Raw genomic sequence first — 54,643 nt, forward strand, 5'->3', positions numbered from 1 at the left:
GCACCTCGACACCGGCCGGGGGCGCGATGTCGGCGGCGGTGACCTGGCCCGGGCCCTGCTTGCGCAGGTACATCACCACGGGCTCGTCGTGCTCGGAGGACACGACCAGCTGCTTGATGTTGAGGATCAGGTCGGTGACGTCCTCCTTGACGCCCGGCACGGTGGTGAACTCGTGCAGGACGCCGTCGATGCGGATGCTGGTGACGGCGGCACCGGGGATCGAGGAGAGGAGGGTGCGGCGCAGGGAGTTGCCGAGGGTGTAGCCGAAGCCCGGCTCCAGCGGCTCGATCACGAACCGGGAGCGGAACTCGTCGACGACCTCTTCGGTCAACGAAGGACGCTGAGCGATCAGCATGTGTGGATCAAATCCTTCTCTCGTGGACGCCCGCTATTTGACGCCCGACGGAAACCGCACCCGGTGAAAGGTGCGGGTACTGCAAGGGTACGGGCGGTACGGCCCGAATACGGAGCGTACCGCCCGAAAAAACCACTACGGCCGAACCGACGGCTCGGACGCGGCGACGCGACTCAGACGCGGCGGCGCTTCGGCGGGCGGCAGCCGTTGTGCGGGGTCGGGGTGACGTCCTGGATGGAGCCGACCTCGAGACCGGTCGCCTGGAGCGAACGGATGGCGGTCTCACGACCGGAACCCGGGCCCTTGACGAACACGTCGACCTTGCGCATGCCGTGCTCCTGCGCGCGACGGGCAGCCGACTCGGCGGCCATCTGCGCGGCGAACGGCGTGGACTTCCGGGAGCCCTTGAAGCCGACGTGGCCGGCGGAGGCCCAGGAGATCACGTTGCCGGTCGGGTCCGTGATGGACACGATCGTGTTGTTGAACGTGCTCTTGATGTGCGCGTGGCCGTGAGCGACGTTCTTCTTTTCCTTGCGGCGCACCTTCTTGGCAGCGCCCTGACGACCCTTGGGGGGCATCTACAAACTCCTACGGGAGGTGGTCGGTCCTACAGCGAAGACCGTGGACAGGTGTCCGCTGCGGACTACTTCTTGCCCGGCTTCTTCTTGCCGGCGATGGCGCGACGCGGGCCCTTGCGGGTACGCGCGTTGGTGCTGGTGCGCTGACCGCGGACGGGCAGACCGCGACGGTGACGCAGACCCTGGTAGGTGCCGATCTCGACCTTGCGGCGGATGTCGGCCTGGATCTCGCGACGGAGGTCACCCTCGGTCTTGATGTTGTTGTCGACGAACTCGCGGATCGCGACGAGCTGCTCCTCGGAGAGGTCGCGAACGCGGGTGTTCGGGTCGACGCCGACAGCGGCCAGCGTCTGCTGCGAAAGGGTTCGGCCGATGCCGAACACGTAGGTGAGGGCGATCTCCACGCGCTTTTCGCGCGGGATGTCAACACCGGAAACGCGTGCCATTCAATGGCTCCAGTTAGTTGTCGGAGGTCTTCCGCAGAACCGTCCCCCGGCCGCCGTCCTCGCCTGTTGCGGCGATTTGGTACGAACCGGGTCCCCAGCCTCCGAGACCGGGGGTGTCGAGCCGTGCGGCTCGGGTTCTGCGTATGAACATGTTGCTCGCGTCGCGCGAAGTTCTGCGGGAAAGTCGCAGAGGGTGGATCGTGCGGGTCAGCCCTGGCGCTGCTTGTGGCGCGGGTTGTCGCAGATAACCATGACCCGGCCGTGACGGCGGATCACCCTGCACTTGTCGCAGATCTTCTTGACGCTCGGCTTGACCTTCATGGGATGTGAAGTTCTCCGGGCTCAGTGCCCCCGCACCACAAGGGGAAGGGGCAAGATCTACTTGCTCACTTGTACCGGTAGACGATCCGGCCCCGGGTCAGGTCATACGGAGAGAGCTCCACCACGACCCGGTCGTCAGGGAGGATGCGGATGTAGTGCATACGCATCTTGCCGCTGATGTGTGCCAGGACCTGGTGGCCGTTCTGGAGCTCGACCTTGAACATGGCGTTCGGAAGAGACTCGACGACAGTGCCCTCGATCTCGATGGCACCTTGCTTCTTGGCCACGCTTCGCCCTTCGAATCGACTACCTTGATCGACTCCGCTGCGCACCGTGATCACATGCAGGCATGCGGATGCACAAGAGCCGACGAGTCAGTCTACGTCAGGGCACCCCGAAAGACGAATCGAGAAAGTCTGCCCCACTCGCGAGATCCTTAACCCGCGGGCTTCCGCCGAGCCCCCGGCTCACGCCGGCGGATCGGGCGCCGCCGTGATCCCGTACTCGGCGAGCTTCCCGCCCTGCCTCCGTCCGGCACCGTCAACACCAGCGGGCTCGGCGCCCGGGGCGCCTCACAGGCTTCGAGCGGCTGCGCCGGCCTCCGACCGGCGGTCGTGGCGAAGGCCTCCGTCAGGCGAGCGGGTCCGGAGCCGCCGTGACCCCGTACTCGGCGAGCTTCGCCTTCCCCCCGTCCGGCGCCGTCAGCACCAGCGGCCCCGCCTCCGTCAGCGCGACCGAGTGCTCCCAGTGCGAGGACCAGGTGCCGTCCGTGGTGATGACGGTCCAGTCGTCCTCCAGCACCTGCGTCTTCGCGGTGCCCAGCGAGACCATCGGCTCGATGGCGAGGCAGAAGCCCGGGACCAGCTTGGGCCCCTTGCCCCTGCGGCGGTCGACGTAGTTCAGCAGATGCGGGTCCATGTGCATCTCGGTGCCGATGCCGTGGCCGCCGTAGTCCTCGATGATCCCGTAGCGCCCGCCGCCGGGCTTCGGCTGTCGGCGGATGTAGGTCTCGATGGCGCGGGAGACGTCGACCAGCCGGTTGCCCTGCTTCATGGCCGCGAGGCCGGCCCACATCGACTCCTCGGTCACCCGGGACAGCTCGACCAGCTCCGGCGCGTGCCCCGACCCGACGAAGGCGGTGTAGGCCGCGTCGCCGTGCCAGCCGTCGATGACGGCGCCGCAGTCGATGGAGATGATGTCCCCGTCCTTGAGGACGACCTCGTCGGAGGGGATGCCGTGGACGACGACCTCGTTGACGGAGGTGCAGATCGTCGCGGGGAAGCCGCCGTAGCCGAGGAAGTTCGGCTTGGCGTCGTGCTCGGCGAGCACCTTGCGGGCGACCTGGTCCAGATCCCTCGTCGTGGCCCCGGGCACGGCCGCCTCACGCGTGGCCGCGTGGATGGCGGCGACCACCAGCCCCGCCTCACGCATCTTGGCGATCTGCTCGGGGGTCTTGATCTGCACCATGGGGGCTACGGCCTTTCTGGACCGGAGAGATTGCGGACACCGTCAACGATACGGGGGGAGGCCGTCCGCCCCTCCCCCGCGCACACGTCGGCCGCGGCCCCCGCAGGGAACCGCGGCCGGACGCGCACCGTCACTGATCGCGGTTGAGCGCCTCCAGCGCACGCCCGGTGACCTCGTCGACCGGACCCAGCGCCGAGATCGTCACCACGAGGCCCTGGGCCCGGTAGTAGTCGATGATCGGCTCGGTCTGCGTGTGGTAGACCTCCAGCCGGGTGCGCACCGTTTCCTCGGCGTCGTCGTCGCGCTGGTACAGCTCGCCGCCGCAGACGTCGCAGACGCCCTCCTGCTTCGGCTTGCTGTACGTCACGTGGAAGACGTGGCTGGAGTCCTTGCGGCAGATCCGCCGCCCGGCGATCCGCTTGACCACCTCGGCCTCGGGGGCCTCCAGGTCGAGCACCGCGTCCAGCGTGATGCCCTCGGACTCCAGCAGCTCGTCGAGCGACTCCGCCTGGGAGACGTTCCTCGGGAACCCGTCCAGCAGGAAGCCCGCCTCGGCGTCCGGCTGCTCCATACGGTCCTTCGCCATGGCGATGGTGACCTCGTCCGGTACGAGGTTGCCCGCGTCCATGTACGACTTCGCGAGCTTGCCCAGCTCGGTCTGCCGACTGATATTGGCGCGGAACAGGTCGCCCGTGGAGATGTGGGGGATGCTCAGCTTCTCGGCAAGGCGGGTGGCCTGGGTGCCTTTGCCAGCACCGGGCGGCCCGACGAGGACGATTCGCATCAGCGGAGGAACCCTTCGTAATTGCGCTGCTGGAGCTGGCTCTCGATCTGCCTCACCGTCTCGAGACCGACACCCACGATGATCAGGATGCTGGTCCCGCCGAACGGGAAGTTCTGGTTTGCCCCGAAACCGGCCAACGCCATCGTCGGCACGAGAGAGATCAGACCCAAGTACAGCGAGCCCGGCCAGGTGATCCGGTTGAGTACGTAGCTGAGGTACTCAGCGGTCGGTCGGCCAGCCCGGATGCCCGGGATGAAGCCACCATACTTCTTCATGTTGTCGGCGACTTCTTCGGGGTTGAAGGTGATCGCCACATAGAAGAACGCGAAGAACACGATCAAGAAGAAGTAAAGAATGATGTGCGGCGTGGCCCCGGTGTCGGCGAGGTTCTTCGTGATCCAGGCCGCCCAACCCGCGGTGGAGTTGGAGAACTGGACGATCAGCGCCGGAATGTAGAGCAGCGACGAGGCGAAGATGACGGGGATGACGCCCGCCTGGTTCACCTTGAGGGGAATGTAGGTGGACGTACCGCCGTAGGACCGGCGGCCGATCATGCGCTTCGCGTACTGCACGGGAATCCGGCGCTGGGCCTGCTCGACGAAGACGACCAGGCCGACCATGACCAGACCGACGAGCAGGACCGTGCCGAACTCGATCCAGCCGTCCGCCAGGTCGCCCTGCTCCTTGATGGCCCACAGGGCGGAGGGGAAGGTCGCGGCGATCGAGATGAACATCAGGATCGACATGCCGTTGCCGATGCCGCGGTCGGTGATGAGCTCACCGAGCCACATCACGAGGGCCGTACCGGCGGTCATGGTGATGACCATGGTGATGGTCACGAACATGGACTGGTCGGGGACGATCTGGTTCCCCACCGGGCAGCCCTGGAAGAGGGCGCCGCTGCGGGCGGTGGCCACCAGGCCGGTGCCCTGCAGGACGGCGAGCGCCACCGTCAGGTAACGCGTGTACTGCGTGATCTTGGCGGTGCCGGCCTGGCCCTCCTTCTTCAGGGCCTCCAGGCGCGGGATCACCACGGTCAGCAACTGCAGAATGATGCTCGCCGTGATGTACGGCATGATGCCCAGGGCGAAGATCGTGATCTGCAGCAGCGCGCCGCCGCTGAACATGTTGACCAGTCCGAACAGGCCCTGGTTCGCCTGGGCCGCGTCGAGACAGGCCTGCACGTTGCGGTAGTCGACACCGGGAATCGGGATGTTCGTACCGATCCGGTACACCACGATGATGCCGAGTGTGAACAGCAGTTTCTTGCGCAGGTCGGGCGTCTTGAACGCCCGGGCGAACGCGGTGAGCACGGTGCCTCCTGCGACCCCCGCGCAACCGCGTCAAGGGTGGTGGTCGTGAGATTCCGATGAGGGACGAATACGTAACGGACAACTTCCCTCCGGAGTGCCCGAATGGGGCGCCCGGGGAAAGTGGGCAGTGCAGGCCACCTTACCGGCGAGACCACCGCCCTTGGAACGACCAACCGGGGATACCCCAAATGTGGGGTATCCCCGGTCGGGATCGTTCAGGTCATCGGCACGCCTGAGGGATTCAGACGAGCTCGGTGACGGTACCGCCGGCGGCGGTGATCTTCTCCTTGGCGGAGCCGGAGACGGCGTCGACCGTCACCTGCAGCGCCACGGAGATCTCGCCCTGGCCGAGGACCTTGACGAGGCTGTTCTTGCGAACGGCCCCCTTGGCCACCAGACCCTCGACGGTGACCTCGCCACCCTCGGGGTAGAGCGCGGCCAGCTTGTCGAGGTTCACGACCTGGAACTCGGTCTTGAACGGGTTTTTGAAGCCCTTCAGCTTCGGGAGACGCATGTGGAGCGGCATCTGGCCACCCTCGAAGTTCTCCGGAACCTGGTAACGGGCCTTGGTGCCCTTCGTACCACGACCGGCCGTCTTACCCTTGGACGCCTCACCACGACCCACACGGGTCTTGGCGGTCTTGGCGCCCGGGGCGGGACGGAGGTTGTGGATCTTGAGCGGGTTCTGCTCCGCCATGATCAGTCGACCTCCTCGACCGTCACGAGGTGGCGGACGGTGTGCACCATGCCGCGGAACTCGGGACGGTCCTCCTTGACGACCACGTCGTTGACCTTCTTCAGGCCAAGCGAACGCAGGGTGTCACGGTGGTTCTGCTTGCTGCCGATGTAGGACTTGACCTGCGTAATCCTGAGCTGCGCCATGATTACGCACCCGCCCCGGCACGCGCACGGAGAAGAGCCGCGGGGGCGACGTCCTCGAGCGGCAGACCGCGGCGGGCCGCGACCTCCTCGGGACGCTGCAGGCCCTTGAGGGCCTCCACGGTCGCGTGCACGATGTTGATCTGGTTGTGGGAGCCGAGCGACTTCGACAGCACGTCGTGGATACCGGCGCACTCGAGCACGGCACGCACCGGACCACCGGCGATCACACCGGTACCCGGGGAAGCCGGCTTGAGCAGCACGACACCGGCAGCCTTCTCACCCTGGATCGGGTGCGGGATGGTGCCCTGGATGCGGGGGACCTTGAAGAAGTGCTTCTTGGCCTCCTCAACGCCCTTGGCGATGGCGGCCGGCACCTCCTTGGCCTTGCCGTATCCGACACCCACGGTGCCGTCACCGTCGCCCACCACGACCAGCGCGGTGAAGCTGAAGCGACGACCACCCTTCACTACCTTGGCGACACGGTTGATCGCGACGACGCGCTCAACGTATGCGGTCTTGTCGGCGGCAGCTGCGCCGCCGTCACGGCCCTTCCGGTCCCGCCGCTCGCCGCCACCGGCACCGCCACCGCGGCGCTGGGGTCCAGCCATTGGAATTACCTCTCTCTGTTTCCGCTAGCTACGGCAGGCTCAGAACTTGAGCCCGGCTTCGCGGGCGGCGTCCGCCAGGGCGGCGATGCGCCCCGCGTACTGGTTGCCACCACGGTCGAACACCACGGCCTCGACACCGGCGGCCTTGGCACGCTCGGCGACCAGGGCCCCGACCTGCTTGGCCTGTGCGGACTTGTCGGCCTCGCCGCCGCGGATCGACGCGTCCAGGGTGGACGCCGACGCCACGGTGTGGCCCTTCAGGTCGTCGATCACCTGCGCCACGATGTGGCGGTTGGAGCGGGTCACGACCAGGCGAGGACGCTCGGCGGTACCGGCGACCTTCTTGCGGATCCGAAGGTGACGACGCTTGATGGCGGCACGCTTGTAGGCGTCGCCCTTGAGGATCTTCTGCCCGTATGCCATGGCTTACTTACCCGCCTTTCCGACCTTGCGCCGGATGACTTCGCCCTCGTACTTGACGCCCTTGGCCTTGTACGGGTCGGGCTTGCGCAGCTTGCGGATGTTCGCCGCAACCTCGCCGACCTTCTGCTTGTCGATGCCCTCGACCGAGAAACGGGTCGGGGACTCCACCTTGAAGGTGATGCCCTCGGGGGCCTCGACCAGAATCGGGTGGCTGTAGCCCAGGGAGAACTCCAGGTTCGAACCCTTGGCGAGCACGCGGTAACCGACACCGCTGATCTCGAGCTTCTTCACGTAACCCTGGGTCACGCCGGTGATCATGTTCGCCACCAGCGTGCGGGACAGGCCGTGCAGGGCCTTGTTCTGACGCTCGTCGTTGGGGCGGGTGACGCTGAGCACGCCGTCCTCACCCCTGGCGACCTCGATCGGCGCCGCCACGGTGTGGGTCAGCGAGCCCTTCGGGCCCTTGACCGCGACCGTACGGCCGTCGATGGTGACGTCCACGCCGGCGGGAACCGCGATGGGGAGCTTGCCGATGCGCGACATAGCTGTTTCCTCCGTTCCCTTCCGCTACCAGACGTAGGCGAGGACTTCCCCACCCACGCCCTTCTTGCCGGCCTGCTTGTCGGTGAGGAGCCCGTGCGACGTGGAGATGATCGCCACGCCGAGGCCGCCCAGCACCTTCGGCAGGGAGGTGGACTTCGCGTACACCCGGAGACCGGGCTTGGAGATCCGCTTGATGCCCGCGATGGAGCGCTCACGGTTGGGGCCGAACTTCAGCTCCAGGACGAGGTTCTTGCCGACCTCGGCGTCCTCGACCTTCCAGCCCGTGATGAAGCCCTCCTGCTGGAGGATCTCCGCGATGTGAGACTTGATCTTGGACGCCGGCATCGTCACGGAGTCGTGGTACGCCGAGTTCGCGTTCCGCAGACGCGTCAGCATGTCTGCGATCGGATCAGTCATGGTCATGAATTGGCCTTCGGCCTCTCTCGCCGTGGTTTCCTGGTGCGCCATCCCTCTCCCCGATCCGAGACGGGACGGGTGCGGCGCGGTGGACCTACGGCGTAGTAAGCAAACATGAGCGGGTTGTCGCCCGCGTGCTTCGGGGCACGGCAGGTGCCCAACCCCACAAGCCTAAGCCATGTGGAGCGGGCCTCCCGCCGATTCCCGTTGCTTACCGAGAGCCCTGGGAGTCCGGAACTACCGGATTACCAGGAACTCTTGGTCACGCCCGGCAGCTCGCCACGGTGAGCCATCTCACGAAGGCACACGCGGCACAGGCCGAACTTGCGGTACACGGAGTGCGGACGACCGCAGCGCTGGCAGCGGGTGTAGCCGCGCACTCCGAACTTGGGCTTGCGAGCAGCCTTCGCGATGAGAGCCTTCTTCGCCATCTCGCTCACGCCTCCTTGAACGGGAAGCCGAGGTGACGGAGAAGGGCACGGCCCTCTGCGTCATTGGTCGCCGTGGTGACCACGGTGATGTCCATACCCCGGACACGGTCGATCTTGTCCTGGTCGATCTCGTGGAACATGACCTGCTCGGTGAGACCGAAGGTGTAGTTGCCACGGCCGTCGAACTGCTTGGGGGACAGACCGCGGAAGTCGCGGATGCGCGGCAGCGCGAGCGACAGGGTGCGGTCCAGGAACTCCCACATGCGGTCGCCACGGAGCGTGACGTGGGCACCGATCGGCTGACCCTCACGCAGCTTGAACTGCGCGATGGACTTGCGGGCCTTGGTGACGGCCGGCTTCTGACCGGTGATCGTGGTGAGGTCGCGCACGGCGCCCTCGATCAGCTTGGAGTCGCGGGCGGCGTCGCCCACACCCATGTTGACCACGATCTTGACGAGGCCGGGAACCTGCATGACGTTCTCGTAGGAGAACTCCTCACGCAGCTTGCCCGCGATCTCCTCGCGGTACTTCGTCTTCAGACGCGGAGTGGTGGTGGTAGCCATCAGATGTCCTCACCCGTCCGCTTGGCAACGCGGATCTTGTTGCCTTCGTCGTCGAAGCGGTAGCCGACGCGGGTCACGACCTTCTTGCCGTCCTTCTCCACGACGAGCTGAACGTTGCTCACGTGGACGGGGGCCTCGGTGGTCACGATCCCGCCGGCCTGCGAACCGCCGGCGGTCGGGGCGGCCTTGGTGTGCTTCTTGACCCGGTTGACGCCCTCGACCAGGACGCGCTCCTCGCGCGGGTAAGCGGCAATGACCTTGCCCTGCTTGCCCTTGTCCTTGCCGGTGACGACCTGGACCAGGTCACCCTTCTTGATCTTCATGCTCACAGCACCTCCGGCGCGAGGGAGATGATCTTCATGAACTTCTTCTCGCGCAGCTCTCGGCCGACCGGGCCGAAGATACGGGTGCCACGGGGGTCGCCGTCGTTCTTCAGAATGACGGCGGCGTTCTCGTCGAAGCGGATGTACGAGCCGTCCGGACGGCGGCGCTCCTTGACGGTGCGAACGATGACCGCCTTGATGACGTCACCCTTCTTCACGTTGCCGCCGGGGATCGCGTCCTTGACGGTGGCGACGATGACGTCACCGATGCCCGCGTAGCGGCGACCGGAGCCACCGAGCACACGGATGCAAAGGATTTCCTTCGCCCCCGTGTTGTCGGCGACGCGCAGTCGCGACTCCTGCTGGATCACGTCTATCTCCTGAATGTCTGCCGGTTCCCCAACGGGGCTGACGCGCTTTCAGTCGAGCGCGGTAGCCCCGTTGGAGCCTGGCGGAACTGTCCTGCGAGGGATGCCCCGCAGGAACGTACTTTTGGGAATTCCCTTGCGGGAATTACCTACTTGGCCTTCTCGAGGATCTCGACGATGCGCCAGTGCTTCGTCGCGGACAGCGGCCGGGTCTCCATCAGGAGGACGCGGTCGCCGACGCCGGCGGCGTTCTGCTCGTCGTGGGCCTTGAGCTTGCTCGTGCTGCGGATGACCTTGCCGTACAGCCCGTGCTTCTTGCGGTCCTCGACGGCGACGACGACGGTCTTGTCCATCTTGTCGCTGACGACGATGCCCTCACGGCTCTTACGGAAGCTCCGAGCCTCAGTGTTCGTCTCAGTCACGTTGTTCTCGCTCATCAGGCGCTCTCCACCGTTTCGATGCCCAGCTCACGCTCGCGCATCAGGGTGTAGATCCGCGCGATGTCCTTGCGGACCGCCTTGAGACGGCCGTGGTTCTCGAGCTGTCCGGTCGCCGCCTGGAAACGGAGGTTGAACAGCTCTTCCTTGGCCTCGCGGAGCTTCGCCAGAAGCTCCTCGTTGCCCAGCTCGCGCAGCTCGGACGCCTTGGTACCGGCCGACATCACGCTTCACCTGCCTCGCGCTTGACGATCCGGCACTTCATCGGCAGCTTGTGGGCCGCACGGGTCAGCGCCTCACGGGCGATCTTCTCGTTGGGGTACGACAGCTCGAACATGACGCGTCCGGGCTTGACGTTGGCGATCCACCACTCCGGAGAACCCTTACCGGAACCCATGCGGGTCTCGGCCGGCTTCTTCGTCAGCGGGCGGTCCGGGTAGATGTTGATCCAGACCTTGCCACCACGCTTGATGTGGCGGGTCATGGCGATACGAGCCGCCTCGATCTGGCGGTTCGTCACATACGCCGGGGTCAGCGCCTGGATGCCGTACTCGCCGAACGCGACCTGCGTTCCGCCCTTGGACATGCCGCTGCGACTGGGGTGGTGCTGCTTGCGGTGCTTGACCCTACGGGGGATCAGCATGTCGGTCAGGCCTCCGTTCCGGTGCTCTCAGCCGGAGCGGCGGCGGGAGCCTCGGCCTTGGGGGCCTCGGCAGCCGGAGCCTGCTGCGGCTTGCGACCGCGCCCGCCACGCTCGCCACCGCGGCCACCACGGGCCGGGCGGTCGGCACCGCCACGGGCCGGGCGGTTGCCGGCGCGGGCAGCGGCGTTCTCGGCGCGGACCTCGGCGATGTTCTTGACGTCGCCCTTGTAGATCCAGACCTTCACGCCGATGCGGCCGAAGGTCGTCTTGGCCTCGAAGAAGCCGTAGTCCACGTTCGCGCGGAGCGTGTGCAGGGGCACGCGGCCCTCGCGGTAGAACTCCGAGCGGGACATCTCGGCGCCGCCGAGACGGCCACCGCACTGGATCTTGATGCCCTTGGCGCCCGCCTTCATCGCCGACTGCATGCTCTTGCGCATGGCGCGGCGGAAGGAGACGCGGGAGGAGAGCTGCTCGGCAACGGCCTGGGCCACGAGCTGAGCGTCCGTCTCGGGGTTCTTGACCTCGAGGATGTTCAGCTGGACCTGCTTGCCGGTGAGCTTCTCGAGGTCGCCGCGGATGCGGTCGGCCTCGGCGCCGCGGCGGCCGATGACGATGCCCGGACGCGCGGTGTGGATGTCCACCCGCACACGGTCACGGGTGCGCTCGATCTCCACCTTCGAGATGCCGGCGCGCTCCATGCCGGACGTCATCATCCGACGGATGGCGACGTCTTCCTTGACGTAGTCCTTGTACAGCTTGTCGGCGTACCAACGCGACTTGAAGTCGGTCGTGACACCGAGCCGGAACCCGTGCGGGTTTACCTTCTGGCCCATTACCGGGTTCCTTCCTTGCTGCTGACGACCACGGTGATGTGGCTGGTCCGCTTGCGGATCCGGTAGGCACGACCCTGGGCGCGCGGACGGAACCGCTTCAGGGTCGGACCCTCGTCGACGTACGCCTCGGAAACGAAGAGGCTGTCGGCGTCGGTGTGGTCGTAGTTGTGCGCGGCGTTGGCGATGGCGCTGTCCAGCACCTTACCGACCGGCACGCTCGCGGCCTGCGGGGTGAAACGCAGGACCGCCTGAGCCTCCGTGGCGTTCATGCCACGGATGAGGTCCACCACACGGCGGGCCTTCATGGGCGTGACGCGGATGTACCGCGCCTGGGCCCTGGCTTCCATGGTTGTCCTTCCAGTGTCTGTCATGGTCATTTCCACCCCGCCTTTAGCGGCGCTTCGACTTCCGGTCGTCCTTGACGTGACCCCGGAAGGTGCGCGTCGGCGAGAACTCGCCGAGCTTGTGGCCGACCATCGACTCGGTGACGAACACCGGAATGTGGGTCTTGCCGTTGTGCACCGCGATCGTGTGGCCGAGCATGGCCGGGACGATCATCGAGCGACGGGACCAGGTCTTGATGACGTTCTTGGTGCCGGCTTCGTTCTGGACGTCCACCTTCTTGATCAGGTGGTCGTCGACGAAGGGCCCCTTCTTCAGGCTACGAGGCATCTCAACCCGTCCTTAGCGCTTCTTGTTCGTCTTGCGGCGGCGGACGATGTACTTGTTCGACGCCTTCTTGGGCGCCCGAGTACGGCCTTCCTTCTGGCCCCACGGGGACACCGGGTGGCGACCACCGGAGGTACGGCCCTCACCACCACCGTGCGGGTGGTCCACCGGGTTCATGACCACACCACGCACGCTCGGGCGGACGCCCAGCCAGCGCTTACGACCGGCCTTGCCCCAGCTGATGTTGCTCTGCTCGGCGTTGCCGACCTCGCCGATGGTGCCGCGGCAGCGGACGTCGACCAGGCGGATCTCACCGGACGGCATGCGCAGGTGGGCCATCTGGCCCTCCTTCGCGAGCAGCTGCACCGAGGCGCCGGCGGAGCGGGCGAACTTGGCGCCGCCGCCGGGACGCAGCTCGATGGCATGCAGCGTCGTACCGACCGGGATGTTGCGCAGGGCGAGGTTGTTGCCCGGCTTGATGTCGGCCCCGGGACCGTTCTCGACGCGGTCGCCCTGGCTCAGGCCACGCGGCGCGAGGATGTAGCGCTTCTCGCCGTCCGCGTAGTGCAGGAGCGCGATGCGCGCGGTGCGGTTGGGGTCGTACTCGATGTGCGCGACCTTCGCCGGCACGCCGTCCTTGTCGTGACGACGGAAGTCGATCACGCGGTAGGCGCGCTTGTGTCCGCCACCCTGGTGGCGAACGGTCACACGACCGGAATTGTTACGGCCGCCCTTGCTGTGCAGGGGACGGACCAGCGACTTCTCCGGCGTGGACCGCGTGATCTCGACGAAGTCGGCGACGCTGGAGCCACGACGGCCCGGGGTCGTCGGCTTGTACTTGCGGATACCCATTGTCTCTCAGTCCTCGGAAGTTTGTTCCGAAATCTGGACGTTCCAACCTCCGTCAGGAGGTCGGACCGCCGAAGATGTCGATACGGTCGCCCTCGGCGAGGGTCACGATCGCGCGCCTGGTGCCCGTGCGCTGGCCGAAGCCGGTGCGCGTGCGCTTGCGCTTGCCCTGGCGGTTGATCGTGTTGACGCCGGTGACCTTGACCGAGAAGACCGCCTGCACGGCCTCCTTGATCTCCGTCTTGTTGGAGCCCGGAGCGACGATGAACGTGTACTTGTTCTCGTCGATGAGCGCGTAGCTCTTCTCCGACACGACCGGCTTGATCAGGACGTCACGGGGGTCCGTGAACGACTTGCTCGCCGGGGTGATGACGGTGTTCTTGCCTTCGGTGGCGTGGCGGCGTGCCTTCTTGAGGCGCGCCTCCTTGGCCTTCTTCGCCGCCTTGGAGGCGACGGAGGGGTGACGGATAGCCATCAGACCTCGCTCCCTTCGTTGTCGTTGGCCTTGTTCGGGCCGGCGACGAAGGACTCGAAAGCGGCCTTGGTGAAGACCACGTCGTCCGAGACGAGAACGTCGTACGTGTTCAGCTGGCCCGGCTCCAGGATGTGCACCTGGGGCAGGTTGCGGGCGGACAGCCACGCGGCCTCGTCGGCGCGGTCGACGACCAGGAGCAGGTTCTTGCGCTCCGAGATCTTGCCGAACAGCGTCTTGGCGGCCTTCGTGGAGGGGGTCTCGCCCTCGATCACGCCGGTGACGACGTGAATGCGGTCGTGGCGGGCCCGGTCGGTGAGGGCGTGGCGCAGGGCCGCGGCCTTCATCTTCTTCGGGGTCCGCTGCGAGTAGTCGCGCGGCTGCGGGCCGTGGACGACGCCACCGCCGGCGAACTGCGGCGCACGGGTCGAACCCTGACGGGCGCGGCCGGTGCCCTTCTGGCGGTACGGCTTCCTGCCGCCACCACGGACTTCACCGCGGGTCTTGGTCTTGTGCGTGCCCTGGCGGGCAGCGGCCAGCTGAGCGACGACGACCTGGTGGATCAGCGGAATGCTGACCTTCTCCACGCCGAAGATCTCCGCGGGGAGCTCGACGGTACCGGCCTTGTCGCCTGCCGGCGAAAGGATGTCAACAGTGCTCATCGTTACCTCAGGCCCCCTTGGCCGCGGTGCGGACCAGGACGAGGCCGCCGTTCGGACCGGGGACCGCGCCCTTGATGAGCAGCAGACCCTTCTCCGCGTCAACGGCGTGGACGGTCAGGTTCTGGGTGGTGACCCGCTCGTTGCCCATGCGGCCCGCCATGCGCTGGCCCTTGAACACACGACCCGGGGTGGCGCAACCGCCGATGGAGCCGGGCATGCGGTGCACGCGCTTGGCACCGTGCGAGGAGTTGTTGCCCTTGAAGTTGTGGCGCTTCATGACGCCACTGAAGCCCTTGCCCTTGCTCTTCGCGGTCACGTCGACCTTCACGCCGGCCTCGAACACCTCAGCGGTGACTTCCTGGCCCAGCGTGTACTCGGAGGCGTCCGCGGTGCGGAGCTCGACGAGGTGGCGACGGGGGGTGACGTCGGCCTTCGCGAAGTGGCCCTTGAGGGGCTTGTTCACCTTGCGCGGGTCGATCTCACCGAAGGCGATCTGCACGGACTCGTAGCCGTCGACGTCGTTCGTACGGACCTGGGTGACGACGTTGGGCCCGGCCTTGACGACGGTGACGGGAACAACGCGGTTGCTCTCGTCCCACACCTGCGTCATGCCGAGCTTCTCGCCCAGGATGCCCTTGATCTGCTTGGTCATCTCTCAGATCACCGGCCCTCAGAGCTTGATCTCGATGTCGACACCGGCCGGGAGGTCGAGTCGCATCAGAGAGTCAACGGTCTTGGGAGTCGGGTCGAGGATGTCGATGAGGCGCTTGTGCGTGCGCATCTCGAAGTGCTCGCGCGAGTCCTTGTACTTGTGCGGCGACTTGATGACGCAGTACACGTTCTTCTCAGTGGGCAGCGGCACCGGGCCCGCGACCGACGCACCAGTACGCGTCACCGTCTCGACGATCTTCTTCGCCGAGGAATCGATGACCTCGTGGTCGTAGGCCTTGAGCCGGATGCGGATCTTCTGTCCCGCCATGGCTACTTCGTAGTCCTGTCTCTCGTAAACGCTCCGGAACCCGGTGTTCCCGCCCCCCCTCCGACCCACGCGGTCGGGCGTGTCGCGCTCCCACTGACACAGATGTCCCTTGCCGGAACTTCCCTGTATGGGGAGTGCGGACCCTTCCGGAACCGCGGCTGGGGGCGAGAGGCCCACCGGGCGCCTGGCCTGCACCCCGCTGACGCTTCCCGGAAGATTCCCGTACGTCCGCCCCTGCACCTCTCGGTGCAATGCGTGGGACGACGAGTACTGTGGGACTCGCTTCCGGTCCCCCCGGCGGGAGGCGCGCAGCATCGGCACTCGACCGAGCAACCCCGCTAGTTTGCCACAGAGGGCAGGGGGCTGGCCAATCGGGCGGATGAGAATACCCCGGGGGCGCCCGACGTCAAACACGACGGTGATCGCGCCGACGCGCGCGCTCTTCGTGTGCGGCATCGACGCGCGCCACGGCCTCGGCCCGGGACATGCCGAACCGGGCTCGCCGACCGGTGCGGACGCGCCTACGGACGCCGGCCGCGCAGGGCCCGCCGGGCGTCACTGACCGCGTAGGCGGACTCCAGTCGCCAGGTCTCCAGTTTGTCCTGCACCTTTGCCGCGACCTTCCACCACTTGAACCACAGCGGCAGCCGCCGGAACGGCACGTGGTCGAGGGTGTCGTCGACAGCGTTCCCGGCGATGCTCCTGCGGCCAGGGCCTTCCGCCCGCAGCGCGGCGTACAGCTCCGGCGTCAGTCTCCCGTTGAGCCGGGCCGCGGTGCCCGCCGCGGTGAACGCGAACCCGCGCTGAGCGACGTCCGGCAACCGCGTCGCCCTGACGATCCGAGGCGACGCCTCCTCCAGCGAGCAGTTGAAGACCAACCCGATCACCGCTGTGCCGAGATGATTTTCGCCACGCTCGAACGCGGCATCCCACTCTGCCGGGTCGTCGATGCCCAGCAACCCCTCGCCGCTCTTCCAGTCCCACCCGACCGCCACGGCCTCAGCCGGTGAAGCGGAACGTCGAGGTGATCGCGTCGAAGATGTCGAAGAAGGAGTCGGCGAGGTCGAGGACCTGGCTGCTGCCCGCCACCAGGGCGACCTTGCCCTCCTGGCCGGGTACGGGGATGAAGGTCTGGGTCAGTACCGCACGGATGGTCCGGTCGAGTTCGTCGCCGGGTACGGGGATGTCCTCGATGCCGTACGTCCGTGCCGCCGGGCCCACTCCGGGGATGTCGACGGTGGTGACCTTCCGCCAGGAGTCACCCGGCTTCTTGGCCTCCTTGACGGCAAGTTGGGCGGTGATGGCGGCCGGGTCGGTGGAGAGCGGGTCGCCCTTGCCCGTGCGGCCGCCGACCAGCGAGACCGTCACCGAGCCGGTGATCGGTACGTCACCGCCGAAGTTCTCCGCCATGCAGCCGCAGTACAGCGCGCCCGACTTCCAGGCGTCCGCCGCCGCCCTCCGCAGGAACGCGGTGTACGTGTCCCGGTGCGGCGCCAACTCCGGGTGCTGCCGCAGGCGTTCACTCACCATCCGGTGGATCGAGTCGTCCCGCGACTCCGGCCGTACGTCGAACTCCCACCAGGACTCCGGCACCTTGATCCGGAAACCGCCGCGCTCGACGGTCAGCGCCTCCATGTAGCGGGCCATGACGCAGGCCTCCCCGTTCACTCGATCGTCTGTGCGGACATCGTGCCATCGCGTGAACCGTTGGAGAGGCCGACCCCGCCGGACCTCGCGGGCCCCTCAGCCCTTTTTGGCGACCGTGAGGATCACCGCCGCGTCCTCCAGGGCTTCCAGGGCGTGGCGGGCCGGTGGGATGACGAGCAGATCGCCGGTCCGGCCCTCCCACGAGGCGTCGCCGCTGGTGAGGCGGACGTGACCGCTCAGGACCAGCAGGGTCGCCTCGCCGGGGCTGTCGTGCTCCGCGAGGGAGGTGCCGGCGGTCAGAGCGAGGAGGGTCTGGCGCAGGGTGTGCTCGTGGCCGCCGTGGACCGTGCTCGCGCTGCGACCGGTGGAGGAGGCGGCGGCGCGTTCGAGGTGCTCGCGGGCGAGGGCGTCGAGGGAGAGCTTCTGCATGGATCCGAGTCTCTCCGGCCGGGATGTGGGGCACCAGGGCCATGTGGGGCACTCCCCCCTTCCGGCCCGGGCGGGGAGGCCCCCCGACCCTCCCCGCTCGGCACCGGCACCGTCAGATGACGCCCTGCGCCAGGATCGCGTCCGCGACCCGCTCGAAGCCGGCGATGTTCGCGCCCGCGACGTAGTCGCCGGGGGCACCGTAGCGGTCTGCGGTCTCGGCGCACGTGTTGTGGATGTCGGTCATGATGCGGGCCAGCTCGTTCTCGACCTGGTCGGCCTTCCACGTCGTGCGCGACGCGTTCTGCGTCATCTCCAGCGCGCTGACCGCGACCCCGCCCGCGTTCGCGGCCTTGCCGGGCCCGAAGGCGACTCCGGCCTTCTGGAAGAGCTGCACGGCATCCGGCGTCGTCGGCATGTTCGCGCCCTCCGACACCGCCTTCACGCCGTTACGGATGAGCACGGCGGCGGCGTCCGCGTTCAGCTCGTTCTGCGTCGCCGACGGCAGGGCGATGTCGGCCGGGACCTCCCAGACCCGCCCGCCGGGCACGAACCGCGCGGAGGCGCCACGCCGCTCGGCGTACGCGCTCACCCGGCCGCGCTCGACCTCCTTGATCTGGCACAGCAGCTCCAGGTCGATGCCCTTCTCGTCGACCACGTAGCCGCTGGAGTCGGAGCAGGTCACCGGGTTGGCGCCGAGGGCCGTCAGCTTCTGGATGGTGTAGATCGCGACGTTTCCGGATCCGGAGACGACCGCGGTCTGGCCCTCCAGTTCCTCGCCACGCTCGTGCAGCATCGCCTCCGCGAACAGCACGTTGCCGTATCCGGTCGCCTCCGGCCGTATCAGCGAGCCGCCCCAGCCGGCGCGCTTGCCGGTCAGGACGCCGCCCTCCCAGCGGTTGGTGATCCGCCGGTACTGGCCGAACAGGTAGCCGATCTCGCGGGCGCCGACACCGATGTCGCCCGCCGGTACGTCGGTGTACTCACCGATGTGCCGGTACAGCTCCGTCATGAACGACTGGCAGAAGCGCATGACCTCCGCGTCGCTGCGGCCCTGCGGGTCGAAGTCGCTGCCGCCCTTGCCGCCGCCGATGCCGAGCCCAGTCAGCGCGTTCTTGAAGACCTGCTCGAAACCGAGGAACTTGATGATCCCGAGGTTCACCGAGGGGTGGAAGCGCAGACCGCCCTTGTACGGGCCGAGGGCGCTGTTGTATTCGATCCGGAATCCCCGGTTGACGTGAACACACCCCTGGTCGTCCTGCCACGGCACCCGGAAGATGATCTGCCGCTCCGGCTCGATGAGCCGCTCGACGAGCCCCGGCTCCGCGTACTCCGGACGCGCCTTGAGCACCGGCCCGAGGGTGTCCAGCACCTCGCGCGCGGCCTGGTGGAACTCGGGTTCGGCCGGATTGCGGCGCAGGATCTCGGTACGCAGGTTCTCGAGCGAGGAGGTGAAGTCGGGTCGTGAAGTCACGGGGTCCCTTTCTGGCGCGGCTGACACCGGAACAGGCCCGGTGATGGGCGCGCGGCGCCATTGCCTCGCGCAGGACGGCGACCGCCTCATGGATTTTCGATACAGCAGTCGACCCTTCAGTGTTACTCATGTGTTAAGCGGAAGGCCAAGGGCCTCGCACAATTGTCCGCCATTCGAGACCCTTCGTACGAAGCGCGGGACGGTCGGCACGGTGCGCGGAGAACTCGAATGGCACCTCCTCCCGCCAGGCGTGATGCTGAAAACCGGGAGGCGATCCCCATGAGCGGGAGTCACAGCCACAGCATGAGCGGGAGTCACAGCCACAGCGGCACGCCGGTCAGGGGGGAGGAGGGGCGGCGTGGCAGGGAGGCGGATGTTCCGAGTCCCCTCGTGGACGCGTTCGCCTCCAGGTTGCGGGGGCGGATCGTCCGGCCCGGGGAGGCCGACTACGAGTCGGCACGAAAACTCTGGAACGGCATGATCGACAGGCGTCCGGCGCTGGTGGCCCGGTGCGCGGGCGACGAGGACGTGGTCGCCGCGGTCGACTTCGCCCGCGACAACGAGATACTCGTCGCCGTGCGCGGGGGCGGACACGGCGTCGCCGGTCAGGCGGTCTGCGACGGTGGTCTGGTCGTCGACCTGTCGGAGATGCGCGGGGTCGATGTCGACCCGGAGTGGCGAAGGGCGGTCGCGCAGGGTGGCTGCACGTTGGGGGACATCGACCGGGAGACCCAGCGCCATGGGCTCGCCACTCCGTTGGGCGTGGTGACGGAGACGGGGGCAGCCGGCCTGACCTTGTCCGGGGGAATAGGCTGGCTCCGGCGCAAACACGGGCTGAGCTGCGACAATCTCCTGTCCGTACGGGTTGCCACCGCTGACGGGCGCCTCCTGGTCGCCGACGAGAGCCAGCACCAGGACCTCTTCTGGGCGGTCCGGGGCGGTGGCGGCAACTTCGGCGTCGTCACCTCGTTCGAGTACCGCCTGCATCCCCTCGGGCCGGAGGTCTTCCTCTGCTTCGTGCTCTACCCCGCAGACCGCACCAAGGAGGTGCTGCGGGCCTGCGAGCACTACCTGTCCCAGCGGCCGGACGACTTCGCCCCGATCGGAGTCCTCGGGAAGGTCCCACCGGTGGAGCCCTTCCCGCCAGAGGCACACGGGAAGGACTTCACAGCCCTGCTCGCGCCGTACCCGGGCGACCCGGCGGACGGCGAGCGACTGCTCCAGCCGCTGCGAGAGATCGCCGACCCGCTCTGTGACCTCAGCGGCCCCATGCCCTACACGGAAGTCCAGGCGATCCTGGACGCGGACTACCCCGACGGCCTGCACTACTACTGGAAGTCCGTGAACGTGCCCGAGCTCAGCGACGAGCTGATCGAGCGGCTCGCCGAGCGCGCCGCCGCGGCGCCTTCGCCCCAGAGCACCATCGACGTCTGGTACCAGGGCGGCGCCATGGCCCGCGTCGGCGAGGAGGAGACCGCCTTCGCCAACCGCAACGCCCCCTACCTGCTCGGAATCGAGGCGAACTGGGAGGCGGAGGCCGACTCGGCCGAGAACATGACCTGGGTGCGCGGCACCTTCGCCGACCTGAAATCGTTCTCCGCCGGAGGCGTCTACCTCAACTTCCCCGGCTTCCTCGAGGAGGGCGAGCAAATCCTGCGCGAGGGCTACGGCATGAACTACGAACGCCTTTCGGCGGTCAAGGCGAAGTACGACCCCGCGAACCTCTTCCACCTCAACGCCAATATCAAGCCGAAGAGTTGATCGAGACCGCTCACGCCTCGCAGCAGCGTCGCGAGGGGGGCATCCGGGACCCGGCTGCCCCCTCGCTGGTCGTCCCGTGTCGGGGGGCGCCTGTCAGTTCAGTCGGCGGCGGATCCACCAGGCGCAGAACCCGGTCAGGGCCAGGGCGAGGCCGAGGTAGATCCCGGTCTCGGCCCACTGCAGGGCCCAGAAGTCGCCGGCGGGATGGTACGTCACCTGCTGCTGGTAGCCCTGGGCCCCGAGGTCGGCGATGCAGCGGTCGACGTGCTGCAGGCTGGGGATGTCCGACTCGCCGTACAGGCAGTCGCCGAAGGACGACGGCGGGGAGGACGGCTGACCGGCGGCGTTCAGTGTCTGTTGGGAGGTGATCCAGGCACCGGGCAGATCGGGGTGCACGACGATCTCCCTGGCGCTCTCGTCCTGGATGCTGATGGGGATGCCGGGCTCGATCGGCACGGTGGTCCGGTCCGGGCTGATCAGACGAGGTCGGACCCACATCGGCACGGTGAGCTGGACGGCGGCGTAGAGGACGGGCGTGGTTGCCATCGCGGGCAGGGTGCGGCGGATGACGAGGCCGAGGGCGACGCCCAGGACGAAGGCGAAGGCGGCATGGGCGACGGGGACGACACCCCGTGCGACGAAGGCCACGGGGTCGAGCCGCGAGAAGTACGTGTCCGTCGGGCCACCGCCGTCGACGGCCCGGTCGATGGGGCTGCTCCACCAACTCACCGTGAGTGCGGCCAGTCCGGCGGCGGTCACGGCGGCCGCCGCGCCGATGCTCAGCTTGGTCGCCAGCCAGCGGGTGCGGGTGACGCCCTGGTTCCACGCGAGGTGGTGGGTGCCGGTCTCCAGTTCACGGGCGATCAGCGGCGCGCCCCAGAACATCCCGATGACCGCCGGCACGGCGAGCACGACCATCAGTCCGGCGTAGTAGAGGGTCTGGTCCGAGCTGGAGATCCGGTCCGCCAGGCTGCTGCCGGTGGCTCGGTAGAGGTCGGCCAGCTGCGGACCGGTGACCGCGAGGGCGGCGGCGAAGGCGGCCACGACGGCGAACATCACGGCGGCCTGGGTGCGGAACTGACGCCAGGTCAGCCAGATCATCGGAGGACCTCCAGCGCGGGTCGGGTGTCACGGACCGCATCGGCGGGTCGGGCCATGTAGGCCAGGACGATGTCTTCCAGACCGAGGGGGCTGACGGTCCAGGAGGGATCGTTGACGGGAGCCTCGGTGCGCACCAGGAAAGTGGTCTGGCGGTCGGTGTGGCTGGCGGTGATGACGTGCTGACCGGCCGGAAGGGTCGCCGGGTCCCGGCGCGGGCCGATGAGCCGGTGGTGACGAGCGACCAGGTCGTCGATGTCGTCGGCCACCTGCACGTGGGAGTCGACCAGCACGATGACGTAGTCGCAGGTCCGCTCCAGGTCGGAGACCAGGTGGGAGGAGAGCACGACGCTCAACTCGTGCTCGGCGACGGCCTCCATCAGGTCCTGCATGAACTCCCGCCGGGCGAGCGGGTCGAGGGCCGCGACCGGCTCGTCCAGGATGAGCAGCTCCGGGCGTTTGGCGATGCCCAGGGTGAGGGCGAGCTGCGCGCGCTGGCCACCGGACAGCTTGCCGGCCTTCTGCTTGGGGTCCAGGCCGAGGCGACGGATCCGCTCGCGCGCCACGACGTCGTCCCAGTTCGCGTTGAGGCGCCTGCCGAAGTCGAGGTGGTCGGCGACGCTCAGCGTGGCGTAGGTGGGGGTGTCCTGGGCGACGAAACCGACCTTGGCCAGCTGCTCCACATCCGCGGCGGGTCGGCCGCCGCACACCTCGATGGTGCCGGCCGTCGGGGTGAGCATGCCGGAAGCCAGGTGCAACAGGGTCGACTTGCCGGCCCCGTTGGGTCCGACCAGGCCGACCACGCGCCCGGCCGGGACGTCCAATTCGCAGTTCTGCAGCGCCCACCGCTGCTTGTACCTCTTGCCCAGACCCTGGGCCCGTAAGACAGCGCTCACGCTACGTCCTCTCCGGCGGCGTTACGAAAGGTGTTCATGAACAGCGCCTCGATGCTCTCCTCGTCGAGCCCGGCAAGGCGCGCCTTGGTCAGCCAGCGGCGCAGGTCCTTGCGGAGCGGTCCGTGCGCGGCGAGCGTGGCGTCGGCCAGCGTCCGGGTCACGAACGTCCCGACGCCCGGCCGGGCGGCCACCAGCCCGTCGTGCTCCAGCTCCCGGTACGCCTTGAGCACGGTGTTCGGGTTGATCGCCAACCGTCCCGCCACGTCCTTGACCGTCGGAAGCCGGTCCCCCTCCTTCAGCAGGCCCAGACGCAGCGCATGCCGCACCTGCTGCACCACCTGCTGGTACGGAGACAGACCGGACTGGCTGTTGAGGTGGAACTCAATCACCGGTTCCTCCATTTAACTAGTTGCCTAGCACTTTAGACTCCTAGAGTGGCCACAAGTCAAGGAGGGCAATGTGTCGGCAGCCGGAACCGGCCTCGCGGCGCGTCGCCCGAGCTCGCCATCGCCTGCCGACACCCACCACCGTGATCACGAACCCGCAGGTCGGTGGCGACCTGTTCGGTGCGCCGCGGTCGACGGCGTGCGGGCACCTCGACGCGAACCCTCACTTCGCCCGGACGGCGAAGCCGAGCGTCCACCGCATGCGCAAGCCCGTTCCGTAGAACTCCAGATCACCCTTCACCGCGACCTCCAGTCCCTGTCACCGGACCCTCGTCGACACTGCTCATTCCTGACCCCCTTCCCCACATACTCTTGACACCCGACTATTCTGAATTTCAGACTAGTCTTGATCAAGAGGAGGTCGATGCATGGGCGACATCCAGCCCGCATGGCTCCGCGCCGTCCTGCCGCTGTGCCTTCTGGCCGCGCTGGAGCGCGGAGAGAGTTACGGGTACGCGCTGCTCCAACAGCTCGAGGAATCGGGACTCGGCACGGTCAAGGGCGCCGTGCTGTACCCGGCACTGACGCGGCTCGCCGACGACGGTGCGGTCGAGGTCCGATGGGCCCCGGGAGAGGGCGGCCCCGGCCGGAAGTACTACCGGCTGACCGATGCGGGGCGAGGCCGGCTGGCACGGGAGCGCCAGGCATGGCAGGAGTTCCGCACGGCGGTCGACACGGTGGCGGCGTTCCCGGCCGGCCCCACCACCACACCTCATGAACAGGAGAAGGACCGATGACGAAGGCCGCCGCCGGTACCCGGCCGGGTCACAGCGACCGGGACGCCTGGGCCGACAAGCTGGAACTGGAACTCACCCTCGTGCACAGCGTGCCGCGCGAGTTGGTGAACCGTGTGCTGGAGGAGGTCGCCGAGGCGGTCACCGAGACGGGACAGCCGGCGGAGGAACTCTTCGGCCCCGCCGAGGAGTACGCCGCCGTGGTGGCCACCGAACGGGTCGACGCCGGGCACCGCAGCACACGCGACTTCGAGGGCAGGACACCGGCCACGCATTTCCGGCAGGGCATGGTGGCCGGAGGCATCGCCGTGCTGATCATGGCCGCGGTGGGTACGTTCGACAGCGAGGAACTGTCCGGCGCCTCAACTCTCCTCCTGTCCCTCTCCACGTCCGTGTTCGTGGCCGTCGGCTTCGCGGTCTTCCCCGCCCTGCGCGCGGCCGGACGAACCCGGACCGCCTGGCTCTACGGCGCCGTCGCCGGCGTCATCACCGCGGCCGGCGTCTACCTCGCAGCCCTCCCCGCGATCCGGGACGCGCCCCCCTTCCCGTTCCCCCCGATCACGGCAGCAGGGTGCGGGGTACTGCTCGGCGCCCTCGGGCTGGCCATACCCTCACAGGCGGTGAACCGGTGGCTCTCCCCCGGCGAAGGCCGCCGGCTCGATGATGAGCAATGGCTGTGCCGACTGGGCGAGTTGCTGTACGGGCGGCACGGCCTCCCCCTGCGCACCGCGCAGCGGCATGTGACCGAGGCACGGGACCACCTGGCGGCCACCGGACGCGGCGCACAGCAGGAACTCGGCCAGGTGGAGGTCTACGCCATGGACCTGACCGACGGCCCGGGCCGGGACGTCCAGCGGCTCCGCCACCAGTTCCTCGGCGCCCTCTTCTCCATGGCCGTCTTCGCCGTGTTGTTCACCCTCACCTTGCTGGACTCCGACAGCGGCGGCGCGGTGCCCTGGGTCCACGCGGCGCTCTTCGTCTGCGCCACCGCCTGGACGATCGTCCTTTTCCGGAGGACGAGGGTCCGGTGACCCACGCGGGCCGTCTTCGACGGTCATGCGAAAAGGCCTGCGGTGGAGCCACCAGGTTTGGCCGGTCACGCCCGTCGTACGGAAGTAGAACTGCGGGCGGTGGTTCACGATCGGCTTCCCCGCCATCGGTGCCCCCGGCGGGGCTTCGCCACGGCGGGCCACTGCGGCCGGACCGGTGAGAGGTCGACTGGGCTGCTGGGAAAGCAGTGACGGGTGACGTGCCAAGGTTGTGCGATGACAGATTCCGGTGGCGGCACGGAGGTGCCGGTACGGAGGTGCCGGTACGGCGTTCCCGACTTGCCGAGTACGCGGAGATGACCGAGCAACCACCAAAGGCTCCCCGCCCGTCGGAGGTTTCCGGAAGCACCACGGCGTCCGAGGCTCCCGACCTGACGGAGACGAACCGGGCCCGCCGAACCTTCCGGCGCGGAAGTCGCTTCCCGACGAAGGGAGTTCACCGCGTTCCTGGAAGCCTTCCGGGACACCGCGGCCCTGGCCCCGCCCCGGACCGGCGGATGGCTCACCGCCGACTTCGGCGGCGTGTCCCGGATCCTGGCCTTCTCCGACGTACCGGCCTTGGCTCGGTACGCGTTGCCCCGTGACGAGGCCCGCCAGGAGTGGACGTACCGGACGGTGCTCGGGGCACGGCCGCTGGACGTGGCCGTCGGGCGGTGCGGTCGGCAGGCGGTCAGGTGCTCGGCAAGGACGAGTGGGTCGCGGCCACCTGTCCGGAGACCAACCGCTCGCCCCGGCTCGGCCTTCTGCTGGTGCTCGGCATCGCCCTGCTCTACACCGGCATCTCCCTGGTCAACACGATGGTGACGGCCACCTCCGACCGGGTCCGTGACCTGGCGGTGCTGCGACTGGCCGGGGCCACCAACGGGCAGGTACTGCGGCTGGTGTGCGCCGAGTCACTGCTGGTCGTCGCGGTCGGAGCGCTCCTGGGACTGGCCGTCGCCGCGCTCAACCCGGCCGACATGTGGGCGGCGCTGAGCCTGCTCTCGGTGCGCCCCACACCCGTGCTGCCGTGGCCGACGATCGGCGCGGTCGTCGGCGCCTGCGCGTTCCTCGCGGCACTCGCGTCGGTCGCCCCGGCCGGCCCGGCCCTACGGCGCCGTGCGGTGGAACTCGCGGGCATCCACGAATGAGCACCCTCCCCGACGCATCGCTGCCGCGCCCCCGGACCGGCTCAGCCCGCCTCACCGCTCTCGAAGACCTCCGCCGCCGACGTGGCCGTGATGGCGCGCACGAACCAGAGGCTCAGTGTGTCGAGGTCGGGGCACCCGAGGATTCGCTCACGCTCCGCCTCGGAGAGCTCGACCTCCCGGCGCTCCAGCAGAAGCAGGATGTCGTCGGCCTTGCCCTCCGCCTTGCCCTCCGCCCGAAGGTTCTGGGCGGTCTGCGACTGGAAAAAGGAGAGGTCTGCGGCCATGAGTTGCCTCCAGAAATCCGCGGCCGGCGCCTTGCCGAGGCCTTGTTCCGTGAGCTCGATGAACTTACCTGCGGTGTTCTCGTCGTCGGCCGACAGGCCTTTCAGCGCCACGGCCAGTGCCTTCAGTATCACATTGGCATCCGGGTCACGGCGGTGCAGAGCCGCTGAGAGAACCGTGAGCGGAATGTCACGAGCGGCCTCGTCGGGGTCGAAGACCACGGGCACCTCATCCGGCCCGAGTACCAGGGGACGCAACGTGAGTGAGGGCCACTGCGGCGGACCGATGTCGACATGCCGAGCCGCCCAGGCAGCAGTGCGCCGGTCCGCACAGACGACGAGGAGAACCGGAGGCAAACGGTATTTCGCGTACAGATGTGAGAGGTAATAAGCCCAACTCGCGGGCTTGTCGGGGTCCCGCTTGCCCTGTGACTCAACGGCCAGGACGAAGCTGCCGTTGTCGGAGGTGTCCATCCGCAGCAGCGTGTCCACCCGGCGCTCTACCGGGCGGTTCTCGGTGAGGTCGGTGGAGAGGGTGGAGGCCGAAAGCGGGGTGGCGAAGAGGACTCCGAGTCCTTTGACGGCACGCGCGAAGAGGCCCGGATCTTCCTGGAAGATCCGGTGCAGGGCCTCGTGGGATGAGCTGACCATGATCCGAAGCTAGGGATATCCCTCGACACATGGCCCTCATATGCCAGTACTTCCCGCGATCGGGTGACGGACAGGGTCCGGCGCTTGACGTCGGCCCGCCCGCGCATCGGCCCGCCTGCGCGTCCGCCCAAGACACGAAAAGGCCCGCACGACCGAAGTCGTGCGGGCCCTCTCAGGTGCTCGCGGTGGAGCTACCAGGTCGGATCAGCAAGCAGCCGGAGCTTACTTGTTGATCTTGGTGACCTGGCCGGCGCCCACGGTCCGGCCACCCTCACGGATGGCGAACTTCAGGCCCTCTTCCATGGCGATGGGCTGGATGAGCTCCACCTTCATCTCGGTGTTGTCACCCGGCATGACCATCTCGGTGCCCTCGGGGAGGGTCACGACGCCGGTCACGTCCGTCGTACGGAAGTAGAACTGCGGGCGGTAGTTGTTGAAGAAGGGGGTGTGACGGCCACCCTCGTCCTTCGACAGGATGTAGGCCTGGGCCTCGAACTCGGTGTGCGGGGTGACCGAACCGGGCTTGATGATGACCTGGCCGCGCTCGACGTCCTCGCGCTTGATGCCGCGGAGCAGCAGACCGACGTTCTCACCGGCCTGGCCCTCGTCGAGCAGCTTGCGGAACATCTCGATGCCGGTGACCGTGGTGGTGGTCTTGTCCTGCTTGATGCCGATGATGTCGACGGTCTCGTTGACCTTGAGGACACCACGCTCGATACGGCCGGTGACGACCGTGCCGCGACCGGTGATCGTGAAGACGTCCTCGATCGGCATCAGGAACGGCTTGTCGACGTCACGCTCGGGAGCCGGGATCGACTCGTCCACGGCCTTCATCAGCTCGAGGACGGTGTTGCCCCACTCCTTGTCGCCCTCGAGGGCCTTCAGAGCGGAGACCTTGACGACGGGAACGTCGTCGCCCGGGAACTCGTACTCGGAGAGGAGCTCACGGACCTCGAGCTCGACGAGCTCCAGGATCTCCTCGTCGTCCACCATGTCGGCCTTGTTCAGGGCGACGACGATGTACGGAACGCCGACCTGGCGGGCCAGGAGCACGTGCTCCTTGGTCTGCGGCATCGGGCCGTCGGTGGCGGCGACCACGAGGATGGCGCCGTCCATCTGGGCGGCACCCGTGATCATGTTCTTGATGTAGTCCGCGTGACCGGGGCAGTCAACGTGGGCGTAGTGACGCTGCTCGGTCTGGTACTCGACGTGCGAGATCGAGATCGTGATACCACGCTGGCGCTCTTCGGGCGCCTTGTCGATCATGTCGAAGGCCGAGGCCTCGTTCAGGTCCGGGTACGCGTCGTGCAGCACCTTGGTAATGGCGGCCGTGAGGGTCGTCTTACCGTGGTCGATGTGACCGATGGTGCCGATGTTGACGTGCGGCTTAGTCCGCTCGAACTTCGCCTTCGCCACTGGGGTCCTCCTGTGGAGTGGTTCTGTACGCCTTACTCATCGGCGCCAGGTGATCTTTGCTGGAAAGCCCGGGGCCGGGGGCATTCCACCGGGTTTGCGGCGGAATGCCCCAAGCAGGCTCCGGGGTCAAGCCTAAAGCGTGTGAACGGAGTCCGTTACTCGCCCTTGGCCTTCGCGATGATCTCCTCGGCGACGTTCCGCGGAACCTCGGCGTAGGAGTCGAACTGCATCGAGTAGCTTGCGCGACCCGACGTCTTGCTGCGGAGGTCCCCGACGTAGCCGAACATCTCCGAAAGGGGCACGAGGCCCTTCACGACGCGAGCACCGGCCCGCTCCTCCATGGCCTGGATCTGGCCACGGCGGGAGTTGATGTCGCCGATGACTTCACCCATGTAGTCCTCGGGCGTGGTGACCTCGACGGCCATCATCGGCTCGAGGAGCACGGGCGAAGCCTTGCGCGCGGCCTCCTTGAAGGCCTGCGAACCGGCGATCTTGAACGCGAGCTCGGAGGAGTCCACCTCGTGGTAGCCACCGTCGAGAAGCGTGACGCGGACGCCCGTCATCTCGTAGCCGGCGAGGATACCGAACTGCATGGCCTCCTGCGCACCGGCGTCCACCGAAGGGATGTACTCCTTCGGCACACGGCCACCGGTCACCTTGTTCACGAACTCGTACGAGGCGTCGCCGCCCTCGATGGGCTCGATCGCGATCTGCACCTTGGCGAACTGACCGGTACCACCGGTCTGCTTCTTGTGGGTGTAGTCCACGCGCTCGACGGCCTTGCGGATCGTCTCGCGGTAGGCGACCTGCGGCTTGCCGACGTTGGCCTCGACCTTGAACTCACGGCGCATACGGTCGACCAGCACCTCGAGGTGCAGCTCGCCCATACCACCGATGATGGTCTGGCCGGTCTCCTCGTCCGAGTGGACCTGGAAGGACGGGTCCTCCTCGGCCAGGCGCTGGATCGCGACGCCCAGCTTCTCCTGGTCGCCCTTCGACTTGGGCTCGATGGCGACCTGGATGACCGGCGCCGGGAAGTCCATGGACTCCAGGATCACCGGCTGCTTGTCGTCGGACAGCGTCTCACCGGTGGTGGTCTGCTTCAGGCCCATGACGGCGACGATGTCACCGGCGACCACCGACTCGATCTCCTCACGCTTGTTGGCGTGCATGCGGTAGATCTTGCCGATGCGCTCCTTCTTGCCCTTGACGGAGTTCAGCACGGCGGTGCCGGACACCAGGCGGCCCGAGTAGACCCGGACGAAGGTGAGCTTGCCGAGGTGCGGGTCGCTCATGATCTTGAACGCGAGGGCCGACAGCGGCTCGTCCTCGGACGGCTTGCGCTTGATCACGACCTCGGGGTCCTTGACGTCGTGGCCCTCGATGGCCTCGATGTCGAGCGGGGTCGGGAGGTAGCGCACGACCGCGTCGAGCAGGGGCTGAACGCCCTTGTTCTTGAACGCGGTGCCGCAGAACACCGGGGTGATGGTGGTGTCGGTGGACTTGCCGGACGCGATGGTGATGCGACGGATCGCGGCGTGCAGCTGCTCCTGGGTGGGCTCCTGGCCCTCCAGGTACAGCTCCATGATCTCTTCGTCGTTCTCCGCGACAGCCTCGATCAGCTTGCCGCGCCACTCCTCGGCGGCCTCGGTGTGCGTGGCCGGGATGTCGACGACGTCGTACATCTCGCCCTTGGCGGCCTCGGCGGACCACACGAGCGCCTTCATGCGGACCAGGTCCACGACGCCGTGGAAGTCGGCCTCGGCACCGATCGGCAGCTGCATGACCAGCGGCTGCGCACCCAGGCGGTCCTTGATCATGTCGACGCAGCGGTGGAACTCCGCGCCGGTCCGGTCCAGCTTGTTGACGAAGCAGATACGCGGCACACCGTAACGGTCGGCCTGACGCCACACCGTCTCGGACTGCGGCTCGACACCGGCGACACCGTCGAACACGGTCACGGCACCGTCGAGCACGCGCAGGGAACGCTCCACCTCTACGGTGAAGTCGACGTGCCCCGGGGTGTCGATGATGTTGATCGTGTAGTCGTTGTCTTCGAGCGGCCAGTGACAGGTCGTCGCAGCAGAGGTGATCGTGATGCCACGCTCCTGCTCCTGCTCCATCCAGTCCATCGTGGCGGAACCCTCGTGGGTCTCGCCAAGCTTGTACGACACGCCGGTGTAGAACAGGATCCGCTCGGTGGTGGTCGTCTTGCCCGCGTCGATGTGGGCCATGATCCCGATGTTGCGGACCTTGGCCAGGTCAAGTGAAGTGGTAGCCATAAGGCTTCAGTCTTCTCTCGGTCTCGATGTGGGTAGCGACTACCAGCGGTAGTGCGCGAAGGCCTTGTTGGACTCGGCCATCTTGTGCGTGTCCTCGCGCTTCTTCACAGCGGCACCGAGGCCGTTGCTGGCGTCGAGGAGCTCGTTGAGCAGACGCTCGGTCATGGTCTTCTCGCGACGGGCGCGGGAGTAACCGACCAGCCAGCGCAGCGCCAGGGTGTTGGCGCGACCGGGCTTGACCTCGATCGGCACCTGGTAGGTGGCGCCACCGACACGGCGGGACTTGACCTCGAGGGTCGGCTTGATGTTCTCGAGAGCGCGCTTCAGCGTGATGATCGGGTCGTTGCCCGTCTTCTCGCGAAGGCCCTCCATGGCACCGTAGACGATGCGCTCGGCGGTGGAGCGCTTGCCGTTCAGCAGCACCTTGTTGATCAGGGAGGTCACCAGAGGAGAACCGTAGACCGGGTCGATGATGACCGGGCGCTTCGGGGCGGGGCCCTTACGAGGCATTCTTACTTCTCCTTCTTGGCGCCGTAGCGGCTGCGGGCCTGCTTGCGGTTCTTGACACCCTGGGTGTCGAGGGAGCCACGGATGATCTTGTAGCGAACACCCGGCAGGTCCTTCACACGGCCGCCGCGCACGAGCACGATGGAGTGCTCCTGCAGGTTGTGTCCCTCACCCGGAATGTAAGCAGTGACCTCGATACCGCTGGTCAGACGCACACGCGCGACCTTACGGAGGGCCGAGTTCGGCTTCTTCGGGGTGGTGGTGAACACACGCGTGCAGACGCCACGGCGCTGGGGCGAACCCTCGAGTGCGGGCGTCTTGTTCTTCTCGACCTTGTCCTGCCGGCCCTTACGGACCAGCTGCTGGATCGTAGGCACTACTTCTCCGGTTTCTGTGTGCCGATAGGTACAGCTAACCTGGAACGTCACCGACCCACGCGGTCGGGTGTGTCGAATCCCGCGGACTCCCGCCGCAAGGCAGAAAGAAGCGCATGATCGCGGTGGCCGTTCACAGCCCCCGGCGCGGTCTGACGGCACACGCGGAGGCCAGGGCACACCCCAGGCACAAGGTCTGAGCGTACCTATAGCATTGGCTGCGGTCAAAACAAATGGGCCGTCACCCCGCCTCCGCGCGGAGCGAGTGAAGCCCGTGAAAGGGAATGATCTTCGAAAGGGTGGCTCCGGCCCCTTTCCGTTCTCCCACGCGTCACACTGCCGCGATACCGAACATGACCAACAGGAACAGGAAAGCGGCCCAGCCGGCCACGGACAGCCAGCCGAGCACCAGCCCGGCCACCGCGAGCCCGTCCCCCTGATCCCCCGAGCGCCGGATCTCCGCACGGGCCATGTGCCCCAGCACCACGGCCGGGATGCCGGTCACCCCGCCCGTCGCCAGGCACAGCACCCCGCACACCATGGACCCGATCGCCTTCTCGTTGGTCTTCTGCCGGGGCAGGAACGTCGCCGGCGCCATGGGGACGGCGTGCTGCTGCACCACCGCGGTCTGCGGCACGGGACCCTGCGGCAGATCGGCCACCAGCAGCGAGAGATCCGCCACCGTACGGGCCTGGTAGGCCCGCGCCACCCGCCGCTCGAGCTCCTGCTGGTCCAGACGGCCCTCCGCGTACCCGGCCCGGAGCACGTCCACGGTGCGCTCCCGGTCCGCGTGCGAGGCCAGCATCGGGGGCCCGCCCTGCTGCGGCCCGCCCGGTCCGCCCCACGGCTGTGGAGCGCCTCGCCCCTGCCAGGGCTGCCACGACGGATACGGCGACTGCGACACCAGGTACCTCCCCCGACTGCACACGTCATTCCATCATGCGCCCACGCAAAGCCTTACGGCATGGGCTACGCGTCACGAAACCGGTACAGGTCATCGGTACGGGTCACTCGTACAGCTCACGGATACGGATCGCGGAACGCCGCAGGGCGGCCACCCCATTGTGCCCGGGGTGACCGCCCTGCGGTACTTCAGCCGACTCGCCTACTGGTTGTACGGACCGTAGTCGTAGTCCTCCAGCGGAACGGCCTGGCCGGAGCCCGTGCCGAACGGCGAGTAGTCGATGTCGTCGTAGCCGACGGCCGAGTACATCGCGGCCTTGGCCTCCTCGGTCGGCTCGACCCGGATGTTGCGGTAACGGGACAGACCCGTACCGGCCGGGATGAGCTTACCGATGATGACGTTCTCCTTGAGGCCGATCAGGGAGTCGGACTTGGCGTTGATCGCCGCGTCCGTGAGGACCCTGGTCGTCTCCTGGAAGGACGCCGCCGACAGCCACGACTCGGTCGCCAGCGAGGCCTTGGTGATACCCATCAGCTGCGGACGACCGGAGGCCGGGTGACCGCCCTCCTGGACCACACGACGGTTCTCGGTCTCGAACTTCGAGCGCTCGACCAGCTCGCCGGGCAGCAGCTCGGCGTCGCCGGACTCGATGATCGTCACGCGGCGGAGCATCTGCCGGATGATGATCTCGATGTGCTTGTCGTGGATCGACACGCCCTGCGAGTTGTAGACCTTCTGGACCTCGCCGACCAGGTGGACCTGGACGGCCCGCTGACCCAGGATGCGCAGCACGTCGTGCGGGTTGGTGGCACCCACAGTGAGCTTCTGGCCCACCTCGACGTGATCGCCCTCGCCGACCAGCAGACGGGCGCGCTTCGAGATCGGGAACGCCGTCTCGTCGCTGCCGTCGTCCGGGGTGACGACGATCTTCTTCGTCTTCTCGGTCTCCTCGATCCGGACGCGGCCGGCGGCCTCGGAGATCGGGGCGACACCCTTCGGGGTACGGGCCTCGAAGAGCTCGACGACACGCGGCAGACCCTGGGTGATGTCGTCACCGGCCACACCACCGGTGTGGAAGGTACGCATCGTCAGCTGGGTACCGGGCTCACCGATGGACTGGGCGGCGATGATGCCGACCGCCTCACCGATGTCGACCAGCTTGCCGGTGGCCAGCGAACGGCCGTAGCACATGGCGCAGGTGCCGACGGCGGACTCGCAGGTCAGGATCGAACGGGTCTTGACCTGCTCGACGCCGTGGTGCACCAGCTGCTCGATGAGCACGTCACCGAGGTCGACGTTGGCCGGCGCGATCACCTTGCCGTCGATGACGACGTCCTCGGCGAGCATGCGGGCGTAGACGCTGGTCTCGACGTCGTCCGCCTTGCGCAGGGTGCCGTCGGCCTCCCGCGTGGCGATCCGCAGCTTCAGACCGCGGTCGGTGCCGCAGTCCTCCTCGCGGATGATGACGTCCTGGGAGACGTCGACCAGACGACGGGTGAGGTAACCCGAGTCGGCGGTACGCAGGGCGGTGTCCGCCAGACCCTTACGGGCACCGTGCGTGGAGATGAAGTACTCCAGCACGGACAGACCCTCACGGAACGAGGCCTTGATGGGCCGCGGGATCGTCTCGTTCTTCGCGTTCGACACCAGACCACGCATACCGGCGATCTGACGCATCTGCATCATGTTGCCTCGTGCGCCCGAGTTCACCATCATGAAGATCGGGTTGGTCTTCGGGAAGTTGTCGTTCATCGCCTCGGCGACCTCGTTGGTCGCCTTGGTCCAGATCGCGATGAGCTCCTGCGTGCGCTCGTCCTTGGTGATCAGACCGCGCTCGTACTGCTTCTGGACCTTCTCGTCCTGCGCCTCGTAGCCGTGGACGATCGCCTTCTTCGCCTCGGGAACGACGACGTCGGAGATGGCGACGGTGACGCCGGAACGGGTCGCCCAGTGGAAGCCGGCCGCCTTCAGGTTGTCGAGCGTCGCCGCCACGATGACCTTCGGGTAGCGCTCGGCGAGGTCGTTGACGATCTCGGAGAGCTGCTTCTTGCCGACCTCGTAGTCGACGAACGGGTAGTCCTCGGGCAGCAGCTCGTTGAAGAGCGCACGGCCCAGGGTGGTGCTCAGCCGGAAGGAGTCACCCTGCTGCCACTCCGGCTCACCCTCTTCACGCACCGGCGGGATCCAGCCGCGCGGCGGGATGGTGCCGACCGGGAAGCGGACGTCGATCTTCGACTGGAGCGACAGCTCGCCCGCGTCGAAGGCCATGATCGCCTCGGCGACCGAGGAGAAGGAACGCTCCTCGCCCTTGAGTTCGCGCATCTCGCCGTCGGTGGTGAGGAAGAACAGACCGAGGACCATGTCCTGGGTCGGCATCGTCACCGGACGGCCGTCGGCCGGCTTGAGGATGTTGTTCGAGGACAGCATCAGGATGCGGGCCTCGGCCTGTGCCTCCGCGGACAGCGGCAGGTGCACGGCCATCTGGTCACCGTCGAAGTCCGCGTTGAACGCGGTGCAGACGAGCGGGTGGATCTGAATGGCCTTGCCCTCGACCAGCTGCGGCTCGAAGGCCTGGATGCCGAGACGGTGCAGCGTGGGCGCACGGTTCAGCAGAACCGGGTGCTCCGCGATGACCTCTTCGAGGACGTCGTACACCACAGTGCGCCCACGCTCGACCATGCGCTTGGCGCTCTTGATGTTCTGCGCGTGGTTCAGGTCGACCAGACGCTTCATCACGAACGGCTTGAACAGCTCCAGCGCCATCGCCTTCGGCAGACCGCACTGGTGCAGCTTCAGCTGCGGACCGACGACGATCACGGAACGCGCGGAGTAGTCCACGCGCTTGCCGAGCAGGTTCTGACGGAAGCGGCCCTGCTTGCCCTTGAGCATGTCGGACAGCGACTTCAGCGGACGGTTGCCGGGGCCCGTCACCGGGCGGCCACGACGGCCGTTGTCGAAGAGCGCGTCGACGGCCTCCTGGAGCATGCGCTTCTCGTTGTTCACGATGATCTCGGGCGCGCCGAGGTCGAGAAGCCGCTTCAGGCGGTTGTTGCGGTTGATCACGCGGCGGTACAGGTCGTTCAGGTCGGAGGTCGCGAAGCGGCCACCGTCCAGCTGCACCATCGGACGCAGGTCCGGCGGGATGACCGGCACGCAGTCCAGCACCATGCCCTTGGGGCTGTTGCTGGTCTGCAGGAACGCGGAGACGACCTTGAGGCGCTTGAGCGCGCGGGTCTTCTTCTGGCCCTTGCCGGTGCGGATGATCTCGCGGAGACGCTCGGCCTCCTCCTCGAGGTCGAAGGACTCCAGGCGCTTCTGCAGCGCCGCGGCACCCATCGAGCCGTCGAAGTACGTGCCGAAGCGGTCACGCAGCTCGCGGTAGAGCAGTTCGTCGCCCTCGAGGTCCTGGACCTTGAGGTTCTTGAACCGGTTCCACACCTCGTCGAGACGGTCGATCTCGCGCTGCGCGCGGTCGCGCAGCTGCTTCATCTCACGCTCGGCGCCCTCGCGCACCTTGCGGCGCACGTCGGCCTTGGCGCCCTCGGCCTCGAGTTCGGCCAGGTCGGTCTCGAGCTTCTTGGCGCGGGCCTCCAGGTCGGCGTCGCGACGGTTCTCCACCTGCTGGCGCTCGACGGAGACGTGCGCCTCCAGCGAGGGCAGGTCGCGGGTGCGGCGCTCCTCGTCGACGTACGTGATCATGTACGCCGCGAAGTAGATGACCTTCTCCAGGTCCTTCGGGGCGAGATCGAGCAGGTAACCGAGGCGCGACGGAACGCCCTTGAAGTACCAGATGTGCGTGACGGGCGCGGCCAGCTCGATGTGGCCCATCCGCTCACGGCGCACCTTGGCGCGCGTGACCTCGACGCCACAGCGCTCACAGATGATGCCCTTGAAACGGACGCGCTTGTACTTGCCGCAGTAGCACTCCCAGTCCCGGGTCGGACCGAAGATCTTCTCGCAGAAGAGTCCGTCCTTTTCCGGCTTGAGGGTGCGGTAGTTGATGGTCTCGGGCTTCTTGACCTCGCCGTGGCTCCACTGACGGATGTCGTCAGCGGTGGCCAGGCCGATCCGGAGCTCGTCGAAGAAGTTGACGTCGAGCACTATGCGTCAATCCCTCTCAGGGTCGTAAGTCGTGGGGTCTGAAACGGGGTCCTGGGGCCGGCCGGAGGTTCAGGGATCTTCATCGCTGAACCTCCGGACCGAAACTCCCGTCAGACCTCTTCGACGCTGCTCGGCTCGCGCCGGGACAGGTCGATGCCGAGCTCCTCCGCAGCGCGGAAGACGTCCTCGTCGGTGTCACGCATCTCGATGGACATGCCGTCGCTGGACAGCACCTCCACGTTCAGGCACAGGGACTGCATCTCCTTGATGAGGACCTTGAAGGACTCGGGGATGCCCGGCTCGGGGATGTTCTCGCCCTTGACGATGGCCTCGTAGACCTTCACACGGCCGGTGACGTCGTCGGACTTGATGGTCAGCAGCTCCTGGAGGGCGTACGCGGCGCCGTACGCCTCCAGCGCCCACACCTCCATCTCGCCGAAGCGCTGGCCACCGAACTGGGCCTTACCGCCCAGCGGCTGCTGGGTGATCATCGAGTACGGACCGGTCGAGCGGGCGTGCAGCTTGTCGTCGACCAGGTGGTGCAGCTTGAGGATGTACATGTAGCCGACCGAGATCGGCTCCGGGAACGGCTCACCGGAGCGGCCGTCGAACAGCCGCGCCTTACCGCTCGGGAGCACCATGCGCTCGCCGTCGCGGTTCGGGATGGTGTGCTGCAGCAGACCGGCCAGCTCGTCCTCGCGCGCACCGTCGAAGACCGGGGTGGCGACGTTGGTGCCGGGCTCGACGCGGTCGGCGCCGATGGCCCGCAGACGCTCGGCCCATTCCTCGGCGAGGCCGGAGACGTCCCAGCCACGGCTGGCGAGCCAGCCGAGGTGGATCTCCAGTACCTGCCCCGGGTTCATTCGGGACGGCACACCCAGCGGGTTGAGGATGATGTCGACCGGGGTGCCGTCCTCCAGGAACGGCATGTCCTCGATCGGCAGGATCTTCGAGATGACGCCCTTGTTGCCGTGGCGGCCGGCGAGCTTGTCACCGTCGGTGATCTTGCGCTTCTGCGCGACGTAGACACGCACCAGCTGGTTCACACCGGGGGGAAGCTCGTCGCCCTCCTCGCGGTCGAAGACGCGCACGCCGATGATCTTGCCGATCTCGCCGTGCGGCACCTTCAGCGAGGTGTCGCGGACCTCACGGGCCTTCTCACCGAAGATCGCACGCAGCAGGCGCTCCTCGGGGGTCAGCTCGGTCTCGCCCTTGGGCGTGACCTTGCCGACGAGGATGTCGCCGGCGACGACCTCGGCACCGATGCGGATGATGCCGCGCTCGTCGAGGTCGGCGAGGACCTCCTCGGAGACGTTCGGGATGTCCCGGGTGATCTCCTCGGGGCCGAGCTTGGTGTCACGGGCGTCGACCTCGTGCTCCTCGATGTGGATCGAGGAGAGGACGTCGTCCTGCACGAGGCGCTGCGACAGGATGATCGCGTCCTCGTAGTTGTGGCCCTCCCACGGCATGAACGCGACCAGCAGGTTCTTGCCGAGCGCCATCTCGCCGTTCTCGGTGGCCGGACCGTCGGCGAGGACCTGGCCCTCGACGACGCGGTCGCCCTCGTTGACGATGACCTTCTGGTTGACCGAGGTGCCCTGGTTGGAGCGGGCGAACTTGGCCAGGCGGTACGTGATGTACGTGCCGTCGTCGTTGGTGGTGGTGATGTAGTCCGCGGAGACCTCCTGGACCACACCCGACTTCTCGGCCTTGACCACGTCACCGGCGTCGGCGGCGGAGCGGTACTCCATGCCGGTGCCGACGAGCGGGGCCTCGGACCTGATCAGCGGCACGGCCTGACGCATCATGTTCGCGCCCATGAGGGCACGGTTGGCGTCGTCGTGCTCGAGGAAGGGAATCATGGCGGTCGCGACCGACACCATCTGGCGCGGCGAGACGTCCATGTAGTCGACCTCGTCGGGGCTGACGTAGTCGACCTCGCCGCCCTTGCGGCGGACCAGCACGCGGGGCTCGGCGAACCGCAGGTCGTCGGTGAGCGGCGAGTTGGCCTGCGCGATGACGAAGCGGTCCTCCTCGTCTGCGGTCAGGTAGTCGACGTCGTCGGTGACCTGGCCGTCGCTCACATTGCGGTAGGGGGTCTCGACGAAACCGAACGCGTTGACCCGGCCGTAGGAGGCGAGCGAGCCGATCAGACCGATGTTCGGGCCTTCGGGCGTCTCGATCGGGCACATGCGGCCGTAGTGCGAGGGGTGCACGTCACGGACCTCGAAGCCGGCCCGCTCACGGGAGAGACCACCCGGGCCGAGCGCGGACAGACGACGCTTGTGCGTCAGCCCGGACAGCGGGTTGTTCTGGTCCATGAACTGGGACAGCTGGCTGGTGCCGAAGAACTCCTTGATGGAGGCGACGACCGGCCGGATGTTGATCAGGGTCTGCGGCGTGATCGCCTCGACGTCCTGCGTGGTCATGCGCTCACGGACGACGCGCTCCATCCGGGCCAGACCCGTACGGACCTGGTTCTGGATGAGCTCGCCGACGCTGCGCAGGCGCCGGTTGCCGAAGTGATCGATGTCGTCCGTCTCGACGACGATGGTCTGGCCGCTGTCGCCGACGGTCTCGATCTCACCGGCGTGCAGCTTCACCAGGTACTTGATCGTCGAGATGACGTCCTCGACGGTCAGCACGCCCGCGTCGAGCGGCGCGTCGGCACCCAGCTTCTTGTTGACCTTGTAGCGGCCGACCTTGGCCAGGTCGTAGCGCTTGGGGTTGAAGTAGAGGTTCTCGAGCAGCGTCTGCGCGGCCTCGCGGGTGGGGGGCTCGCCCGGACGCAGCTTGCGGTAGATGTCGAGCAGCGCGTCGTCCTGGCCCTGGGTGTGGTCCTTCTCCAGGGTGGCGCGCATGGACTCGTACTCGCCGAACTCCTCGAGGATCTGCTCGGTGGTCCAGCCGAGCGCCTTGAGCAGGACGGTGACGGACTGCTTGCGCTTGCGGTCGACGCGGACGCCGACCATGTCGCGCTTGTCGATCTCCATCTCCAGCCAGGCACCCCGGGACGGGATGATCTTGGCGGAGAAGATGTCCTTGTCGGACGTCTTGTCGATGCTGGAGTCGAAGTAGACACCCGGCGAACGGACCAGCTGCGACACCACGACACGCTCGGTGCCGTTGATGACGAAGGTGCCCTTGTTCGTCATGAGCGGGAAGTCGCCCATGAAGACGGTCTGGGACTTGATCTCGCCGGTCTCGTTGTTGGTGAACTCGGCGGTGACGAAGAGCGGCGCCGCGTACGTGAAGTCACGGTCCTTGCACTCGTCGATGGAGTTCTTCGGCGGCTCGAAGCGGTGATCGCGGAAGGTCAGCGACATCGACCCGGAGAAGTCCTCGATCGGGGAGATCTCCTCGAAGATCTCCTCCAGACCGGACTTGGTGGGGACGTCCTGACCGTTCTCCAGAGCGGCCTCGACGCGAGCCTTCCAGGCGTCGTTGCCGAGCAGCCAGTCGAAGCTCTCGGTCTGCAGCGCGAGAAGGTTCGGAACCTCGAGGGGCTCCTTGATCTTTGCAAAGGAGATGCGCAGCGGGGCGGTGCTGGCGGCGTTGTTCGTATTCGCGGTCGAGGCATTGCGCGAGGCGGCCAAGAGGGGGTCCTTCCGAGGGCTCGGACTCACTACGCGCGTGCCGGCCCCCCACGGGACACGGTGTCGGACGCTTCTCCGTCCGACCGGGAAAGGCCAGGTCGGAGAGGTCTGATCGTCTGTGCTCAAGTGAGGGCAGACCCCTGGTGACGGGCAGGGGACAGCTAACAGGCAGCGCAAAGGGTCAGTGTAGCCACTCGGCACACTGATGTCCAGCGCGGGTTTTCGAGACCCTCAGAGGCCCTCGTTGTTCTCAACTCCTGCGGCACGGTCGTGCCCTCGACGCACCGTGATACTGCCCTCTTCGCCGTCGATCCATGCCTCGGATTCGGATCCTTGTGACGACGCGTCCTGAGAATTGCGCGCTGCGTGCGGTTCGTCAAGGCCCCCCTTGCCCGAACCGCCTCTCAACAGGCGACTCTTCGTGGCCCGCGGAAGGCCACATCGAAGATCACCATACCCCCCGCCGTCCCAGGGGCAAGGCAGCCGCCGCCGGGCCCCGGACACACCGAGGAGCGACCACCCGGATGGATGATCGCTCCTCGGCGCTTACGCGTTACACGTCCTGCTGGACGCGGTGCGGATCCGGCTCAGCCGGGCCGCTGGAGTCCTGTCGGACCCGGAAGGTCTTACTTGACCTCGACGGAGGCGCCGGCGCCCTCGAGGGCCTCCTTGGCCTTGTCGGCGGCTTCCTTGTTGACCTTCTCGACGACGGGCTTCGGCGCACCGTCGACCAGGTCCTTGGCCTCCTTCAGGCCGAGGGAGGTCAGCTCGCGCACGACCTTGATGACCTGGATCTTCTTGTCGCCGGCGCCGGTGAGGATGACGTCGAACTCGTCCTTCTCCGGCTCGGCCTCGGCGGCACCGGCGGCAGCACCGCCACCGGCGACGACGACCGGGGCGGCCGCAGCGGCGGTGACGTCGAACTTCTCCTCGAAGGCCTTCACGAACTCGGAGAGCTCGATGAGGGTCATGCCCTCGAACTGGGCCAGCAGCTCGTCCTGGGTGAGCTTCGCCATGATGGCGGTCCTTCCACTAAATCGGCAGGTGCCGGATGTACTGGGTGAGGCGGGCGTACGTCGGGCCCGCATCGACCCTCACCTCATGCGGTGAGGATCGGAAAGCGAGCCGAATTACTCGGCACCGCCCTGCTCGTCCTGCTTGGCACGGAGCGCGTCCACGGTGCGGACGAGCTTCGACGGCAGCGCCTGGAAGACGGAGGCAGCCTGGGACTGCTTCGCCTTGAAGGCACCGGCCAGCTTGGAGAGCAGAACCTCGCGGGACTCGAGGTCCGCAAGCTTCTTGATCTCGTCGGCGGACAGCGCCTTGCCGTCAAGGACACCGCCCTTGATGACGAGATTCGGGTTGTCCTTGGCGAAGTCACGGAGACCCTTCGCCGACTCCACCGGGTCACCGGTGACGAAGGCGACCGCCGTCGGACCAGCGAAGAGCTGGTCGTCCAGCGTGATCCCGGCCTCGTTGGCCGCAATCTTGGTCAGCGTGTTCTTCACCACGGCGTACTGGGCGTTCTCACCGAGCGAACGACGCAGCGTCTTGAGCTGCGCCACGGTGAGACCGCGGTACTCGGTCAGCACGGCGGCGTTGGAGCTGCGGAACTTGTCCGTCAGCTCGGCAACCGCAGCAGCCTTGTCGGGCCTCGCCATAGAGCCTCGGCCTCCTTCCGGGTGATTCGGACCGCGCGGACCCGAAGGAGGACTGGGAAAAACGAAACGCCCCGGGCGCAGGCGCACGGGGCGAGGCTCAACCGGTGATTCGCATCCTCGCGGCAGCGAATTCCGGGAACTCTTCCACTGTCACCTGCGCGGGTCGTCCGCAGTTCAGCGGATCCTTCGGCCACCGCACTCTCTGACGAGCGCACGGCAACAACCAGCGGTCTTTGGCTTCTTCAGGAGAGTACGGGAACGGATCGCCGCGAGGCAAATCCGTTCCCGGGAGCAGCCGACCGGTCCGATCCGGGCCGGTCAGCCCTGCTCGGCTTCCTTCATCATCTCGGCCAGGTCGGCGGTCTCCTCGGCCGGCGGGGCCTCGACGGTCACCGGCTTGTTGACGTCGAGGAACTTGACGGTCATGTCCAGCGGGCCCTGGGGGGCGTCGCCGCGCATCCGGAACTGCTTGGTGTGGTCCTCACCGTCGACCCACATGTCCATCGTGAGCGATTCGACGCCCATCTTCTCGTACTTCTCGATGCTCTTCTCACCGGCCTCGGCGGCCTTGGCGTCCTTGTCCTTGAGCGAGTCGCGCAGGTCGTCGAGGGTGACGGTACCCGAGTAGTGAGTGGTCTCGACCCCGTCGATCTTCTCGGTTCCGACCTTCTTCACGTCCTTCGCGCCGGCGAGGAAGGTGGACTCGGTGGCCGGGTCCTGCTCGGCCTGGCGGGGGGCGCCGAGCTCGTTCGACTCCGCGTCGGCGCCGAGCGCGGCCATGTCGAACTTCATCCAGCTCTTGCCGTCCATCTCCTTGGCCATCTCGGCGCCGCCGCCGATGTACATGGCCTTGTCGACGAGCCGGATCTCCACCTTCTCCTGCGCACCCTCGTCGGGAGCCGTTATCTGCATGCTCACGGCGACGTCGGGCTTGGCCCGCATCGAGGCCTCAATCTCGATCTTGCCCTGCTCCGGGACCTCACCGGTCATCGTGTACCGGAAGGACGTGATGTCCTCGGTGTTCTTCGCCGCCTTGGCCACGGCCGCCGCCGGCGTCATCTCGGGCGACTCCTCGGAGCCACTGGAACAGCCGACCGCGCCGGCCGCAAGAACGAGTGCGGTGAGTCCGGCGGCAGGTATGGAAGTTCTCATCGAATCCCCCCAGGTCCTCGGTTCCCCCCAGGGAACACATGGCTTGTACAACAAGGATTTTGACCCTATCTCACACCTCTGACAGCGGCTTTCGAGTTCTGCCGGAGGCTCCCGGATGGCCTGGCAGGGGATGCGGCGAGCAGCGGCTCAGGGGGCGGCACGCCGGCCGTCCAGCACGTTCGTGGCGTCCTGGGTGTCGGCGGCGGGGGGAGCCTCGGTCGTCACCTGCACGCCGTAGTCGGCGTAGTACGCGGTCTGGGTGAGCCGGCCTGTCGCCGTCTCCGCCCGCTCCACCTTCTTGACCAGCAGATCCCGGTCGTCGACCCAGACGTCCACCGTCTGGGTGGTGACCCCGGACCTGATCAACTGCTCCTTGAGATCCGCCAGTTCGGCCGACCGCTCCGTCCCTGGGCCCGGGTTCCGGATCTTCAGACGGGCCGGTTCCACCGTGCCGGAGTAGCGCGTGCGGGCGTGCCCCGCACCTGTTCCTCACCGACCCTCCGCACGTCGCCGGAGGCCAGCAGCAGCTTCACGCACCGCTGGGGCGTGAAGCCGCGGATCTGGTCACCGAGACCGGCGGCTCCGCCGCCTGCGATGTCCTCCAGGTCGTCGTGGCCGTACCGGAGCCAGTGCCCGCCGCCCGTCCGCGCGGCGAACGTGTCGCCCATGCGCGCGTAGTAGGCGTCGGGCAGGTAGCGGGCCTCCATCGACGTGCTGCCGAGGCGGCGCATGGCGTCGGCCACCGCGCCGTCCGTGTAGGTGATGGTCAGGGTGCCGATGAGGTCGTCGCCCCAGGCGAGGGTGCCGTCGGCCGTCATGGACATCAGCGAGCCCATGGCCGTGGTGGACTCCACGCGGGCGGAGCCCGCGCCGGCGGTGGAGCGCTCGGCGGACCGCAGCGCCGTGACGGACCGCAGGCGCGACGCCTCGTCCCGCTGTCCGGCGCCGGCACCACGGCCGCCGGAGGAGTAGGCGGAGCCAGAAGGGCCGGAGGGGCCGGAGGCAGCCGAGGAGGTGCAGGCGGAGATCGCGGTCAGCGTGGTCAGCGCCGTGAGCGCGAGCGACGCCGCGAGCACGAGGCCCGTACGGCGCACGGTCGTGATCGTCATCGGTCCCGGTCCCACCCGTACGCGCCCCCGCCCTCTCCCGTGCGAACCCCCTGGCCGCACCGTAGCGCAGACCACCCGGCACACGTGCCGGAACCGGAACGGGCCCCGGGCCCGCAGCAGGGATGCTGCGGGCCCGGGGCCCGTGACCGGTCGGGACGAGCCCTCAGGCTCAGACCGCCGCCGGGTCCTCCTCGACGAGGAGGTTGCGGGTGCGGTTCGGGTCGAGCGGAATGCCCGGGCCCATCGTGGTCGTCATCGAGGCCTTCTTGATGTAGCGGCCCTTCGCGGCGGACGGCTTCAGACGGAGGATCTCGTCCAGCGCGGCGCCGTAGTTCTCCACCAGCTTGGTCTCGTCGAAGGACGTCTTGCCGATGATGAAGTGCAGGTTCGAGTGCTTGTCGACGCGGAACTCGATCTTGCCACCCTTGATGTCGTTGACAGCCTTGGTGACGTCCGGGGTCACGGTGCCGGTCTTGGGGTTCGGCATGAGACCACGGGGACCGAGCACGCGGCCGAGGCGGCCGACCTTGCCCATGAGGTCCGGGGTGGCGACGACGGCGTCGAAGTCCAGACGGCCCTTCGACACCTCGTCGATCAGTTCGTCGGCGCCGACGATGTCGGCGCCCGCGGCACGCGCGGCCTCGGCACGGTCGCCGGTCGCGAAGACCAGGACCCGGGCGGTCTTGCCGGTGCCGTGCGGGAGGTTCACGGTGCCACGGACCATCTGGTCGGCCTTGCGCGGGTCGACACCCAGACGGAAGGCGACCTCGACGGTGCCGTCGAACTTGGACGTGGAGGTCTCCTTGGCGAGACGGACGGCCTCGAGCGGGGCGTACTGCTTCTCCCGGTCGATCTTGGCGTCCGCAGCGCGGAGAGACTTGCTGCGCTTGCTCACTTAAAGCTCCTGTGGGTTCTTAGGAGTCGTGGTCCGGGCCGAGCGGGCCCTTCCACACTTCTGCCTGGCTTGCGGGGGTGGAGGTCAGCCCTCGACCGTGACGCCCATGGAACGGGCGGTGCCGGCGATGATCTTCTCGGCGGCGTCCAGGTCGTTGGCGTTGAGGTCGGGCATCTTGGTGGTGGCGATCTCGCGGACCTGGTCACGCGTGATCTTCGCGACCTTGGTCTTGTGCGGCTCGCCGGAGCCCTTCTCCACGCCCGCGGCCTTGAGGATCATCTTCGCGGCCGGCGGGGTCTTGGTGATGAAGGTGAAGGAACGGTCCTCGTAGACCGTGATCTCCACCGGGATGACCCAGCCACGCTGCGACTCGGTCGCGGCGTTGTAGGCCTTGCAGAACTCCATGATGTTGACGCCGTGCTGACCCAGCGCGGGGCCGACCGGCGGAGCCGGGTTGGCGGCACCGGCCTGGATCTGGAGCTTGATGAGCCCCGTGACCTTCTTCTTCTTGGGAGGCATGGCTCTCCGGGTCCTTTCCATTCGGGTCCTGCCTGCGCGACGGGACCAGCCCGGACGCAGGCATACCGCACAACGATAGCGGGTATGGATGTGCGGCCAAAAACCGAGCAGGTCAGGCGGGCGCCTGAGCGTTCGCCTGACCTGCGCGGAAGCATTTGTCCTGAACTCTGCCCAGCGGAGCCGACAGAGCCGGCGGTTCTGGGTGGGTCAGTTCTTCTGGATCTGGTCGAAGGAGAGCTCGACCGGCGTCTCGCGGCCGAAGATCTCCACCAGGCCCTTGACCTTCTTGGAGTCCGGGTTGATCTCGTTGATGGTCGCCTGGAGCGTGGCGAACGGACCGTCGGTGACGGTGACCGAGTCGCCGACCTCGAAGTCCAGCACCTGGACCTCGACCTTGCGCTGCGGAACCGGCTTGCCCTCGGCCTCGGCGGCCTCACGGGCGGCCTTCTCCTCGGCCTCCGGCGCGAGCATCTTGACGATCTCGTCCAGGGTCAGCGGGTACGGGTCGTAGGCGTTGCCCACGAAGCCGGTGACGCCGGGAGTGTTGCGGACGACGCCCCAGGACTCGTTCGTCAGGTCCATGCGGACCAGGACGTAACCCGGGAGCTTGTTCTGCTTGATCGTCTTGCGGTCGCCGTTCTTGATCTGGACGACCTCTTCCTGCGGCACCTCGGCCTGGAAGATGAACTCCTCGACGTTCAGCGAGACGGCGCGCTGCTCCAGGTTGGTCTTCACCCGGTTCTCGTAGCCCGCGTAGGTGTGGATGACGTACCACTCGCCGGGCAGCGTCCGCAGTTCCTCGCGGAGCTCCTCGACCGGGTCGCGGACGTCCTCGACTTCCTCGGCCTCTTCGGCGGCTTCCCCGGCCTCGGCGGTCCCGTCGGCCGCTTCCCCGGGCTCCCCGAGTTCCTCGGTCTCGTCCGCGGCGTCGGCAGCCTCGACCTCGACGGCGTCGAGCTCGTCCTCGACGGACTCGGCCCCTTCGCCGCGAGGCTCAACGGCGTCGTTCACGTTCGGGTCAGACACGGTGGCTGCTTCTTCCTGGATACATAGGGGTGGAACACGCGAAAATGAGCGCCGGGTACCTCGGCGCTCTTCGCTGGCGGCTCAGCCGAAGACGTACTTGGCGGCGTGACCGAAACCGTAGTCGAACAAGGTGACCAGGCCGATCATGACGATCACGAAGATGATCACTGCGGTGGTGTACGACGACAGCTGGTTACGTGTCGGCCAGACAACCTTGCGAAGCTCCGCCACGATCTGCCGGTAGAAGAGCGCCAGACGCTTCAGTGGGCCCTTCTTGGCCCGCTTGCCGCCCTTGCGGTTCTTCTTCCTGGCGTCCGGCGTCTCGTCCTCGGCATCAGGCATGTCGATGGAGCCCACGGCGTCCGTCACTCGTCCTCACCTGATTCCGGGTCGTGGCCGTGCCGCGCCCGGTATGAGCCGCACGGCGATGCATTGCTGTACGTACATGCGTACACATCCTGGCTGAGGCGTGTGCAGCAGGGCCGGAGGGACTCGAACCCCCAACCGCTGGTTTTGGAGACCAGTGCTCTACCAATTGAGCTACGACCCTTTGTGTGTCCCCCAACGTACCGCATTCACACGGATGCTTGGTGTGCACCCGGCGAGCGCGGCCGGAGAAGGCCAACGAGGTGTGAGTGTACGTGTTCCGGCGCCGGGCGTCGAACAGAAAGCGCCCGTGACGGGTCTTCCGATGCAAGATCGTCCAGGCCGCGGGACTCCGGACGAGCGGATACGGACTGGTGTTCAACGGTTTGCCGGTACCTGTTCAGTCTGTGAAACCCCCGTGCCGGACGGGTTTCCAGTCTGGAACGATGGGTTCATGAGCGCTGCAACCCCTCCCACCGAGCGCCGGGTCTCCGCCCGGATCGGTGCGATCTCCGAGTCCGCCACCCTCGCCGTGGACGCCAAGGCCAAGGCCCTCAAGGCCGCCGGACGTCCGGTGATCGGCTTCGGCGCCGGTGAACCCGACTTCCCGACCCCGGACTACATCGTCGACGCCGCCATCGAGGCGTGCAGGAACCCGAAGTACCACCGGTACACGCCGGCCGGCGGGCTGCCCGAGCTGAAGGCCGCGATCGCCGCGAAGACGCTGCGCGACTCCGGCTACGAGGTGGACCCCGCCCAGGTTCTCGTCACCAACGGCGGCAAGCAGGCCATCTACGAGGCCTTCGCCGCGATCCTCGACCCGGGCGACGAGGTCATCGTCCCGGCGCCGTACTGGACGACGTACCCGGAGTCGATCCGGCTGGCCGGCGGTGTCCCGGTCGAGGTCGTCGCCGACGAGACGACCGGCTACCGGGTCAGCGTGGAGCAGCTGGAAGCCGCGCGGACGGAGAAGACCAAGGTCGTCCTGTTCGTCTCCCCCTCGAACCCGACCGGAGCGGTCTACAGCGCCGAGGACGCCGAGGCGATCGGCCGCTGGGCGGTCGAGCACGGGCTGTGGGTGCTGACCGACGAGATCTACGAGCACCTGGTCTACGGCGACGCCACCTTCACCTCGCTGCCCGCCGTCCTGCCCGAGCTGCGGGACAAGTGCATCGTGGTCAGCGGCGTCGCCAAGACGTACGCGATGACCGGCTGGCGGGTCGGCTGGATCATCGGTCCGAAGGACGTCGTGAAGGCGGCGACCAACCTGCAGTCCCACGCCACGTCGAACGTGTCGAACGTCGCACAGGTGGCGGCGCTGGCCGCGGTCTCCGGCTCCCTGGACGCGGTCGCCACGATGCGTGAGGCCTTCGACCGCCGGCGCCGGACCATCGTGCGGATGCTCAACGAGATCGACGGCGTGGTCTGCCCGGAGCCCGAGGGCGCGTTCTACGCCTACCCGTCGGTGAAGGCCCTGATCGGCAAGGAGATCCGGGGCAAGCGGCCGCAGAACTCCGTCGAACTGGCCGCGCTCATCCTGGAGGAGGTCGAGGTCGCGGTCGTACCCGGCGAGGCCTTCGGCACCCCGGGGTACCTGCGGCTGTCCTACGCGCTGGGCGACGAGGACCTGGTGGAGGGCGTGAGCCGGATCCAGAAGCTGCTGTCGGAGGCGCGGGACTGAACCCACGCACCGTGAGTGCCTCGGCGGGCCGCTTCCCCATCGCGGGAGGCGGCCCGCTTCCGTTCGCTCGGGCTCGTGTGCGAGCAAGACCACGTTCAGGGAAAGCGCTACCGGGGCTGCCGGGGCGTGCGGCACGATCCTGGGATGGAACGTGTACGTGATGTCTCCCTGCTGCCGAAAGCCCATCTGCACCTGCACTTCACCGGGTCGATGCGGCCCGCCACCGTGCTGGAGCTGGCCGACAAGTACGGCGTGCGCCTCCCCGAGACGCTGACCGACGCGCTGACCAGCGGGGAACCGCCGAGTCTGCGGGCCACGGACGAGCGGGGCTGGTTCCGGTTCCAGCGGCTGTACGACGCCGCCCGCTCCTGCCTGAGGGAGCCGGAGGACATCCACCGGCTGGTGCTGGAGGCGGCGGAGGAGGACCTGAAGGACGGCTCGGGCTGGCTGGAGATCCAGGTGGACCCCACCTCGTACGCACCGCGGCTGGGTGGGCTGATTCCGGCACTGGAGATCATCCTGGACGCGGTGGACGTGGCGCGGCGGGACACCGGGCTCGGGATCAGGGTGCTGGTCGCCGCGAACCGGATGAAGCACCACCTGGACGCGCGCACCCTGGCCCGGCTGGCGGTGCGGTACGCCGACCGGGGGGTCGTCGGGTTCGGCCTGTCCAACGACGAGCGGCGCGGAATGGCCCGCGACTTCGACCGGGCGTTCGCCATCGCACGCGAGGGCGGGCTGCTGTCGGCGCCGCACGGGGGTGAGCTGACCGGGCCCGCGTCCGTGCGGGACTGCCTGGACGATCTGGAGGCCGACCGGATCGGGCACGGGGTGCGGGCGGCGGAGGACCCGCGGCTGCTGCAGCGGCTCGCGGACCGGCAGGTGACCTGCGAGGTGTGCCCGGCGTCGAATGTGGCGCTGGGGGTGTACGAGAAGCCGGGGGACGTGCCGTTGCGGCGGCTGTTCGAGGCGGGCGTGCCGCTCGCGCTGGGTGCGGACGACCCGTTGCTGTTCGGCTCGCGGCTGGCGGCGCAGTACGAGATCGCGCGCCGGTACCACGGGTTCACGGACGCGGAGCTGGCGGAGCTGGCGCGGCAGTCGGTGCGGGGGTCGGTGGCGCCGGAGGACGTCAAGGCGGAGCTGCTGGCGGGGATCGACGCGTGGCTGGTGGGGCCGGGGGCGTAAGGGCGTCGTAAGCACGTCGGCGCGTCGGCGGAAGGGCCGTCGGTCAGAGGGTGACGCCCACGGTCACCGGCTCGTTGGTGAGGATGATGCCGAAGGTCCGGTGGACGCCGGCCACGACCTCGCGGGCGAGGGCCAGGAGGTCCTCGGTGGTCGCGTCGCCGCGGTTGGTGAGGGCGAGGGTGTGCTTGGTGGAGATGCGGGCCGGGCCGTCGCCGTAGCCCTTGGTGAAGCCGGCCTTGTCGATCAGCCAGGCGGCAGAGGTCTTGGTGTGGCCCTCGCCCGCGGGGTACGCGGGGGGCTCCGTGTCGGGCCCGAGGAGCTGTCGCGCCCGGGTCCGGAAGGCCGTGAACTCCGCGGTGGTCAGGATGGGGTTGGTGAAGAAGGAGCCGGCCGACCAGGTGTCGTGGTCCTCGGGGTCCAGGACCATGCCCTTGCCCGCGCGGAGCCCCAGCACCGTCTCGCGGGCCGCGGCCAGGGGGACGCGGTCGCCCTGTTCCACGCCGAGGGCGCGGGCCGTCTCGGCGTACTTCACCGGGCCGGAGAGACCGCCGGCGTCCTCCAGGTCGAAGCGGACCCGCAGGACGACGTAGCGCTCGGGGTCGGCCTTGAAGCGACTGTGGCGGTAGGAGAAGGCGCACTCCTCGTTGGCCAGGGTGACCGTCTCACCGGTGGTGCGGTCGTAGGCGACCACCTCGGTGATCGTGGAGGAGACCTCCTGGCCGTACGCGCCGACGTTCTGGATCGGGGTCGCGCCCGCCGAGCCCGGGATGCCGGCCAGGCATTCGATGCCGGCCAGGCCTGCCTCCACGGTGCGGGCGACGGCGTCGGTCCACACCTCGCCCGCCGCCAGTTCCAGGTGGGTGCCGTCGAGGGTGACGCCCTGGGTGGCGATGACGAGCGCGGTGCCGTCGAAGCCCTTGTCGCCGACGACCAGGTTCGAGCCGCCGCCGATGAGCAGCAGGGGCGTGCCGTCGGCGTCGGCCTGGCGGACGACGGCGATCACCTCGTCGTCGGTCGTCGCGGTGACCAGCCTGGTCGCGGGTCCGCCCAGGCGGAACGTGGTCAGCGGGGCGAGGGGCGCGTCGTGGAGTTCCTGCACGGGCTCAAGACTAAGGCCCCCGCCGGGGCGGGCCGGCGGGGGCGGTACGCGCGCGTGCCTCCGCACGCGGGCTTTCAGGAGAGGCGGCGTCGCACCTCGGGCCAGTCGACGGGGAGGTCCTCGCTCTTCACGGTCCAGCCGGCGAACTCGGCGTCGCGCATCTGCACGGCGAGCCCTCGGGCGGTCGGCCCGTGCGGGCCGGTACGGGCGAACTCGCCGAGGGCCTTCTTGGACTCCCAGGCGGACAGGGTCCAGAAGGTCCGGCGCAGCGGCTCCGCCTTCAAAGAGGCTCCGTACGCGCCGGGAGCCCTGCTGACCTGCCGCCACACGCCGGGCGTCCTGAGGAGGAAGCGCAGGGCTCCCCAGAGGGTGCGGGTCTCGAAGCGGGAGGCGAAGACGTGCACTTCGGTGTGGGGCGGCGGGGTGTTCGGGACGGTCCAGGGGAGGGTGGGCATGCCCGGGTCCTTCCGTGGTGGGAGTGTGCACGGGTGAGTGGCGCTTCGAGGCGTTCAGGAGACCGTTTCCAGCGCCGTCTCCGGCGTCGGAGCGGCCGAGGGCGGGCGGGGAGCGGTGGGCCTGCGGGCCGGTATGAACAGGGTCGCGATGCCCGCGAGGGCGACTGCCGCGGCGCCGGTGACCAGCGCCGGCCGCATGCCGTCGACGAAGGCCTGGCCGGACTCGTAGCCGCCCTGGGCCGCGAAGATCGACGCCATGATCGCGATGCCGAGTGCGCCGCCCACCTCGCGCAGGGCGTTGTTGGCTCCGGAGGCGATGCCCTGCTCCTTCGGGTGGACACTGGACATCACCAGGTTGGCGGCCGGGGCGAAGTACAGCGCCATGCCGATGCCGCTGATGACCAGGGCGGGCAGCTGGGCGGTGTAGGAGGCGTCGACTGTCGCCACCACCGCGAGGTGGGCGAGACCGAGCGCCTGCAGGAACAGTCCCGTGGCGACGACCGGACGGCCGCCGACCCGGTCGGAGAGGATGCCGGCGATCGGGGCGACGAGCATCGGCATGCCGGTCCAGGGCAGCATCCTCAGGCCCGCCTCGGTGGGCGAGTAGCCGAGTACACCCTGCATGTACTGGCTGAGCAGGAAGATCGAGCCGAACATGCCGAGGAACATCAGCAGGCTCGCCGCGTTGATGCCGGAGAAGGCGCGGGAGCGGAACAGCCGCATCGGCAGCATGGGGTTCTTGGCCCGGATGCTGTAGTGGACGAAGCCGACGAGCAGCGCCGTCCCGGTGAACAGGCCGGTCAGGACGACGGTGCCGGTCCAGCCGTCGACGGGCCCGCGGACCAGGCCGTAGACGATGCCGAAGAGTCCGCCGCTGGCGAGCAGGGTGCCGGGCAGGTCGAGCGGGGCTCCGGTGCCGTGGGACTCGGCGAGGCGCAGGCGGGCCAGCGGGATGAGGACCAGGCCGAGCGGGACGTTCAGCCAGAAGATCCACTGCCAGGAGATGTGCTCGGTGAGGCTGCCGCCGACCAGCGGCCCCGAGGCCACGGCGAGGCCGTGCACAGCACCCCAGATGCCGTACGCCATGCCGCGCCGGGCTTCGGGCACGGCCGCCGTGAGCAGTGTGAGGGTGAGGGGCATCATGACCGCGGCGCCGGCGCCCTGCACCGCGCGGGCGGCGATCAGGGAGTCGATGCCGGGTGCCATGGCCGCTGCGGCGGAGGCCGCGGTGAAGACGGTGATTCCGGCGATGAAGAGCCGGCGGCGGCCGAAGCGGTCGCCGAGGGCCGCGCCGAACATCAGCAGGACGGCGAAGGTGAGCGTGTAGGCGCTCACGGTCCATTCCAGGTCGTGCAGGGCGCCGCCCAGGTCCTCGCGGATGGAGGGCAGTGCGGTGGTGACGACGAGGTTGTCGAGGGCCGCCATGAAGCCGGCGACGCCGGTGATGACGAGGGCCCAGACGGCCGACCCGCCGCGTGCGGTGGTCTGTTGTGTCATCGCTCCCCCAGGAGATGATGCTGTTAGTTATTGATGACTAACTTTCATGTTCATGAAAAAAGGGCGTCGACATCCCGCCCTTCTCCCCTCCGCTACTGTTCCGGCGCGTCCTCGAGCCGTGCCGACAGATCGAGCCCTTCCCAGACCCGGTGCCCGGCCGGGAACCCCATGGCTGCCAGGCAGTTGATGAGCATGCCGTGCGCCATGAAGTCCGTCGTCCCGCCGACATCCGCCCCCAGCGCGAGGTGGACGACGTCCCACAGCCGCAGCCAGCCGGCGCGCACCGTCTCGCCGAACTCGTGATCACCCTCCTGCTCGGCGGCCGCCACCGCGAGGTACATCTGCATCTGCATCATCAGCAGCTCGGGGCGTTCCGCGATGGTCCGCGTGTAGGCGCTCGCCATGGCATGCAGGGCCTCTTCGCCCGCCAGCCCTTCGGAGGCCTCCGTGAACATGCGGATGGTGTCCGCCACGCAGCGTTCCGCCGCCGCCAGGAAGATGGCCTTCTTCCCCGGGAAGAGCCGGAAGAGGTACGGCTGCGAGACACCGACCCGCTTGGCGATCGCCTCGGTCGATGTGCCGTGGTAACCGCCGCGGGCGAACTCGGCGCTCGCCACGCGGACGATGCTCTCGCGCCTCTCCTCCGCACTCATCCTGGCCATGCAATGAAGTTAGTGCTCAATCACTAACTTCGTCAAGAGGTGAAACGCGGCTGGAGGGACCGAAACGACGGGCCCCTGGCACCGGGCACCCCAGGACGACGCAAGGGGCGCTCTCGATCTCTCGATCTTTCGATGGAGAACGCCCCTTACTCGGGGATCTGCGGGGCTTGGGGATCTGCGGGTCAGGCGAGCCGTACGACCGCCCGGGACATCCCCAGCACCTTCTGCCCGGCGCTGGTCGCCGTGAGGTCGACGCGGACCGTGCGATCGTGGTCGTCGAGCTTGACCGCGACCTTGCCGCTGACCTCGATGGTGGCGCCCTGCTCGTCGTTGGGGACGACGACCGGCTTGGTGAAGCGAACGCCGTACTCGACGACCGCACCCGGGTCGCCCACCCAGTCGGTGACCACGCGGATCGCCTCGGCCATGGTGAACATGCCGTGCCCGATGACGTCGGGCAGGCCGACCTCCTTGGCGAACTTCTCGTTCCAGTGAATGGGGTTGAAGTCGCCGGAGGCGCCCGCGTACTGGACGAGGGTGGCCCGGGTCACGGGAAACGTCTGTGCGGGCAGCTCGGTGCCGACCTCGACGTCGGCGTAGGAGATCTTCGCCGTCATGATGCTGCTCACGCCTCCTCGGCGGCACGGGCCACCAACTTGGTCCAGGCGGTCACGACGTGCTCGCCGGCCTCGTCGTGCACCTCGCCGCGGATGTCCAGGATGTCGTTGCCCGCCATCGACTTGATCGCCTCGATGGTCGAGGTGACGGTGAGCCGGTCTCCGGCGCGCACCGGGCGGCGGTAGGCGAACTTCTGGTCGCCGTGCACCACCCTGCTGTAGTCCAGACCGAGCCGTGGATCGGCGACGACCTCGCCCGCGGCCTTGAAGGTGATCGCGAACACAAAGGTCGGCGGGGCGATCACATCGGGGTGGCCGAGCGCTTTGGCGGCCTCCACGTCCGTGTACGCCGGGTTGGCGTCCCCCACCGCTTCGGCGAACTCGCGGATCTTCTCCCGGCCCACCTCATAGGGATCGGTGGGCGGGTAGCTCCGCCCCACGAAGGACTGGTCGAGCGCCATGCGCGCGGCACCTCCTGTGTCTGGTCCGGCCCTGGTCGGCCTGAATCCGGTACGGCCATGGTGGGCCGGTGAGCAGAACGACGCGAGGCCGCCCCCTGACCACGGGGACGGCCTCGCAT

Annotated in this window: 63 protein-coding genes, 1 tRNA gene and 2 pseudogenes; 7 read left to right on the plus strand and 59 right to left on the minus strand. The window is 67.9% G+C overall.

Going from position 1 to position 54,643, the window contains the following annotated elements; all coding sequences use genetic code 11:
* The 33 genes and pseudogenes from DIZ27_RS29435 to gdhA form a co-directional block, all read right to left on the minus strand.
* A pseudogene (locus DIZ27_RS29435) lies at window positions 1-355 on the minus strand (DNA-directed RNA polymerase subunit alpha); the annotation flags it as partial.
* Window positions 356-528: 173 nt separating this feature from the next.
* On the minus strand, window positions 529-933 hold the full coding sequence (gene rpsK, locus DIZ27_RS29440) for a 30S ribosomal protein S11 (RefSeq protein WP_003948617.1): 405 nt from the start codon (window positions 931-933) through the stop codon (window positions 529-531).
* Between the two features lie 65 nt (window positions 934-998).
* Window positions 999-1,379, minus strand: a complete 381-nt coding sequence (rpsM, locus tag DIZ27_RS29445) for a 30S ribosomal protein S13 (protein WP_031041520.1) — start codon at window positions 1,377-1,379, stop codon at window positions 999-1,001.
* A gap of 207 nt (window positions 1,380-1,586) precedes the next feature.
* The gene (rpmJ, locus tag DIZ27_RS29450) at window positions 1,587-1,700 is read right to left on the minus strand and encodes a 50S ribosomal protein L36 (protein ID WP_003974245.1); all 114 of its coding nucleotides are present in this window, start codon (window positions 1,698-1,700) and stop codon (window positions 1,587-1,589) included.
* A gap of 65 nt (window positions 1,701-1,765) precedes the next feature.
* Window positions 1,766-1,987, minus strand: a complete 222-nt coding sequence (gene infA / locus DIZ27_RS29455) for a translation initiation factor IF-1 (RefSeq protein WP_003948620.1) — start codon at window positions 1,985-1,987, stop codon at window positions 1,766-1,768.
* Between the two features lie 343 nt (window positions 1,988-2,330).
* Window positions 2,331-3,167, minus strand: coding sequence for a type I methionyl aminopeptidase (gene map, locus DIZ27_RS29460; RefSeq protein ID WP_109381502.1), 837 nt, complete (start codon window positions 3,165-3,167; stop codon window positions 2,331-2,333).
* 130 nt (window positions 3,168-3,297) lie between these two features.
* Window positions 3,298-3,951 (minus strand): adenylate kinase, encoded by a 654-nt coding sequence (locus DIZ27_RS29465; protein WP_109381503.1) that lies wholly within the window; start codon window positions 3,949-3,951, stop codon window positions 3,298-3,300.
* Window positions 3,951-5,264, minus strand: coding sequence for a preprotein translocase subunit SecY (gene secY / locus DIZ27_RS29470; protein ID WP_109381504.1), 1,314 nt, complete (start codon window positions 5,262-5,264; stop codon window positions 3,951-3,953). Before secY ends, DIZ27_RS29465 begins: the two co-directional genes overlap by 1 nt.
* A 241-nt stretch (window positions 5,265-5,505) precedes the next feature.
* Complete coding sequence (rplO, locus tag DIZ27_RS29475; protein ID WP_109381505.1) at window positions 5,506-5,961, minus strand: 50S ribosomal protein L15; 456 nt, start codon at window positions 5,959-5,961, stop codon at window positions 5,506-5,508.
* A gap of 2 nt (window positions 5,962-5,963) precedes the next feature.
* Window positions 5,964-6,146, minus strand: a complete 183-nt coding sequence (gene rpmD, locus DIZ27_RS29480; RefSeq protein ID WP_109381506.1) for a 50S ribosomal protein L30 — start codon at window positions 6,144-6,146, stop codon at window positions 5,964-5,966.
* Window positions 6,147-6,148: 2 nt separating this feature from the next.
* Complete coding sequence (gene rpsE, locus DIZ27_RS29485; protein ID WP_109381507.1) at window positions 6,149-6,754, minus strand: 30S ribosomal protein S5; 606 nt, start codon at window positions 6,752-6,754, stop codon at window positions 6,149-6,151.
* A 39-nt stretch (window positions 6,755-6,793) separates the two neighbouring features.
* A complete protein-coding gene (rplR, locus tag DIZ27_RS29490) occupies window positions 6,794-7,177 on the minus strand; it encodes a 50S ribosomal protein L18 (protein ID WP_109381508.1) in 384 nt (127 codons plus the stop codon).
* A gap of 3 nt (window positions 7,178-7,180) precedes the next feature.
* A complete protein-coding gene (gene rplF / locus DIZ27_RS29495; RefSeq protein WP_109381509.1) occupies window positions 7,181-7,720 on the minus strand; it encodes a 50S ribosomal protein L6 in 540 nt (179 codons plus the stop codon).
* 24 nt (window positions 7,721-7,744) lie between these two features.
* Complete coding sequence (rpsH, locus tag DIZ27_RS29500; RefSeq protein WP_013001411.1) at window positions 7,745-8,143, minus strand: 30S ribosomal protein S8; 399 nt, start codon at window positions 8,141-8,143, stop codon at window positions 7,745-7,747.
* Between the two features lie 239 nt (window positions 8,144-8,382).
* Window positions 8,383-8,568, minus strand: coding sequence for a type Z 30S ribosomal protein S14 (locus tag DIZ27_RS29510; protein ID WP_003948630.1), 186 nt, complete (start codon window positions 8,566-8,568; stop codon window positions 8,383-8,385).
* 5 nt (window positions 8,569-8,573) lie between these two features.
* The gene (gene rplE / locus DIZ27_RS29515) at window positions 8,574-9,131 is read right to left on the minus strand and encodes a 50S ribosomal protein L5 (RefSeq protein ID WP_109381510.1); all 558 of its coding nucleotides are present in this window, start codon (window positions 9,129-9,131) and stop codon (window positions 8,574-8,576) included.
* Complete coding sequence (rplX, locus tag DIZ27_RS29520) at window positions 9,131-9,454, minus strand: 50S ribosomal protein L24 (RefSeq protein WP_109381511.1); 324 nt, start codon at window positions 9,452-9,454, stop codon at window positions 9,131-9,133. Before rplX ends, rplE begins: the two co-directional genes overlap by 1 nt.
* Window positions 9,455-9,456: 2 nt before the next feature.
* A complete protein-coding gene (rplN, locus tag DIZ27_RS29525) occupies window positions 9,457-9,825 on the minus strand; it encodes a 50S ribosomal protein L14 (RefSeq protein ID WP_003992364.1) in 369 nt (122 codons plus the stop codon).
* Between the two features lie 146 nt (window positions 9,826-9,971).
* Complete coding sequence (rpsQ, locus tag DIZ27_RS29530) at window positions 9,972-10,259, minus strand: 30S ribosomal protein S17 (protein WP_109381512.1); 288 nt, start codon at window positions 10,257-10,259, stop codon at window positions 9,972-9,974.
* Entirely contained in the window at window positions 10,259-10,483 is a 225-nt protein-coding gene (gene rpmC / locus DIZ27_RS29535; protein ID WP_003974259.1) for a 50S ribosomal protein L29, read from the minus strand. Before rpmC ends, rpsQ begins: the two co-directional genes overlap by 1 nt.
* Window positions 10,483-10,902, minus strand: coding sequence for a 50S ribosomal protein L16 (gene rplP, locus DIZ27_RS29540; protein ID WP_109381513.1), 420 nt, complete (start codon window positions 10,900-10,902; stop codon window positions 10,483-10,485). Before rplP ends, rpmC begins: the two co-directional genes overlap by 1 nt.
* A 5-nt stretch (window positions 10,903-10,907) precedes the next feature.
* On the minus strand, window positions 10,908-11,735 hold the full coding sequence (rpsC, locus tag DIZ27_RS29545) for a 30S ribosomal protein S3 (RefSeq protein WP_004927271.1): 828 nt from the start codon (window positions 11,733-11,735) through the stop codon (window positions 10,908-10,910).
* Complete coding sequence (gene rplV, locus DIZ27_RS29550; protein ID WP_109381514.1) at window positions 11,735-12,082, minus strand: 50S ribosomal protein L22; 348 nt, start codon at window positions 12,080-12,082, stop codon at window positions 11,735-11,737. The genes rpsC and rplV overlap by 1 nt, the downstream gene beginning before the upstream one ends.
* A 43-nt stretch (window positions 12,083-12,125) precedes the next feature.
* Entirely contained in the window at window positions 12,126-12,407 is a 282-nt protein-coding gene (gene rpsS, locus DIZ27_RS29555) for a 30S ribosomal protein S19 (RefSeq protein ID WP_003948639.1), read from the minus strand.
* Window positions 12,408-12,419: 12 nt separating this feature from the next.
* Entirely contained in the window at window positions 12,420-13,256 is an 837-nt protein-coding gene (gene rplB / locus DIZ27_RS29560; protein ID WP_109381515.1) for a 50S ribosomal protein L2, read from the minus strand.
* 52 nt (window positions 13,257-13,308) lie between these two features.
* Window positions 13,309-13,728 carry a 50S ribosomal protein L23 gene (gene rplW / locus DIZ27_RS29565; RefSeq protein ID WP_109381516.1) on the minus strand — a complete coding sequence of 140 codons (420 nt, stop codon included), beginning with the start codon at window positions 13,726-13,728 and terminating at the stop codon, window positions 13,309-13,311.
* On the minus strand, window positions 13,728-14,387 hold the full coding sequence (gene rplD, locus DIZ27_RS29570) for a 50S ribosomal protein L4 (RefSeq protein WP_109381517.1): 660 nt from the start codon (window positions 14,385-14,387) through the stop codon (window positions 13,728-13,730). Before rplD ends, rplW begins: the two co-directional genes overlap by 1 nt.
* Window positions 14,388-14,394: 7 nt before the next feature.
* Window positions 14,395-15,039, minus strand: coding sequence for a 50S ribosomal protein L3 (gene rplC, locus DIZ27_RS29575; RefSeq protein ID WP_109381518.1), 645 nt, complete (start codon window positions 15,037-15,039; stop codon window positions 14,395-14,397).
* Between the two features lie 18 nt (window positions 15,040-15,057).
* Entirely contained in the window at window positions 15,058-15,366 is a 309-nt protein-coding gene (gene rpsJ / locus DIZ27_RS29580) for a 30S ribosomal protein S10 (protein WP_003948644.1), read from the minus strand.
* A 521-nt stretch (window positions 15,367-15,887) separates the two neighbouring features.
* Window positions 15,888-16,361, minus strand: a complete 474-nt coding sequence (locus tag DIZ27_RS29585) for a hypothetical protein (protein ID WP_109381519.1) — start codon at window positions 16,359-16,361, stop codon at window positions 15,888-15,890.
* A gap of 4 nt (window positions 16,362-16,365) precedes the next feature.
* Window positions 16,366-17,013 (minus strand): hypothetical protein, encoded by a 648-nt coding sequence (locus DIZ27_RS29590; RefSeq protein WP_109381520.1) that lies wholly within the window; start codon window positions 17,011-17,013, stop codon window positions 16,366-16,368.
* A gap of 96 nt (window positions 17,014-17,109) precedes the next feature.
* Window positions 17,110-17,442 carry a cupin domain-containing protein gene (locus DIZ27_RS29595; RefSeq protein WP_109381521.1) on the minus strand — a complete coding sequence of 111 codons (333 nt, stop codon included), beginning with the start codon at window positions 17,440-17,442 and terminating at the stop codon, window positions 17,110-17,112.
* 112 nt (window positions 17,443-17,554) lie between these two features.
* Window positions 17,555-18,913 (minus strand): NADP-specific glutamate dehydrogenase, encoded by a 1,359-nt coding sequence (gene gdhA, locus DIZ27_RS29600; protein ID WP_181383744.1) that lies wholly within the window; start codon window positions 18,911-18,913, stop codon window positions 17,555-17,557.
* Between the two features lie 390 nt (window positions 18,914-19,303).
* On the opposite strand from gdhA, the gene DIZ27_RS29605 reads away from it, so the two are divergent.
* Complete coding sequence (locus DIZ27_RS29605) at window positions 19,304-20,674, plus strand: FAD-binding oxidoreductase (RefSeq protein WP_109381523.1); 1,371 nt, start codon at window positions 19,304-19,306, stop codon at window positions 20,672-20,674.
* 93 nt (window positions 20,675-20,767) lie between these two features.
* Here DIZ27_RS29605 and DIZ27_RS29610 read toward each other — a convergent pair whose 3' ends face one another.
* The 3 genes from DIZ27_RS29610 to DIZ27_RS29620 are packed head-to-tail and all read right to left on the minus strand — an operon-like array spanning window position 20,768 to window position 23,069.
* Entirely contained in the window at window positions 20,768-21,775 is a 1,008-nt protein-coding gene (locus DIZ27_RS29610; RefSeq protein WP_109381524.1) for a transporter, read from the minus strand.
* Window positions 21,772-22,668, minus strand: coding sequence for an ABC transporter ATP-binding protein (locus DIZ27_RS29615; RefSeq protein WP_109381525.1), 897 nt, complete (start codon window positions 22,666-22,668; stop codon window positions 21,772-21,774). Before DIZ27_RS29615 ends, DIZ27_RS29610 begins: the two co-directional genes overlap by 4 nt.
* On the minus strand, window positions 22,665-23,069 hold the full coding sequence (locus DIZ27_RS29620; protein WP_109381526.1) for a GntR family transcriptional regulator: 405 nt from the start codon (window positions 23,067-23,069) through the stop codon (window positions 22,665-22,667). The genes DIZ27_RS29615 and DIZ27_RS29620 overlap by 4 nt, the downstream gene beginning before the upstream one ends.
* Window positions 23,070-23,197: 128 nt before the next feature.
* Here DIZ27_RS29620 and DIZ27_RS45950 point away from each other — a divergent pair, with 128 nt between their 5' ends.
* From DIZ27_RS45950 to DIZ27_RS29640, 4 genes are all read left to right on the plus strand, one after another.
* Window positions 23,198-23,335, plus strand: coding sequence for a hypothetical protein (locus DIZ27_RS45950; RefSeq protein WP_181383745.1), 138 nt, complete (start codon window positions 23,198-23,200; stop codon window positions 23,333-23,335).
* 147 nt (window positions 23,336-23,482) lie between these two features.
* Window positions 23,483-23,851 carry a PadR family transcriptional regulator gene (locus tag DIZ27_RS29630; protein WP_109381528.1) on the plus strand — a complete coding sequence of 123 codons (369 nt, stop codon included), beginning with the start codon at window positions 23,483-23,485 and terminating at the stop codon, window positions 23,849-23,851.
* The gene (locus tag DIZ27_RS29635; protein ID WP_109381529.1) at window positions 23,848-24,879 is read left to right on the plus strand and encodes a hypothetical protein; all 1,032 of its coding nucleotides are present in this window, start codon (window positions 23,848-23,850) and stop codon (window positions 24,877-24,879) included. The genes DIZ27_RS29630 and DIZ27_RS29635 overlap by 4 nt, the downstream gene beginning before the upstream one ends.
* A 692-nt stretch (window positions 24,880-25,571) precedes the next feature.
* Window positions 25,572-26,027, plus strand: a complete 456-nt coding sequence (locus tag DIZ27_RS29640) for an FtsX-like permease family protein (protein ID WP_375232014.1) — start codon at window positions 25,572-25,574, stop codon at window positions 26,025-26,027.
* A gap of 41 nt (window positions 26,028-26,068) precedes the next feature.
* On the opposite strand, the gene DIZ27_RS29645 is transcribed toward DIZ27_RS29640, so the two are convergent.
* From DIZ27_RS29645 to DIZ27_RS29730, 17 genes and pseudogenes are all read right to left on the minus strand, one after another.
* The gene (locus DIZ27_RS29645) at window positions 26,069-26,959 is read right to left on the minus strand and encodes a hypothetical protein (protein ID WP_109381531.1); all 891 of its coding nucleotides are present in this window, start codon (window positions 26,957-26,959) and stop codon (window positions 26,069-26,071) included.
* 222 nt (window positions 26,960-27,181) lie between these two features.
* Window positions 27,182-28,375, minus strand: a complete 1,194-nt coding sequence (gene tuf / locus DIZ27_RS29650; protein WP_109381532.1) for an elongation factor Tu — start codon at window positions 28,373-28,375, stop codon at window positions 27,182-27,184.
* A 155-nt stretch (window positions 28,376-28,530) separates the two neighbouring features.
* Window positions 28,531-30,657 (minus strand): elongation factor G, encoded by a 2,127-nt coding sequence (gene fusA, locus DIZ27_RS29655; RefSeq protein WP_109381533.1) that lies wholly within the window; start codon window positions 30,655-30,657, stop codon window positions 28,531-28,533.
* A gap of 39 nt (window positions 30,658-30,696) precedes the next feature.
* The gene (gene rpsG, locus DIZ27_RS29660) at window positions 30,697-31,167 is read right to left on the minus strand and encodes a 30S ribosomal protein S7 (protein ID WP_003992340.1); all 471 of its coding nucleotides are present in this window, start codon (window positions 31,165-31,167) and stop codon (window positions 30,697-30,699) included.
* A 2-nt stretch (window positions 31,168-31,169) separates the two neighbouring features.
* Complete coding sequence (rpsL, locus tag DIZ27_RS29665; RefSeq protein ID WP_003948652.1) at window positions 31,170-31,541, minus strand: 30S ribosomal protein S12; 372 nt, start codon at window positions 31,539-31,541, stop codon at window positions 31,170-31,172.
* Between the two features lie 328 nt (window positions 31,542-31,869).
* Complete coding sequence (locus DIZ27_RS29670) at window positions 31,870-32,442, minus strand: DUF1707 and DUF4190 domain-containing protein (protein WP_109381566.1); 573 nt, start codon at window positions 32,440-32,442, stop codon at window positions 31,870-31,872.
* A gap of 201 nt (window positions 32,443-32,643) precedes the next feature.
* Window positions 32,644-36,543, minus strand: coding sequence for a DNA-directed RNA polymerase subunit beta' (locus DIZ27_RS29675; RefSeq protein ID WP_109381534.1), 3,900 nt, complete (start codon window positions 36,541-36,543; stop codon window positions 32,644-32,646).
* Between the two features lie 110 nt (window positions 36,544-36,653).
* Window positions 36,654-40,139: a DNA-directed RNA polymerase subunit beta gene (gene rpoB, locus DIZ27_RS29680; RefSeq protein WP_109381535.1), complete on the minus strand. Its 3,486-nt coding sequence runs from the start codon at window positions 40,137-40,139 to the stop codon at window positions 36,654-36,656.
* Window positions 40,140-40,765: 626 nt separating this feature from the next.
* The gene (rplL, locus tag DIZ27_RS29690) at window positions 40,766-41,155 is read right to left on the minus strand and encodes a 50S ribosomal protein L7/L12 (protein ID WP_109381536.1); all 390 of its coding nucleotides are present in this window, start codon (window positions 41,153-41,155) and stop codon (window positions 40,766-40,768) included.
* Window positions 41,156-41,269: 114 nt separating this feature from the next.
* A complete protein-coding gene (gene rplJ / locus DIZ27_RS29695; RefSeq protein WP_006130602.1) occupies window positions 41,270-41,800 on the minus strand; it encodes a 50S ribosomal protein L10 in 531 nt (176 codons plus the stop codon).
* Window positions 41,801-42,118: 318 nt separating this feature from the next.
* Entirely contained in the window at window positions 42,119-42,952 is an 834-nt protein-coding gene (locus tag DIZ27_RS29700) for a DUF1396 domain-containing protein (protein ID WP_109381537.1), read from the minus strand.
* 147 nt (window positions 42,953-43,099) lie between these two features.
* Window positions 43,100-44,061 (minus strand): annotated as a pseudogene (locus tag DIZ27_RS29705) (hypothetical protein).
* Window positions 44,062-44,230: 169 nt separating this feature from the next.
* Complete coding sequence (rplA, locus tag DIZ27_RS29710; RefSeq protein ID WP_109381538.1) at window positions 44,231-44,956, minus strand: 50S ribosomal protein L1; 726 nt, start codon at window positions 44,954-44,956, stop codon at window positions 44,231-44,233.
* Between the two features lie 84 nt (window positions 44,957-45,040).
* Window positions 45,041-45,475, minus strand: coding sequence for a 50S ribosomal protein L11 (gene rplK, locus DIZ27_RS29715; RefSeq protein ID WP_006130605.1), 435 nt, complete (start codon window positions 45,473-45,475; stop codon window positions 45,041-45,043).
* Window positions 45,476-45,682: 207 nt separating this feature from the next.
* Window positions 45,683-46,501 (minus strand): transcription termination/antitermination protein NusG, encoded by an 819-nt coding sequence (nusG, locus tag DIZ27_RS29720; protein ID WP_109381539.1) that lies wholly within the window; start codon window positions 46,499-46,501, stop codon window positions 45,683-45,685.
* Between the two features lie 81 nt (window positions 46,502-46,582).
* Window positions 46,583-46,870, minus strand: a complete 288-nt coding sequence (gene secE / locus DIZ27_RS29725) for a preprotein translocase subunit SecE (protein ID WP_109381540.1) — start codon at window positions 46,868-46,870, stop codon at window positions 46,583-46,585.
* Window positions 46,871-46,978: 108 nt separating this feature from the next.
* Window positions 46,979-47,051: transfer RNA gene (locus tag DIZ27_RS29730), tRNA-Trp, on the minus strand.
* Between the two features lie 270 nt (window positions 47,052-47,321).
* Here DIZ27_RS29730 and DIZ27_RS29735 point away from each other — a divergent pair.
* Both DIZ27_RS29735 and DIZ27_RS29740 read left to right on the plus strand, forming a co-directional pair.
* Window positions 47,322-48,548 (plus strand): pyridoxal phosphate-dependent aminotransferase, encoded by a 1,227-nt coding sequence (locus tag DIZ27_RS29735; RefSeq protein WP_181383746.1) that lies wholly within the window; start codon window positions 47,322-47,324, stop codon window positions 48,546-48,548.
* A gap of 144 nt (window positions 48,549-48,692) precedes the next feature.
* Complete coding sequence (locus DIZ27_RS29740) at window positions 48,693-49,733, plus strand: adenosine deaminase (protein WP_109381542.1); 1,041 nt, start codon at window positions 48,693-48,695, stop codon at window positions 49,731-49,733.
* 43 nt (window positions 49,734-49,776) lie between these two features.
* On the opposite strand, the gene DIZ27_RS29745 is transcribed toward DIZ27_RS29740, so the two are convergent.
* The 6 genes from DIZ27_RS29745 to DIZ27_RS29770 all read right to left on the minus strand — a co-directional run bounded on the left by DIZ27_RS29745 (window position 49,777) and on the right by DIZ27_RS29770 (window position 54,524).
* Complete coding sequence (locus DIZ27_RS29745) at window positions 49,777-50,832, minus strand: UDP-N-acetylmuramate dehydrogenase (RefSeq protein WP_109381543.1); 1,056 nt, start codon at window positions 50,830-50,832, stop codon at window positions 49,777-49,779.
* 74 nt (window positions 50,833-50,906) lie between these two features.
* Complete coding sequence (locus DIZ27_RS29750) at window positions 50,907-51,287, minus strand: DUF3291 domain-containing protein (protein ID WP_109381544.1); 381 nt, start codon at window positions 51,285-51,287, stop codon at window positions 50,907-50,909.
* Window positions 51,288-51,341: 54 nt separating this feature from the next.
* Window positions 51,342-52,784, minus strand: coding sequence for an MFS transporter (locus tag DIZ27_RS29755; protein ID WP_109381545.1), 1,443 nt, complete (start codon window positions 52,782-52,784; stop codon window positions 51,342-51,344).
* 92 nt (window positions 52,785-52,876) lie between these two features.
* The gene (locus tag DIZ27_RS29760) at window positions 52,877-53,446 is read right to left on the minus strand and encodes a TetR/AcrR family transcriptional regulator (protein ID WP_181383747.1); all 570 of its coding nucleotides are present in this window, start codon (window positions 53,444-53,446) and stop codon (window positions 52,877-52,879) included.
* Between the two features lie 182 nt (window positions 53,447-53,628).
* Entirely contained in the window at window positions 53,629-54,063 is a 435-nt protein-coding gene (locus tag DIZ27_RS29765; protein ID WP_109381567.1) for a MaoC family dehydratase, read from the minus strand.
* Between the two features lie 8 nt (window positions 54,064-54,071).
* On the minus strand, window positions 54,072-54,524 hold the full coding sequence (locus DIZ27_RS29770) for a MaoC family dehydratase N-terminal domain-containing protein (RefSeq protein ID WP_109381547.1): 453 nt from the start codon (window positions 54,522-54,524) through the stop codon (window positions 54,072-54,074).
* Window positions 54,525-54,643 lie beyond the last annotated feature (119 nt).

It is taken from the genome of Streptomyces sp. NWU339, from assembly GCF_003143855.1.
Classification (GTDB): Bacteria; Actinomycetota; Actinomycetes; order Streptomycetales; family Streptomycetaceae; genus Streptomyces.

Coding starts and splice junctions, on each gene's coding strand:
- rpsK (WP_003948617.1), bottom strand. CDS start 933: ATGCCCCCCAAGGGTCGTCAGGGCGCTGCCAAGAAGGTGCGCCGCAAG.
- rpsM (WP_031041520.1), bottom strand. CDS start 1,379: ATGGCACGCGTTTCCGGTGTTGACATCCCGCGCGAAAAGCGCGTGGAG.
- rpmJ (WP_003974245.1), bottom strand. CDS start 1,700: ATGAAGGTCAAGCCGAGCGTCAAGAAGATCTGCGACAAGTGCAGGGTG.
- map (WP_109381502.1), bottom strand. CDS start 3,167: ATGGTGCAGATCAAGACCCCCGAGCAGATCGCCAAGATGCGTGAGGCG.
- DIZ27_RS29465 (WP_109381503.1), bottom strand. CDS start 3,951: ATGCGAATCGTCCTCGTCGGGCCGCCCGGTGCTGGCAAAGGCACCCAG.
- rplO (WP_109381505.1), bottom strand. CDS start 5,961: ATGGCGGAGCAGAACCCGCTCAAGATCCACAACCTCCGTCCCGCCCCG.
- rpmD (WP_109381506.1), bottom strand. CDS start 6,146: ATGGCGCAGCTCAGGATTACGCAGGTCAAGTCCTACATCGGCAGCAAG.
- rpsE (WP_109381507.1), bottom strand. CDS start 6,754: ATGGCTGGACCCCAGCGCCGCGGTGGCGGTGCCGGTGGCGGCGAGCGG.
- rplR (WP_109381508.1), bottom strand. CDS start 7,177: ATGGCATACGGGCAGAAGATCCTCAAGGGCGACGCCTACAAGCGTGCC.
- rplF (WP_109381509.1), bottom strand. CDS start 7,720: ATGTCGCGCATCGGCAAGCTCCCCATCGCGGTTCCCGCCGGCGTGGAC.
- rpsH (WP_013001411.1), bottom strand. CDS start 8,143: ATGACCATGACTGATCCGATCGCAGACATGCTGACGCGTCTGCGGAAC.
- DIZ27_RS29510 (WP_003948630.1), bottom strand. CDS start 8,568: ATGGCGAAGAAGGCTCTCATCGCGAAGGCTGCTCGCAAGCCCAAGTTC.
- rplE (WP_109381510.1), bottom strand. CDS start 9,131: ATGGCTACCACCACCACTCCGCGTCTGAAGACGAAGTACCGCGAGGAG.
- rplX (WP_109381511.1), bottom strand. CDS start 9,454: ATGAAGATCAAGAAGGGTGACCTGGTCCAGGTCGTCACCGGCAAGGAC.
- rpsQ (WP_109381512.1), bottom strand. CDS start 10,259: ATGAGCGAGAACAACGTGACTGAGACGAACACTGAGGCTCGGAGCTTC.
- rpmC (WP_003974259.1), bottom strand. CDS start 10,483: ATGTCGGCCGGTACCAAGGCGTCCGAGCTGCGCGAGCTGGGCAACGAG.
- rplP (WP_109381513.1), bottom strand. CDS start 10,902: ATGCTGATCCCCCGTAGGGTCAAGCACCGCAAGCAGCACCACCCCAGT.
- rpsC (WP_004927271.1), bottom strand. CDS start 11,735: ATGGGCCAGAAGGTAAACCCGCACGGGTTCCGGCTCGGTGTCACGACC.
- rplV (WP_109381514.1), bottom strand. CDS start 12,082: ATGGAAGCCAGGGCCCAGGCGCGGTACATCCGCGTCACGCCCATGAAG.
- rpsS (WP_003948639.1), bottom strand. CDS start 12,407: ATGCCTCGTAGCCTGAAGAAGGGGCCCTTCGTCGACGACCACCTGATC.
- rplB (WP_109381515.1), bottom strand. CDS start 13,256: ATGGGTATCCGCAAGTACAAGCCGACGACCCCGGGCCGTCGTGGCTCC.
- rplW (WP_109381516.1), bottom strand. CDS start 13,728: ATGGCTATCCGTCACCCCTCCGTCGCCTCCAAGGCGGCGAAGAAGGCC.
- rplD (WP_109381517.1), bottom strand. CDS start 14,387: ATGAGCACTGTTGACATCCTTTCGCCGGCAGGCGACAAGGCCGGTACC.
- rplC (WP_109381518.1), bottom strand. CDS start 15,039: ATGACCAAGCAGATCAAGGGCATCCTGGGCGAGAAGCTCGGCATGACG.
- rpsJ (WP_003948644.1), bottom strand. CDS start 15,366: ATGGCGGGACAGAAGATCCGCATCCGGCTCAAGGCCTACGACCACGAG.
- DIZ27_RS29590 (WP_109381520.1), bottom strand. CDS start 17,013: ATGGCCCGCTACATGGAGGCGCTGACCGTCGAGCGCGGCGGTTTCCGG.
- DIZ27_RS29595 (WP_109381521.1), bottom strand. CDS start 17,442: ATGCAGAAGCTCTCCCTCGACGCCCTCGCCCGCGAGCACCTCGAACGC.
- DIZ27_RS29610 (WP_109381524.1), bottom strand. CDS start 21,775: ATGATCTGGCTGACCTGGCGTCAGTTCCGCACCCAGGCCGCCGTGATG.
- DIZ27_RS29620 (WP_109381526.1), bottom strand. CDS start 23,069: ATGGAGGAACCGGTGATTGAGTTCCACCTCAACAGCCAGTCCGGTCTG.
- DIZ27_RS29630 (WP_109381528.1), top strand. CDS start 23,483: ATGGGCGACATCCAGCCCGCATGGCTCCGCGCCGTCCTGCCGCTGTGC.
- DIZ27_RS29635 (WP_109381529.1), top strand. CDS start 23,848: ATGACGAAGGCCGCCGCCGGTACCCGGCCGGGTCACAGCGACCGGGAC.
- DIZ27_RS29645 (WP_109381531.1), bottom strand. CDS start 26,959: ATGGTCAGCTCATCCCACGAGGCCCTGCACCGGATCTTCCAGGAAGAT.
- fusA (WP_109381533.1), bottom strand. CDS start 30,657: ATGGCTACCACTTCACTTGACCTGGCCAAGGTCCGCAACATCGGGATC.
- rpsG (WP_003992340.1), bottom strand. CDS start 31,167: ATGCCTCGTAAGGGCCCCGCCCCGAAGCGCCCGGTCATCATCGACCCG.
- rplL (WP_109381536.1), bottom strand. CDS start 41,155: ATGGCGAAGCTCACCCAGGACGAGCTGCTGGCCCAGTTCGAGGGCATG.
- rplJ (WP_006130602.1), bottom strand. CDS start 41,800: ATGGCGAGGCCCGACAAGGCTGCTGCGGTTGCCGAGCTGACGGACAAG.
- DIZ27_RS29700 (WP_109381537.1), bottom strand. CDS start 42,952: ATGAGAACTTCCATACCTGCCGCCGGACTCACCGCACTCGTTCTTGCG.
- rplK (WP_006130605.1), bottom strand. CDS start 45,475: ATGCCTCCCAAGAAGAAGAAGGTCACGGGGCTCATCAAGCTCCAGATC.
- DIZ27_RS29735 (WP_181383746.1), top strand. CDS start 47,322: ATGAGCGCTGCAACCCCTCCCACCGAGCGCCGGGTCTCCGCCCGGATC.
- DIZ27_RS29740 (WP_109381542.1), top strand. CDS start 48,693: ATGGAACGTGTACGTGATGTCTCCCTGCTGCCGAAAGCCCATCTGCAC.
- DIZ27_RS29750 (WP_109381544.1), bottom strand. CDS start 51,287: ATGCCCACCCTCCCCTGGACCGTCCCGAACACCCCGCCGCCCCACACC.
- DIZ27_RS29755 (WP_109381545.1), bottom strand. CDS start 52,784: ATGACACAACAGACCACCGCACGCGGCGGGTCGGCCGTCTGGGCCCTC.
- DIZ27_RS29760 (WP_181383747.1), bottom strand. CDS start 53,446: ATGGCCAGGATGAGTGCGGAGGAGAGGCGCGAGAGCATCGTCCGCGTG.
- DIZ27_RS29765 (WP_109381567.1), bottom strand. CDS start 54,063: ATGACGGCGAAGATCTCCTACGCCGACGTCGAGGTCGGCACCGAGCTG.
- DIZ27_RS29770 (WP_109381547.1), bottom strand. CDS start 54,524: ATGGCGCTCGACCAGTCCTTCGTGGGGCGGAGCTACCCGCCCACCGAT.